Raw genomic sequence first — 57,671 nt, forward strand, 5'->3', positions numbered from 1 at the left:
CGGCCGGCATTTCCGGCACTTCTTCGAGATTGATATCCTTGTCGATGTCGGCGCCGGACCAGCGCAGCGCGATGCGTTCGGCCGAGAACAGGCAGATCAGAAAGCCGCCGGCAACCAGCGGCAGATAGTCGAAACCGCCGGGAAGTTCGAGCGCCGGGATGATGGTCCGCCAGGTCAGCCCGACCAGCTTGCAGCCGTACCAGACCATGCCGAAGCCGAAGCCGAACGCGATCAGGTCGGACAGGGTGCGCAGCGCCCATTTGCTGCCCTTGGGCAGGATATAGAGCAGCACGTCGAAGCCCATATGGTAATTCTCGCGCACACCGACGGCAGCGCCCAGGAAGATGAACCAGTTCATCAGCATGATGGCGGTGACTTCGGTCCAGCTCGGTGACGCGTTGAGCACGAAGCGGGAAAACACCTGGTAGGCAACAAGCGCGGTCATGGCGACCATCCCGATGCCCGCGAGATAGAGCGCACCGTCGCAAATCTTCGAAAGCACCGCGCTGAAGCGCGGTGGCGCTCCGCTCCTGGCCGTTCCCGCAGTCATCCGATCCTCCCGGTCTTTCCGTCGCCTAAAAGCGATTGGCGGGGCGGCGCCATGCCGCCCCGCCAGAAAATCACTTGGTCGCCTGGATGCGCGTCGCGAGGTCCTTGAGCTCCGGCGTCTTCAGATACTTGTCGTAGACCGGCTTCATCGCATCGATCAGCGGCTGCTTGTCGATCTCGCTGACCTTGACGCCGGCCTTCTCGACGATCTCTCGCGACTTCTTCTCCTGCGCGTCCCACAATTCGCGCATCTTGACGACGCTATCCTTGGCCGCCTGCTTGACGATCGCCTGGTCTTCCGGCGTCAGTCTGTCCCAGCTCGATTTCGACATCACCAGCACTTCCGGCACGATCTGGTGCTGGTCGACGGTATAGTGCTTGGCGACTTCGTAGTGCTTGGCGGATTCGAAGCTGGGCCAGTTGTTCTCGGCGCCGTCGATGACACCGGTTTCGAGCGCCGAATAGACCTCGCCATAGGCCATCGGCGTGGCATTTGCGCCAAGCGCGTTGACCATATCGACGAACACGTCGGACTGGATGACGCGGAACTTCATGCCTTTCAGATCGGCGATCGAGGTGATGTCCTTCTTGGTGTTGTAGAAGGAACGGGCGCCGGAATCGTAGAAGGCAAGGCCGACCAGATCATGCGTCTCGAAGGCCTCGAGGATCTCGTCGCCGATCGGCCCGTCCATGACATGGCGCATGTGCTCGACCGAACGGAACATGTAGGGCAGCGACGGCACCGCGGTTTCCGGCACGATGCCGTTGAACGGACCCATCGAGACGCGGTTCAGATCGATGACACCGGTCTGCGTCTGCTCGATCGTGTCCTTTTCCTCGCCGAGCTGCGCCGAATGATAGACCTCGACCGAATAGCGGCCGGCGGTGCGCTCCTTGATGAGCTCGCCGAGATATTTGACCGCCTCGACAGTCGGATACCCGTCCGGATGGGTGTCGGCCGAGCGCAGTACGGTCTGGGCGCCGGCAACGCCGATCATCAGCGAGCCGAAGGCGAATGTGGCTGCCACCAGTTTTGAAAAATGCAACATGACTGTCTTCCTCCCTTTTAAAATTCCACGCGCCCGGCTCACAGCCGGTACGCCTTCTTGGCAAGCGTGTAGGCAAGCTCCCGCGCCAGCTCATGCGCCTCGTCCTCACGCAGCCGGTGCTCGGCGACGAGACGGGCGAGAAAGGCGCAGTCAACCCGGCGCGCCACATCGTGGCGGGCGGGTATGGATGGAAAGGCGCGGGTGTCGTCGTTGAAACCGACGGTGTTGTAGAAGCCGGCGGTCTCGGTGGTCATCTCGCGGAACCGGCGCATGCCTTCCGGGCTGTCATGGAACCACCAGGCAGGCCCGAGCTTCAGCGCCGGATAGACGCCGGCCAGCGGCGCCAGTTCGCGCGCGTAGCTGGTCTCGTCGAGCGTGAACAGAATGATGGAGAGGTCGCGCTCCAACCCGACGCAGTCGAGCAAGGGTTTGAGCGCCGCGGCATAGTCGGTGCGGGTCGGAATATCGAAGCCTTTGTCGCGGCCGAATCTCTGAAAAATTCCGGGGGAATGGTTGCGCCATGAGCCGGGATGGATCTGCATTACCAGCCCGTCGTCGCGGCTCATCTTGGCCATCTCGGTCAGCATCTGGGCGCGAAACAGCTTGCGCTCGCGCTCGTCGTCCGAGCCGCGGCGGATGCGGTTGAACAGCTCTTCCGCCGCCGCATCGGAAAGATTGGCGGTCTCGGCCGTCGGATGGCCGTGGTCCGACGAGGTTGCGCCGAAGCTTTTGAAGAAGGCGCGGCGATTGTGATGCGCGTCGAGATAGCCGGCCCATGTGCCGGTGTCGCAGCCGGCGATCTCGCCCAGACGATCGAGATTGGCCGAAAATCCTTCGAAGTCGGGATCGACGACGGCATCCGGCCTGTAGGCAGTGATGACGCGGCCCTGCCAGCCGCTGTCGCGGATCGTCTTGTGCCATTGGAGATCGTCGAGTGCGCCCTCGGTCGTCGCGATGACCTCGATGTTGAAGCGCTCGAACAGCGCGCGTGGGCGATAATCGTCGCGCTGCAAAAGCGCCGCGATGGTGTCGTAATGGCGGCTAGCGGTGCTGGCGTTGAGCGGCTCTTCGATGCCGAACAGATGCTCGAGCACATGGTCGAGCCACAACCGCGTCGGCGTGCCGCGGAAGAGGTAATAGTGCTCGGCGAAGCGCCGCCAGATCGCCCTGGGATCGGTCTCGACCGGCGAGCCGTCGAGGGTCGGGACGCCGAGATCTTCCAGCCGCACGCCCTGGCTGAACAGCATACGGAAAATGTAGTGGTCGGGCACCACCAGCAATTGCGCGGGATCGGGGAATGGCTCGTTGAGCGCATACCAACGCGGATCGGTGTGGCCGTGCGGGCTGATGATCGGCAGGTCCTTGATGCCGGCATGGAGATCGCGCGCGATCGACAGCGCGCGCCCTTCGGCGGCAAAAAGCAGATCCGGATCGGTCATTCCCGCCACGTCGTTCCTCCCAGGGGCGATATCGGTAGGATTGGAAAGAAATAATGTCAACATACAAAAACTGGATTGTTGTATGATGACTTTTAACCGGCGTCAGGTCATTGTGCGGCGGAAGAGCGGATGTTACGCCGCTAGCAGATCCCGCCCCGCACACCATCCAGCGACAAGCCGCGCCATGACCAGCAGACGCCTTTCCAACGCAACAGTGCAATCCTTGCCGGCCTCGGTCGCGGTCCCCCCCTATGATCGCGCCAGTGTCGCCCCAGGCATCGTCCATCTCGGCGTTGGAGCCTTCCACCGTGCCCATCAGGCCGCCTATGTCGATGACTGCCTAGCGGCCGGCGAGACCGGCTGGGGCATTGTCGGCGTCTCGCTGCGCAGCCCCGACACGCGCGATGCGCTGACGCCACAGGACGGGCTCTACACGCTGGCGGTGCGCGGCAGCGATGGCGAAGCGCTGCACATTATCGGCTCGATCCAGTCGATGCTGGTCGCGCCGGAAGACCCCGGCGCGGTGCTGGCCGCGCTGACCGACCCGCGCACCCGCATCGTCACCCTGACCATCACCGAAAAGGCCTATCTCAGGGCCGCCGACGGCAGCCTCGACGAAAACCATCCCGATATCGTCCACGATCTGGGCAATCCCGGATCTCCCAGGACAGCGCATGGATTCCTGGCGGAAGCGCTGGTGCGACGCCGGGCCGCCGGCACGCCGCCCTTCACCGTGCTTTGCTGCGACAACCTGCCGGCCAATGGCGCCACGCTGCACCGGCTGCTGGTCGGGTTTGCAAAACTGCGCGATGCCGGCGCTGCTGCTTCAGGCGACGCTGCCCTCGCCGGTCATATAGCCGATGACGTTGCATTCCCATCGAGCATGGTCGACCGCATCGTGCCGGCAACCACCGATGCCGACCGGGCGCGCATCGCGGTCGAACTCGGCCTCGAGGACGCCTGGCCGGTGATGACCGAGCCATTCCGGCAATGGGTGATTGAGGACAGGTTTCCAGCCGGCCGGCCGGCCTGGGAGAAATTCGGCGTCACCATGGTCGAGGATGTCCGGCCGTTCGAGGACATGAAGCTTCGGCTGCTCAACGGCGCCCATTCGGGCATCGCCTATATCGGCCTGCTCAGCGGCCACGTCACGGTCGACCGCGCCTTCGCGGATCCCGCGATCCGCGCGTTCGTCGACCGGCTCTGGGCCGAGGCCATCCCGACCTTGCCTAGGGATGCCGGGCTCGACACCTCAGCCTATACGGCCGAACTTGCCGAACGTTTCTCCAACACAGCGCTTGCCCACCGCACGGCGCAGATCGCCAATGACGGCAGCCAGAAATTGCCGCAGCGCATTGTCGCTACCGCCATCGAGCGCATCCAGGCCGGCCTGGTCCCGGAGCATCTGACGCTGGTGATCGCCGCCTGGATCGCCGCCTGCGAGGCGCGCGGCAAGGACCTACCGGAAGCCCACTTTACCGATCCGCTCGACGCGGCGCTGGCGGCGCTCGACGAACGACGGATGCTGGAACGAGTAGCGGCGGTGTTCGACTGGGCCGGCTTCGCCAGCGGCAAGCCCGAGCGGCAGACGCTGATCGAACTGGTCGCCGCTCATCGCGAGCATATCCTGCAAGGCGGGATCGTGCTTGCGCTCTCAGCGCTCGGCATACCGGAGCCGACAAACGTAGGCTGAAGGTGGTCCGGAACCGCCCATTTCAAGCCTATTGTCCCGCCGGAGCGTCCAGCCTCTGCCGCGACGAATACTCCGTGCCTTGCGAATTCCAGAACAGTCGCACTGCCTTACCGACCAGGTTTTCGGCAGGAACGAAGCCGACACTGAGCCGGCTATCGGAGGAATTATCCCTGTTGTCGCCAAGCACGAAATAGTGGCCTTCGGGCACGTCGAACACCCGCGTGTTGTCGGTTATTGAATTGTCCGTAAGACTGATGACGGAATAGGAAACGCCGTTGGGGAGGGTTTCACGTTGCAGTCTGGCGCTTTGGGGAGAGTCCTCGGAGCTGTACGGACCAACATCCTCGAGTTTGACCGCCACACCATTGATGCGAAGGATTCCGTCGACCATCTGGATTTTGTCGCCCGGCAGTCCAACGACCCGCTTGACGTAGTCGATGCTCGGATCCGCTGGAAATTTGAACACCACAATATCTCCGCGCTTCGGCTCGGCGGCAAAGACCCGGCCTTCGAAGGGCAGCAGCCCAAGAGGAACACTGTAGCGGCTGTAACCATAGGCAAACTTCGAGACGAAGAAATAGTCGCCGAGTTCCAGCGTTGGTGTCATGTTGCCTGCCGGGGTCGAAAACGGCTGGAAGAGGAATGTGCGGATCGCTAACGCGGCTCCGTAGGAGGTCAGCACGGCCAACAGCAGCACCGAAAGGCCGTGTGAATACCACCGGTTCGGTCTGTATCGTGACGCGAAAGGCACGACGAGCGCTACCCACAGGACCATGAGACCTAAACTGGAGAGATCCACCAGCCAGGCGAGATCGACCCCCGGCAGAACCGGGAATCCCACATATGTCAGCGCAATGCTTATGGCGCTGATCACCACCAGGCTGGCAACCGCCGGCCGGCCGGCGCCGATCCAAAGGAACCCGCCGAACGGACCGCCAAAGGCCGCGATCAGCGCCGTCGTCCACCGGGATCGCGAGGCCGCTTCCGGTTGCGTTGTCTGTTCCGTCATCGGCCACCCCAAATCGATAGACAGCCGGACTGTCGAACAACCAGAAAGCAGGGGCAAGCCCCGATCCGACTGTACCGCCGCAGCCAAATCGCGGTTCCGCCGGCGCCATCGCCTGATACAAGCTCATCTCGCCCTGACTGGCAGCCGGCATGCCGCCACCCGATCTGATCATGCTGGCTGCCCGCCCCGAAATCCCGCCAAGGCCCTGCGCCTATGCGAGACGATCCAGGATGGCGGCCGCAACAAAAAAGCCGGGCTGAGCCCGGCCTTTTCTTCAAGTCATTCTGCGGCTTACGCCGGCAGCAGTGCGCCTTCGAGCGTGGTCAGCTGGGCGAGGAACTGCTCGGCCTTGCTGCGGGACTGATCGTCCTTGGCGTCAGCGGCGTCTTCCTTGGCTTCCTGGATGCGGCGGGCGAGATCGGCGCGGTCGATATCGCCGACGGCAACCGCCGATTCGGCCAGCAGCGTGCAACCGGCCGGAACGATGTCGGCAAAGCCGCCGAACACCACATAGCGCTCTTCCTTGCCGCCGGCGGTCTTCAGCGTGACGACGCCCGGCTTGATCGTGGTCATGACTGGCGCATGGTGCGCCATGACTGTCATTTCACCTTCGGCGCCTGGAATGACGACGGACTCGACCTGCTCGGAAACCAGGAGGCGCTCCGGCGAGACCAGTTCGAACTTGAAAGCTTCAGCCATGTCAATTTAGTGAGTAGGGAATAGTGAGTAGGGAGTAGGGAGAGGACAGCTGTCCTGATCACCCGGCCGCTATTCACTACTGACTACTGACTACTCCCTATTGCCTTGATTACGCTGCTTCTGCCGCCAGGCGCTGAGCCTTCTCGACCGCTTCGTCGATGCCGCCGACCATGTAGAAGGCGGCTTCCGGCAGGTGATCGTAGTCGCCGTTGCAGAGGCCCTTGAAGCCCTTGATTGTGTCGGCGAGGTCGACCAGCTTGCCCGGCGCACCCGTAAACACTTCGGCGACGAAGAACGGCTGCGACAGGAAGCGCTCGATCTTGCGGGCGCGGGCCACCGTCTGCTTGTCCTCTTCCGACAGCTCATCCATGCCAAGGATGGCGATAATGTCCTGCAGCGACTTATAGCGCTGGAGGATCGACTGCACCTGGCGGGCGACGGCATAGTGCTCCTCGCCGACGACCAGCGGATCGAGCATGCGCGAGGTCGAGTCGAGCGGATCGACGGCGGGGTAGATGCCCTTTTCCGAGATCGCGCGGTTGAGCACGGTCGTCGCGTCAAGGTGAGCGAACGAGGTCGCCGGCGCCGGGTCGGTCAAATCGTCGGCCGGCACGTAAATCGCCTGCACCGAAGTGATCGAACCCTTGGTCGTTGTGGTGATGCGTTCCTGCAGCGCACCCATGTCGGTGGCCAGCGTTGGCTGGTAACCCACGGCCGAAGGAATACGGCCGAGCAGCGCCGACACTTCAGAACCGGCCTGCGTGAAGCGGAAGATGTTGTCGACGAAGAACAGCACGTCCTGGCCCTGGTCGCGGAAATATTCGGCGACCGTCAGGCCGGTCAGGCCGACGCGGGCACGCGCGCCCGGCGGCTCGTTCATCTGGCCATAGACCAGTGCCGCCTTGGAGCCTTCGCCGCCGCCCTTCTTGTTGACGCCGGACTCGATGAACTCGTGATAAAGATCGTTGCCCTCGCGGGTGCGCTCGCCGACGCCGGCGAAGACCGAGAAGCCGCCATGCGCCTTGGCGACGTTGTTGATCAGCTCCTGGATCAGAACCGTCTTGCCGACGCCGGCGCCGCCGAACAGGCCGATCTTGCCTCCGCGGGCGTAGGGCGCCAGAAGGTCGAGCACCTTGATGCCGGTGATCAGGATCTGCGCTTCCGTCGACTGTTCGACATAGGTAGGCGCCGGCTGGTGGATGGCGCGCATCTCGATGCCGTCGACCGGGCCTTCTTCGTCGACCGGCTCGCCGATGACGTTGATGATGCGGCCGAGCATGCCCGGGCCGACCGGAACGGTGATCGGCGCGCCGGTGTCATAGACGTCCTGGCCGCGAACCAGGCCTTCGGTGGAATCCATGGCGATACAGCGCACGGTGTTTTCGCCCAGATGCTGGGCAACTTCGAGCACCAGGCGGTTGCCGACATTGGAGGTTTCGATGGCGTTCAAAATGGCCGGCAGATGATCGCCGAACTGCACGTCGACGACGGCGCCGATGACCTGGCGAACCTTGCCGATGGCGCCGGTCTTCTTGACGGCAACGCTCGTCGTCTTCACTGCCGGGGCCGCGGCCTTGGCGGGCGCGGCCGCCTTCTTGGCCGGAGCGGCCTTCGCCACTGCTGCCGGAGCCTTTGCGGCCGCCTTGGGGGCCGTCTTCGCGGGGGTCGCTGCTTTCGCCATCGTCTTTACCCTTCTCGTCCTTTGTTTCTCACGCTCCATCAGAAGGTCGATGACCTCCTGGCGGTCGCGCCTAGAGCGCTTCGGCGCCCGAAATGATTTCGATCAGTTCCTTGGTGATCTGCGCCTGCCGCTGGCGGTTATAGGTGATCGACAGTTTGTTGATCATGTCGCCGGCATTGCGCGTTGCATTGTCCATGGCGCTCATTTTGGCGCCCATCTCGCCGGCTGCGTTTTCGAGCAGCGCGCGGAAGACCTGGACCGAGATGTTGCGCGGAATGAGGTCGGTGAGGATCTCGCCCGGCTCCGGCTCGTATTCGTAGACGGCATTGCCACCGGCGGTCGCTTCGGCGGGAGCGGAAGCCACGCCGGCAGGAATGATCTGCTGCGCGGTCGGAATCTGGCTGATCACCGACTTGAACTGCGAATAAAACAGCGTGCAGATATCGAAGCCGCCTTCGCCGAACAGATGGATGATCTTACGGGCGATCGCATCGGCATTGACGAAGCCGAGCTTCTTGACATCGCGCAGGTCGACGCGGTCGATGATCAGCGAGGCATAGTCTCGGCGCAGAATGTCGAAACCCTTCTTGCCGACGCAGATGATCTTGACCTGCTTGCCGTCGGCCAGAAGCCGGCGGATATGGTCGCGGGCCAGACGTGCGATCTGCGAGTTGAAGCCGCCGCACAGGCCGCGCTCGGCGGTGCAGACGACGAGCAGATGCACATCGTCCTTGCCGGTGCCGGTCATCAGCGCCGGGGCATCGCCGCCGCCGCCGATCGCCTGCGTGATATTGGCCAGCACCGCACCCATCCGCTCGGAATAGGGACGCGCCGCCTCCGCTGCTTCCTGCGCGCGGCGCAGCTTCGCCGCGGCGACCATCTGCATCGCCTTGGTGATCTTCTGCGTCGCCTTGACCGAGGCGATACGGTTACGAAGGTCTTTTAATGAAGGCATGCTTCAAACCTGATCCCGAGCGTCCGGCTTCTTCTCAAGCGAAGGTCTTGGCGAAGGCGTCGATCTCGGCCTTCAGCTTGGCGCGCAGATCGTCCGACAGCGCCTTTTCCTTGCGGATGCCGTCCAGCACGTCCTTGCCGGCCGAGCGCATATGGCTGAGCAGGCCGTGCTCGAACTTGCCGACCTGGTTCAGCGCCAGCTTGTCGAGATAGCCGTTGACGCCGGCGAAGATCACCGTGACCTGCTCCTCGACCTTGAGGGGCGAGAACTGCGGCTGCTTCAACAGTTCGGTCAGGCGCGAGCCGCGGTTGAGCAGGCGCTGCGTGGCGGCGTCGAGATCGGAGCCGAACTGCGCGAACGCAGCCATTTCGCGGTACTGCGCGAGCTCGCCCTTGATCGAGCCGGCGACCTGCTTCATCGCCTTGATTTGCGCCGACGAACCGACGCGCGACACCGACAGGCCGACGTTGACCGCCGGACGGATGCCCTGGAAGAACAGGTTGGTTTCGAGGAAGATCTGGCCGTCGGTGATCGAGATCACGTTGGTCGGGATGTAGGCCGACACGTCGTTGGCCTGCGTCTCGATGATCGGCAGCGCGGTCAGCGAACCGCCACCCAGATCGTCGTTGAGCTTGGCGGCGCGCTCGAGCAGGCGCGAATGCAGGTAGAACACGTCGCCCGGATAGGCTTCGCGACCCGGCGGGCGGCGCAGCAAGAGCGACATCTGGCGATAGGCGACGGCCTGCTTCGACAGATCGTCATAGCTGATCAGCGCATGCATGCCGTTGTCGCGGAAATATTCGCCCATGGTGGCGCCGGTGAACGGCGCCAGGAACTGCATCGGCGCCGGATCGGAAGCTGTGGCGGCGACGATGATCGAATATTCAAGGGCGCCGCGCTCTTCGAGAACCTTCACGAACTGCGCGACCGTCGAGCGCTTCTGCCCGATGGCGACGTAGACGCAGTAGAGCTTTTCCTTTTCCGGCCCGTTGTCGTGCACGGCCTTCTGGTTGAGCATCGTGTCGAGGATGATCGCGGTCTTGCCGGTCTGGCGATCGCCGATGACCAGCTCGCGCTGGCCGCGGCCAACGGGGATCAGCGCATCGATGGCCTTGAGGCCGGTCGACATCGGCTCGTTGACCGACTTGCGCGGGATGATGCCTGGCGCCTTGACGTCGACGCGCTTGCGTTCGGTCGCCTTGATCGGGCCCTTGCCGTCGATCGGATTGCCTAGCGCGTCGACGACGCGGCCGAGCAGGCCCATGCCGACAGGCGTATCGACGATGGCGCCGGTGCGCTTGACGATGTCGCCTTCCTTGATGTCGCGGTCGGCGCCGAAGATGACGACGCCGACATTGTCGGCTTCGAGGTTGAGCGCCATGCCGCGGATGCCGCCGGGGAACTCGACCATTTCGCCGGCCTGGACATTGTCGAGGCCGTAGACGCGAGCGATACCGTCACCGACGGACAGCACCTGGCCGACTTCGGAGACCTCGGCCTCCTTGCCGAAATTCTTGATCTGGTCTTTGAGAATTGCGGAAATTTCCGCGGCGCGGATGTCCATCAGCCGACCTCTTTCAGTGCAAGCTTGAGCGAATTGAGTTTGGTTTTGAGCGACGTATCGATCTGGCGCGAGCCCATCTTGACCACCAGCCCGCCGAGCAGCGACGGATCGACGGTAACAGTGATGGCCACGTCCTTGCCGGCGACGCTTTTCAGCGCGGCCTTGAGTTCCGTCTGCTGGGCAGCCGTCAGTTCATGCGCCGAAGTGACCTCGGCTGATGTCTCACCGCGCTGTTCGGCAGAGATCCGGCGAAATGCCTTGATCATGCCGGGCACCGCGAAGAGCCGGCGGTTGCGGGCGACGACGCGCAGGAAATTGCCGGTCAGGCCAGTGATGCCGGCCTTGTCGGCGATCGACGCGATTGCCTTGGCCTGGTCCTCGCTGGAGAACACCGGGCTGTTGATGAGGCGCGTCAGGTCGGCGCTGTCATCCAGCATCCTGGCGAAACTGTTGAGGTCGGCCTCGACCTTGGCCACCGAATTCGACTGCCGCGCAAGTTCGAACAGCGAACCCGCGTAGCGTTCTGCGACACCCGAGATTGGCGATGACGATTGAGCCACGGACCGTCTTTTCTCTTGTCTGAGGGGCCGCAGATTGTTGGCGCGAGCAAAAACTCTGGCTAAATCTTTGACCTTACTAAGTTTTTCCAAGCACGGAGGCGCGGCTTCCGCTATCCCCGGCCGAAAGTCGATTGCCGTCTAGCACAGGCATTTTAAGACCGCAATGCGTCGTCCCGCATTGCTTTTCGGGCACTATTGTCGCATCCGGCCGCAGAGTTCAACTGAAGCCTTTGGATTGGCTGCCGATTCAGGGCAGAAAGCCGAAGACGAAGGCAAGAGGCAACGCGGCCAGGACGAGTTCGACGACGATCGACGCCCAGTTGAAAGGCGTGTTGGCGCCGTCCGACATCATCGACAGCAAACGGCCAAAAGCGGTGAACAGCCAGGAAAAGCCGAGTGCCATATAGAGCCACGGCTGCGCCAACAGAATGCAGCACAGGCTGACGCCGAGATAGAAGCCCGACATCCGGCCGCGCCCTTCCGCGATTGCCGCTCCCCTTTCGGGCCGGACCTGCAGCCGCAGAATCCGAAATGCCAGCCCTGGCGCGAGGAAAAACAGCAGACCGAGCGCCAAGGTGACGACGGCGCTGGACCAAGCCAGCCATTCGCCCTGGCTGGTCGGCCACGGAAACGCAAATTCCATCTTGCTTTCATCCCCTCACAGCAATGCCGGATGTATTGAATGTCGCTGCAAAAAGAAGTCAAGCGCGCGGCAGTTTTGGCACGCAATTCGTTAAGGAGCGGAAGGCTGTTTAGGCCGCGCGCGCGTCCGGCCAGCATCGTGGCCAACCTGTATTATCAGGCGACGCCTCCCTCCTATCTGCAGGACCGGTTTTGCACAGCCAAAGGCCCCGACACCGATCGCCTTTATTTCCTGACCAGGCACCTCAATCTGGCCGGCACGGAAGCAGATCGATGGAAGCTGAAAGTTGTCGGCAGCGGCAATGTCGCCGTGGCCGCCCAGCCCTGATCTCTGTTTTGGCCCTTCAGGGCAGCATGAATGCGACCGCCGCCTCGGCATGGATGCGCGTGGTGTCGAACACCGGAATGTCGAAATCGCGCTCGCCAATCAGCATGGTGATCTCGGTGCAGCCCATGATGACGCCATCGATCTTCTCATCGCGCCGCAGACGGGCGACCTCGTCGATATAGGCCGCCTTCGATGCCGCGTTGACGATGCCCCGGCAGAGCTCGTCGTAGATTACCTGGTGCACCATGTCGCGCCCGGCCTGGTCCGGCACCACGGGCTGCAGCCCGTATTTCTCCGTCAGCCGGCCCTTGTAGAAATCCTGCTCCATGGTGAAGCGGGTCGCCAGCAGCACCGGCCGCTTGACGCCGGCGCCCTTGACCGCGACGGCCGTGGCGTCGGCAATGTGGATAAGCGGGATCGACACCGCCGCCTGCACCCGGTCGGCGAGCTTGTGCATGGTGTTGGTGCAGATCAAAAGCCCCTCTGCGCCGCCCGCCTCCAGCTTGCGCGCCGCATCCGCCAGCAGCACGCCCGCACTGTCCCAGTCGCCATGATGCTGCCGGTCGGCGATTTCGGCGAAGTCGAAGGAATAGAGCAACAGCTTTGCCGAATGCAGCCCGCTCAGCTGCTCGCGCACGATCTCGTTGAGCAGGCGATAATAGATCGCCGTCGATTCCCAGCTCATGCCGCCGATGAGGCCAAGGGTTTTCATGCGCTGAGCCTCCAGCAGGACCGAACGATCTCTCTCACAGAAAAGCTTTAGGGTTGATGTCAACCTTAACGCGCGCCGTACCACGCTCTTCGGCCCGCCTCCACAAACATCACCGCGCGCCCGATTCGGTCATCCTCGCATTGGCGCCGAGATGATGCAGGCTTTGTATCGTGTGCCTTGAACTCCAGGCAACCGGCGGATCGGGCAGATCGAGATCGAACTGTGCCCGCCCGAGCAGCGAATTGACGATCTTGGCGCTGCGCCAAGCCATCAGGCTGAGCTGCGGCTCGGCTATGCCATGGCTGAGCCGGCCGGCATTGAGTGCGTAGATCCGGCGGTCGTCGGGCCCGTCCCATTCGACCTCGAAGCTGGCGTTGAGCCTGTAATGACCGCGCTCGTCCAGCGCGATCCTGTTCATGAGCGGCGCCATGCAATCAGGAATGGCAAAGGCATAGCCGGTGGCCAGAACCACCGCATCCACGGTGCGCGTCTCGATGGCGCCGTCGAAGCCGTTGCGCATGATCAGCCGGTATTCGCTGCCTTCCCGCGTCACGTTCAGCACTTCGCGGTGGGGCGTCATGTTGACCGCCGTCGTTTCCTCCGAGAGGTGCCGCAGCGTGTAAAGCTGGCGATAGATCGCCTTCAGTGTGCTCGTCGATGCGCCGTCACCGGCAAGCAGTTGCTGTTCCAGGATCGTCTCGCGCCGCCCTTGCGGCAGCCGATGGAAGCTTTCGACATAGCCCGGCGTGAAGAGTTCGTCGGTGAAAGGCGAGTCGTCCAGTGGCAGGAAATTCGGCCGCATCGAGATCCACTCGATTTCGCGGCCGGCGAAGCGGTCGGAGGAGATCAGATGCAGAAGCACTTCGGCGCCGCTCTGGCCACCGCCGATCACGGCGACACGCTGTCCGCTCAGGCGATCGAGGCGGTTGGCGGCCTGGGCGTTGTGGAAGCATTGATCGGAGGCCGCCGCCCGCGCCCAGGCGGGGATGTTGGGCACCAGCCCGACGGCAATGGCGAGATTGCGCGCGTTCACCTGCTCGCGGCCGATACGCAGCCTGAAATTCGTTCCGTCGAAGTCGATCCGGTCGACGGCGCTGGCGAAGCGCAGCGAAGACAAGTTCTCGCCGACCCATCCGAGATAGCGGGCGAATTCCGGCCGCGGGATGGCTGAGAAATCCGCGTTGAGGAATTCATAGAACCGCTTCTGCGCGACCAGATAGGACATGAACGACCATGGGCTGGTCGGATGCGTCGCGGTGACGAGATCCTTGAGGAAGGATGTCTGCAGTTCGACGCCCGGCAGCATCATGCCCGGATGCCATTCGAGCCGCGTCGCCCGATCGAAGAAGCGCGCTTCGACGCCGTCCACCGCATCGAGATGGGCGGCGAGGCTGAGATTGAACGGCCCGATGCCGATGCCTGCGAGGTCAAGCGTATGGGTCATGGCGAACTCCTTATGGAGCTGGCTGGGCTGATGGGAGATCGCCGGGCTGACTCGGGGTTAAGCGGATTGTCGAGCGGTGTGCCAAGGTCGGGCAGAGGGCGTTCGCCGCTGTCGCCGTAGCCGATGGCGAAGCGCACCTTGTTGATGGCGATGCGTGGGATCTTCGGAGCAAACAGATCGAAGAGCGCGAACCGTTCCGACAGCTCAGGGTTCTGCGCCTGGTAGCGCTGGATGGCGGCGGCCAGGATGGCGTAGAAAGTCCTCTCGTCGAAGCGGTCATAGGCGGCCAGCGCCTCGGATAGGAAGCGCAGAACGCTGACGATGTGTCCCGTTTGCAGATGCTGGAGAAGATGTGCCGGCGGCCGGCGCTTCAGCGTCGACAGGATTTTGGGGTCGAGGCCGGCCAGTTCGGGAAACGGCTGGTCGACGAGATCGAGGTCGCCCTGGAAATCCTTGACCGCCACGCCGAGAGGCGTCGCTCCGTCGAGGATGATGGTGACGTTCTGGCCATGGGCGATGAAGCCGACGCCGTAACGGCACATGAAGTGATAGAGCGGCACGAACACCGTGGAGAACAGGCGATCGAGCCATGCCTCCGGACCAAGGCCGGACTGCTCCACCAGGGCGCTGGCGATCGGCCTGCCATGGGCGTCGCGCTGCGGCAGGGCGCCCATCATCATCGGCCGCTGGCCCGCTGTCAGAACCTTTTCGAGGCTTTCGCGCCATATGGCGCCCAGCATCTCGCAAAATTGATAGGGCGCGCCTTCAACGCCGGCGTAGTGCGGATGCGGATAGAAGGCGCCGGCGACTTCCTGCAAGACCTTGACGTCCTTGAGCACCGGGTCCGCGGCCGCCACCGTGGCCAGCCAGCGCGACAGATCGGCGCCGATCGCCATGTATTTGCCCGGCACGCCGCGCCACGCTGAGGTGTTGAGGACGGTCAGCGGCAGCTTGACGTGCAGCGCCTCGGGCCGTGCCACATTGGCAAGAGTGCGCAGCGACTGCAGGGGCAGGAACGCGTCGCCGAACGGACCGAGCGGCACCAGCCGGCCGGCGGCAATCTCGCCACCATATTGCGAGGCGATTATCGCCTGCCACTGCCAGGGGTGGACCGGCAGCAGCCTGTGCGTCGATCGCGAGATCCCGGCGGCGCTGAAAGCCGCTTCGAGCCTTGCGCGCTCGTAGTCGCCGAGTGCGGCCTGCAGCAGCGCCTCTTCGTCGAGCCCGCAGTCAAGCGCCAGCAGGCAGCGATCGCTGGCGGCGGCAAGCCAGAAGAGCTGGAATGCGGTGGCCGATTCTGGCGCGTAGCGCTCGAAGTCGTCCCGTCCCCAGCCAAGCCGTCCCTTGTTGGCAGGGGCCTTCGGATGGCCGTCGAGCAATGCCTGCAACTCGGTATCCGGCAGCGCGGCTAGATCGGCGGCCGGTCGATTGCCGCGTGCCTTGGCGATCCGCATGTCGGCCATCAGCGTGTTGTAAAGCTCCTTCGCATAGGTGCAGAATGTTGCCGGCGACATGCCGAGCGTCTCGCGCGCGTCGGCGAAGAAGGCGACCGCATCGTCGACCGGCAGCTCGATGCCGGCGTCGCGAGTCAGCGTCTCCGGACGGACGGCGATCTGGCCCCACAGGCGCCGCGTCGCGGCAAAGCGATAGGTCACGCCGGGGCCGGGCGTCAGCTCCCATCGGCCGGGCGAAAGCTCGCGCGGCGACAGGCACTCCTCGAAGGTCAGTTCGGAAATGGCCTTGGCGACGGCGTCGCGGTTGATCGCGGCCCAGCGTGTCGCCTCCCCCGCTTTGGCAATCGGTTGCTGCACCGTCACAGCGGCACCTCGCGGAAGAAGCGCTCGCGTTCGCAGCAGACCAGCGCCGCGCGCTTGTGCGGGAAGTCGAACTCCTTGACCTTGTCGTAGGCGGCGCCGGCGCAATAGCTCAGCATCTTCTGGTGCGCGGCGCGTGGCTCGCCGACGACGCGCTGCGTGCGCGGCTCGTCGAGGAACAGATAGTGGGTGACGGAGCGGAACAGTGACAGCGTCTTCGGCCGGCCGAGATGGCGCATATTGCCGATCAGCCCATGCCAGCCGCGGTCCCAGTCGAGCGGCTCATAATAGGGCCCGAGCCGGTCCTCCTTGGCCCAGTAGAACTCGAAATAGCCGGTCGGCTCGCCGTCGAAGCTGGCGATGACGCCGAAAATATGCGGATCGCTTTCCTGCTCGGCGAGATATTTGTCGAGATCCTCATGGCTCTGGGCAAGTTCCCAGAAGAAGGCGACGCGGCCATCGTTCATCCAGCGATGGAAGAGGTCGAGATCGGTCCGGCGGTCGATCGGCCGCAGCGACACGGTGAGGCCGATTTCCGGAATCCAGCGTTCGTACATCGGGCCGCAGGGGCGCGGTTGGCGCAATGGCGGCAGCCGGTCTTCCGGGCCGATAGCGGTCGTCAATGCCGGATAAGTGACATGCGAGGCCTGGCTGCGCCACAGCAGCGGCAGCTGGCGCAGGACCGAGCGATGGATGACGGCGCGCTCCGGTTCGCCTGCGGCCGTCTCGGTGGCCAGCGCCGAAACCGGCCACAGCGTCTTGGCCGCCGGCAGGAAGGCGCAGTCGAAGGAAGGATGCAGGCGCAGCGCGGCGTCGACGAGACCTGCCAGGATTTGCGGTTGGTCGAGGCGGCCGCCAATGAACGCGACATCGTCGATGAGCAGGCGGCCATCCGCGTCGGAGATGCGGGCCTGTCCCACCGCTGTTCCCTCAGCGTTGACCAGGCTGACATGGCCATCGCCGGCACGGATGGCGAGCGGCTCCGCGGCCGAGGCCAGATGCTGCCATCCTTCGTTGCCGGCGACGGTGGCGGGTGACCAGTTTTTCGCAGCCTCGATGTTCATGCGTATTCTCTCACATGCAGGGGGTTCGGAAGCTCGACGTAACCTGCCAGCGGGTCGGTCACTTCGGTGTTCTCATTGATGTCGCGCAGCGCGATCAGGAAATTGCCCTTGGCAGCAAGCGTCGGCGCGTTGAGCAAATAGTCGACGCAGGACCGGTCAGCCATCGGCGTGGCGGCCAGCCGCTCGAGCGAGCGGCGGAATATCGCCAGCAGATCGTCTTCGTTGGTGAGGCCAGCGGCCGCAAGGGCTGCGACGGCGGCGAAAGCGCCATTGACGACCAGATAGTAGCCGAACAGCTTCGCGGCCGCTTCCGCTGGGAAGACATGATCGCCCGCCTGACCAGCCTCGGGCACGAATTCGCGCAGCCTGGGCAGGAATTCCTCGACATAACCGGTGCCCTGGCAGTCGCGAAAATAGAGCGCATTCGGCCAGCCGCCGGCGAGGCCGACGACGAGGTTCTGCTGATGGGCGCCGAACAGCAGGCCGAATTCCGAGAAGGCAACGATAAACGGCTCGATGGCGGCATGAAGGAAACGCTCGAACCACAAACGCGCCGTTTCCTCGACAGGTCGCTTCTCGTCGCGGGCGATACGGTTGACCAGGTCGGACAGATGGCTTTCGGTACGGCCGGGATGGCGCTCGCAAAGCGCGCCGAGAACGGCAGCCGGCGGATTGCCCGTGCCGCGAAACGGATTTTCGCGAAACGAGACGATGGTATCCGTCATCAGCCGGCCGTCTTCGTCACGCAGGCCGAACCAGGCGGGCTCACCCAGCACCGTCATGGTCGGGCAGCGCCGCTGCAAGGCATAGCCGAGCTTGCCCTTGACCAGCCGGTGCACCGAAAGGCCGCGCCGGCACTCATGCTCCTCGACGATGCGCCTGGAATTGGTCAGGCGCAGGCTGAGCGAGAATTTCAGCATCCACTCGGCTTCAGCTGAATGAACCGTGCGCAGCGAGGTCGTGGCCCGCCACGCTGGTCCGCCGAGCCCAACATCGACGATACGGCCGGCGCAAAACAGGCGCTCGACGCGGTCTTCCAGCATGAGCCGTACGGCCTGCCACGGATGCATCGGAACGAGAACCTTGCCCTGTTGCTTGCCAGCCCGAGCAAGCAGCTGCGGATCGCTGGCGGCAAGCCCGCGGACCATCTCGGTGACATCTAGTGGCTCGACGCTGCCCCCAGTGAGGATGGTCGGGTCGACGGCCCACCAGCGCAGTTTGAACGCATTGCGGTATTCATGCCCGAAGCGCGCGGAATCCGTGTGCGTGAACTCTTCGCGACTCATCGGCGCCGGATGCACGGCATGGCCGAAGCGCAGGGCGCTTTCGGCGTCGATGAAATCAGGATCGCCTTCGGAGAAGGGCCGCGACGATCCACGCGCCGCAGTCGCGTCAGCGATTGCGGCGATGCTGGCCAGGCTGCGGCGCAGGAAGGTCAGTCGGCTTTTCGCTGTCGCCCGGCCGGCAATGTCGGGATCCGCCAGGATCAGCGCCAAAAGGCTGAAAAGGTCGATCTCGGTCGCTTCGCCATCGGCCCCCTCGTTACTAATATCGAGGCGCCAGAGCGGCATCGCTAAATCGTGGTAACCAACCTTCGAGCGATGCCGCGCCTCGACGAGCACCGCCGCGCGCGAGGCAGGGAAATTCAGACGCAGCACGGCTGCCTGCGGCCGAAACAGCCCGGTTTGCCTGGCGTTGACGAATTCCCAGCCATCCCATTCACGCAGCAACGCGTTGAGTAACGGGCTTAATGCTGAGGAAGATTCAGGTTTTACTTGTTCCATGTGCATCCCCATAAATCCTAATAATAGCGAATGCATTTACGTTTATACATTGTCGTCTTTAAACATTTGTGTTGATTATCTGTTCTAAACAAGAAATAAGCTTGGTCTTATGACGACCGGTATGAAAAATCGATCTTCGCTTCTGCGCCGCCTGGCGATCGCGGTCTCGGCAATCGGCTTCGGCCAGTCGGCCTTCGTATCGCTCGTTCCCCTGGTGATGGAGCGGCTGAGGCTCGACACGTTTGCTATCGGCGCGGCAACTGCTGTCGGCGCGGCGGCCTTTCTGGTCGGCTCGCCGCTGTGGGGTCGCATGGGCGAGCGGCTTGGCCATGCCAGGCTGCTGCGCTTGCTCGGCCTCGCCATGCTGGCCGGCCAGACGGTGTTCGCCATTCTGCTGATAGCCGGCATGGGAGCCGCGCTCGGCATCGCTTTGCTGATGCTTTCGCGAACCGTGTACGGTTTTGCCGCGTCCGGCGTCATGCCGACGGCGCAGGTCTGGGCCAGCCGCTCGGTTGCCGATGACAGGCGACAGGCGGCGCTGGGACTGCTTGGAGCCGGCGTCAGCATGGGGCGGCTGGCTGGTGCGCTGGCGGCAACGGCTGCCGTCCTGTCGCCGCTGCTGCCGCCCATCCTGTTCCTGTTCAGCCCGCTGTTGCTGTGGCTCGCGCCGGGCAAAGGGGAAGCCGGCGGACGGAGCGACGGCAAGGCAGCCGACGTCGGCCGTGGAATATCGCCCTTCGATCGCCGCGCTCTGCCTTGCCTGGCGATGGGCTTGTGCCTGACGCTCGGCTTCGGACAGGTGCAGATGATGCTCGGCCCGATGGCCCAGCAGCGTTTTGGCCTTGGTGCGACGCAGGCCACGACGGTGACCGGCCTGGCCCTGATGCTGGTCGCCATCGTCATGGTTTTGGTCCAGGGACTGCTCATGGCGCGCCTGCGGCTGGCGGAGCGCAACAGCGTCGTCGTCGGCTGTCTCATGGTTTGCGTCGGCATGACGGCGCTGGCCGTCACGGCCAGCCATGTTGCCTCGGCAGTGTCTCTGGTGGTGGCGGCGGCCGGCATTGCCCTGGCGACACCCGGCTACACCGCCTGGCTGATGAAGCGCCTGGAGCCCGGCGAGCAGGGCGCGGCGGCCGGCTGGCTCACCAGCACCCATGTGCTCGGCCAGAGCATCGGCGCATTGGCCGGCGGCTTCGCCTTCACGCTCTGGCCTTTTGCGCCACTGGCTGGCTGCGCGGCGTTGGCGCTGGCCGCCGCCTGTCTCGCTGCCATGGTTCGTGAGACCGGGCGTTAGGAAGACCGCGCTCATTCGGCGACCTCCGGCAATGGCGGCATCGGAGTACCCGGTTGGGCTTTTGCGGTATCGGCGAAATGGGCATTCAACATGCGATAGGTCGCCACCACGGCTATGCCCGACAGCACGGTCGCCAGGGTGAACAGCGCGGAGTAGCCGAGCATGTCGGCGAGGCGCCCGGCAAGCATGGAGCCGACGAGGTAGACGATAAGCTGGGCGCAGGACAGGATGGTGAAGTCGGTGCCCGGCTGGTCCGACGACGTCACGGCCATGAACAGGCTGTAGAGCGCCACGATCTCCATGTAGCGCACCAGCGTCTGCAGGAACGAGGCGCCGAAGATCGGCCAGAAGCCGGCGATAGCGCCGAAAGCGTGCAGCGCGAAGATCAGGAAGCAGATGGTTCGCAGCGCGCCGAGCAGGCCGAGCACCGAGGCGGCGCCCCTTTTGTGCAGCAGCCATGCCGCCAGCGCCGAGCCGCCGAGCCCGACGGTGAGCGCGGCGCCGCCCGAGAGATAACCGATGATGTCGAGCGGCACGCCGGCATCGACGAGATAGGAGCCTTCCATCGACTTCACCAGCCCCTCGCTGGCGCGGTAGATGAGCGCGATCCACAGGATCTGGCGTGCCTCGGGCCGGCGCAGGAAACGCAGGATCGAGGGGCGGTCGATGGCCGCCTGCAGCGCGCCGGCGACGGGATCGGTCTCGCGCATGGCGAAGGCAGCAAACAGCGGGATGACGGACAGCGCGGCCACCATGGCCACCATGGTTTGCCAGCCGGCATGATGATAAACCAACAGGCCGAGCGTGCCGCCGAGAACGACGCCGAGCGCGACGGCGCCGCCCTGGATCGCATTGCCGATCGGCCTGTCCTTCGGGTCGAGATATTTGGCCGCGTAGCCGTCGGTGGCGATGTCCTGGGTCGACATCAACAGGCTCACGACAAGGCCGACGGCAAAGATACCGGCGACATCGGTCGGCTCGATCCAAAGCATGGCCGCGATGCCGGCGATGACGCCGATCTGGGTGATGATGACCCAGCCGGCGCGATGGGCGCGGGCCACTGGCCGAAAGTGATCGACCAGCGGCGCCCACAGGAATTTCAGCACCAGCGGCAGCATCAGCAGCGCCATCATGCCGATGGCGGTGCGCGACACGCCTTGCTCGCGCAGGATCGGCGGGATCGTAGCGGCAAACAGATAGCTCGGGATGGCCTGCGCCAGATAAAGGCAGGCGAGAACGACGAAAAGCCGCAGGCGCGAAAGCCCGGCGGGCGCCGGCCGGTCTGTGTCGCCGCTCATTTGAGATAGTCCTTCGGTGCGTAACCGTTCAGGAAGGCGCCGGCCTCCGCCCGGCTGCGGGTGACGAGCACTGGAAAGCCGAACAGGCTTTGCCAGACGCGCTGCATGTTCTCGTCGGCGGCGGTGCGCACCAGTGCGCAGGCGCGACAGATCTTTTCGAGCTGCTCGCGTTCCGCCTTGTACCAGAGGTTTTGCGCCTTGCGCTGGGCGTCGCTCAGCGCGATCTCGATGCCGATATCGACCAGCAGCACGAACGGCTCTAGTTCCTGCGAAAGGCGGCCGAGCGCCTCGATATAGCGCGCGCCATCCGCCGGATCGGCGGGCGCTTCTGCCAGCAGCGAGACCAATGCACCGTTTCGTTGGAGAGACACCGCCATCGCCGCCCTCAGAATGTGATCTGGTAGGACAGAGCGACCGAACGTCCCAGACCCGGAACGTCGGCGCCGCGGGTCGCCGATGCGGAAGGGTTGATGTAGTAGGTGTCGAACACATTGCGCACGGCAAGGTTCAGCACGCTTTCATTGCCGAACGTCTTCGAGACGGCGAGATTGACCAGTGCTGCACCGTCCAGTTCCTGGGTGGCGATGCGGTCGCGTCCGGAAAACAGCTCCAACTCGCTGCGCAGGGTCAGCTCGTTCTCGAAACGGGTGGTGAGATAGACCAGGCCCTTGTAGGTCGAGGGGACACGGTTGTTCGGCAGATACTCGTTCGCTTCGATGTGGCCGTCGCGATCCGCGTCGTATTTGCCTTCGACATAGCCGACCGATCCGCCCAGCGTGAACATGCCGCTGAGGTCTGCCTCGAGATTGGCTTCGACGCCCCAGATACGTTCCTTCTGCTGCGACACCCGGTTGTTGACGATGTCGTAGCTGACGCCGTTGTCCGAGGTCGACAGATAGGTGCTGACGCCGCCGCGATAGTCGCCCCAATCGCCGCGCAGACCGGCTTCCCAGGTGTTCACCAGCTGGGGTTCAGGCGCGATATCGGCATAGCTGATCGCGTAATCCGGCGCGTTGGTGCACGGCAGCAGCGGCCGGATGGCGGTGCCATAGGCGTCGCAGGTTTCGGCGTTGGAGTTCAACCCGGCCCGGCGGGTGAAGCCGCCAATGTCGGTCAGGCTGTAGCCTTGCGAGAAATTGCCGAAAAGCTGCATCCTTTCGGTCAGATCGTAGACGGCGCCGGCGTTGAAGGTGACGGCGTCGTAGTCGAACGAGCCGCCGGTCACCTGGATCGCCGGCAGGCCGATAATGTTCCGGCCTAGCAGAACGGCAGCGGCAGGCCGGGTGAAGTCTTCAACGTTGAGATAAAACTGGTCGTAGCGCGCGCCGCCGCTGATGCGAAAGCGATCCGTCACCGAAATTTCGCCCTGCGCAAACAAGGCAACCGAGTTCTGGGTCGTGGGCGAGATGGCGTCCTGACCGTTGGTCAGGCGCTGATCGGTGGCATCGAAGACGTAGTCGGCGCCCCAGGTCAGCGTGCTGCCCTGAGTGATAAAGTTCATCGGCGTGTTGACGGTCAGGTTGACGCCGCTGCGCCGCGATTGCAGCGCCGTCTGGTTGAAGTCGGCGGTCGGGTCCGTACCCGGCGGCAGGATCACCGGCCGCGTCGGGTTCGTCGGTAAATACACCTGGCTGTTGACGGCCGAGAATTTGGTAAAGGGCGACTGCTTGAAGATGTCGTTGTAGAACGCCTTGACCTCGAGGTTTCCGAGCGCGAAGTCGCTGTCGGTGTATTTGGCGGTCAGATATTTCGAATCTTCCTTCAGCGGCTTGCCTTCATAGGGATCGCCGAAATCCGGGGAGACGGGATTGGTCGTGTAATCGGTGAACCAGTCCGGCTTCTGGTTGGCATAGGTCCAGTCGACGCTGGCCTCGAAGCGCCTGGAATCGAACTGGTAGCCGGCCACGCCGAAGAGATTGCCCGTGCCGGTGCGGTCGCCGCCGCCTTGCCCAAGCATGGCGTCCGAAGCCATCTCGTTGCCGTGGCCGTCATAGGTGCGGCGCGACAGATCACCGGACGCCGAGAAGAAATAGTCGAAATCGCCTTTCTTGCCCTCGACCGAGACTCTGGTGCTTGGCTCGGCCGATTTGCCGGGGTTCTCGGTGAAGGCGGTGACACCGGTGCGCACCGTCACCTTCGGCTTGTCGCTGTCGCCGCGTTTGGTGATGAAGTTGATCGTGCCGCCGGTGGCGCCGGCGCCATAAAGGCTGGAAGCGCCGTTGATGACTTCGATGCGCTCGACCGAATTCAGGTCGATCATCGACAGGATGCGTGACACGTCCCGCAGCGGCGTGTTGCGTGGCACACCGTCGACCATGATCAGCACGCTGCGGCCGCGGAAGGTTTCCGAGGCGCCCGAAATGGTCTGGTTGCGTGGCGCGTAGCCGGGGACGATGCGGCTGATCAGGGTCGCGGCGTCGATGTTTTCCTGCGCGGCTTCCTCGACCTGTTGCCGTTCCACGACCTGAACGGACTGGGCAACGCTGGAAATGGACCTTTCATTGCGGCCGGTGACCAGGATCTGATCGAGCACGGTGGCTCCCTGCTGGTCCGTCGGAGCGGCTTCCTGGGCAAATGCCGCGCCTGCCATAATCGACGAACCCAAAGCCGATGACCAAAGAAGCGTACTGAAAAATCTGCGCATGCTGTCCCCATCCATGCCCTGGTCCCCAGCGCCAGAGCGGAAAGGCCCAGTTATAATTCATGATAAAACGAGTCAACATTTATTTTGTGGCTTTTCAAATCAGGATTAGTCAGCGAACGGATGGGAGCCGGGTACATGAACGGCGCGCATTTTAGCCGGCACTAAGATGCTGAGTTTTCTTGACAAACGGCTTACGGGCGGCCGGCGGCGGCGTCAGCCTTTGTGCTTACAAGAAGCTCTGCGGATCGATGTCGACCTGCACGCGGACCGAGCCGCGCTGCTTCGGCCCTTCGGCCAGCATGGTGCGGATGAAGCCTTGGATGTCGGCGCGCTTTTCACCCTGGATCAGCAAACGGAAACGATGGCGCCCACCGAGCAGCGACAGCGGCGCCTCGGCCGGACCGAGCACGAACAGGTCGCTGGCCTGGGGTGCTGCACGGCGCAGGCCGCGCGCGTGGCCTTCGGCCTCGGCCCGCGTCACCGCACTGACGATGACGCCGGCAAGCCTGCCGAAGGGTGGCAGGGCTGCCCGTTCGCGCTCAGTGATCTCGCGTTCGTAAAAGGCCTCGGCATCGCCCGAGACGATCGCCCGCATCACCGGATGGTCCGGCTGGAAAGTCTGCAGCAGGCCGAGGCTTTTCTTGCCGGTGCGGCCGGCGCGGCCGGTCACCTGGCTGAGCAACTGGAAGGTGCGCTCAGCGGCGCGCGGATCGCCATTGGCGAGGCCGAGATCGGCATCGACGACACCGACCAGCGTCATGTTGGGAAAGTTATGGCCCTTGGCGACCAGCTGCGTGCCGATGACGATGTCGGCCTCGCCATTGGCAATGGCCTCGAGCTCCAGCCGCAGCCGGCGCACTCCACCCATCAAATCGGATGACAGGACGATCGTGCGCGCGTCGGGGAAATGCGCCACGACTTCTTCAGCTATCCGCTCGACGCCAGGCCCGCAGGCGACCAGATGGTCGAGCGTGCCGCATTCCGGACAGGCCTCCGGCCGCTTCTCATTGTGCCCGCAATGATGGCAGACGAGTTGGCCGCGAAAGCGGTGCTCGACCAGCCAGGCCGAACAGACCGGGCAGCCGAAGCGGTGGCCGCAGACACGGCACAGCGTCAGCGGCGCGTAGCCGCGCCGGTTGAGGAACAGCAGCGACTGTTCCTTCTTCTCCAGCGTACGTTGCATCTCACCGATCAGCAGCGGCGACAGAAACCCCCCGCGCGCCGGCGGCGCGCGCCGCATGTCGATCGTCTTGAGATCGGGAAGCGCGGCTTCGGCAAAGCGCGCCGACAGCACCGCCCTGCTGTAGCGGCCCTGCTGCGCATTGACCCGGCTTTCGACCGATGGCGTCGCCGACGCCAGCACCACCGGGAAGCCGCTGATATGGCCGCGCACCACCGCCATGTCGCGGGCATTGTAGAAGACACGGTCCTCCTGCTTGTAGGCGGGGTCGTGTTCCTCGTCGACGACGATCAGCCCGAGCTCGCGGAACGGCAGGAACAGCGCCGAGCGTGCGCCGGCGACGACGCGCACGCCGCCTTCCGCCACCTGTCGCCAGACCTTTTCGCGCATTCGGGGCGGCAGGTCGGAATGCCATTCCGCCGGCTTGGCGCCGAAGCGCTGCTGAAAGCGTTCGAGGAAGGCATGCGTCAGCGCGATCTCCGGCAAAAGGATCAAAACCTGCTTGCCCTGGTCGAGGGCTGCCGCCACCGCCTCGAAATAAACTTCCGTCTTGCCTGAACCGGTGACGCCGTCGAGCAGCGTGACGTTGAAAGCAGCGGCCGTGACATTGGCGCGCAGCATGGCGGCCGCGTCTGCCTGGTCCGGCATCAGCTCCGGCATGGCGTAGGAGGGATCGGGCGCGGCGACCACCGGTCGAGGCGGGATCATCACCGTCTCGAACACGCCTTGCGCCTTGAGCCCCTCGACCACCGTCGACGACACGCCCGCCGCGTGCGCCAGGCCGGATCGCGTCCAGGCAAGCCCCCCTTCCGCCGTCTCCAGCACGCGCGTCCTGGCATCCGTCATCCGGTCGGGCATGACGAGGGTCCGCTGCAGGCCCTCGATCCATGGTTCGGGATCGAACGCCTCCGGCGCGCGCAACAGCATGCGCGCCACCATGCCGGGCGGCGACAGCGTGTACTGCGCCACCCAGTCGACAAAGCGGCGCATGCCGCGGTCGATCGGCGGGCAGTCGAAGACCTGCTCGATCGGCCGCAATTTCCTGGCGTCGACCTGTTCGGTCACGCCATCCCAGACGATGCCGGCAACCTGGCGCGGTCCCAGCGGCACGCGCACGATCGAGCCCGGCACCACGCGCATGCCGGCAGGCACAGCGTAGGTGTAGGGCCGTTCGGCCGGCATCGGCACCAGCACCGGCGCGGCTGCGACAAAGGGCGAATCTTCGATCATCGGGCGTGACCTTGCCCCGACTTTGGTCTAGATCAAAGGGCAACCCGGAATGTGCATGGCATGCACATGGAAATCTTTCAGGAGACCCCCATGAAATTTTTTGTCGACACCGCTGACATCAAGGACATCAAGGAACTGAACGACCTGGGGCTGCTCGACGGCGTGACCACCAATCCCTCGCTGATCCTGAAATCCGGCGGCAAGATCGCCGAGGTCACCAAGCAGATCTGCGACATCGTCAAGGGCCCGGTTTCGGCCGAGGTTGTTGCGGTCGAATACAAGGACATGATGGCCGAGGCCAACATCCTGGCCAAGATCGCCGACAATGTCTGCATCAAGGTGCCGCTGACGCTCGACGGCCTGCGCGCCTGCAAGACGATCCGCACCGAGATGAACCGCATGGTCAATGTAACGCTGTGCTTCTCGGCCAACCAGGCGCTGCTGGCGGCCAAGGCCGGCGCCTCGTTCATCTCGCCCTTCGTCGGCCGCGTCGACGATACCGGCGCGGACGGCATGGAACTGATCCAGGAGATCCGGCAGATCTACGACAATTACGATTTCGACACCGAGATCCTCGTCGCTTCGGTTCGCACCGTGAACCACGTCAAGCAGGCAGCCCTGATCGGCGCCGATGTCGTTACCGCGCCGGCCGCGACGCTGAAGGCGCTGGTCAAGCACCCGTTGACCGACAAGGGCCTGGATCAGTTCGCAGCCGACTGGGCCAAGACCGGCCAGAAGATCGGCTGAGATCGGGTTCGATACAAACGAAAAAAGGCCGGGAAACCGGCCTTTTTATTGCGGACTGCTAAAGTCGAGTTGGCAAGGCCAGGGAATGCTCAGGCCTTCTTGCCGTGCCTGACCAAGTCCTGGGCGACCGACAGGCTCACCATTTCAGCCAGTTCGCGTGCGGCGCGGTTCTCGGCGTCGAGCTGCGCCCGGTAGGAGGCGAACTCCTGCGTCGGCTTGTCGAAGGATGATGGGATCGACCGTTTGCCGGTTGCGATCACCACGCCGGTCCTGGCATCGGTCAGCACATAGTTTGCGGTCAGCGTCACCGTGCCTGCCGTCGGCTCGTCTTCGTCGGTCTGGATCTGCACCACCGCGGCCGATTCGACCAGTTCGGTGACGCCGAGATCGAGCATGTAGACCGGCGCCGGCGGCTCGCCGGCGCCTTGGCCAAAGGCAAAGATCAGATTGTTGCGGACCTGCTGGGCGTAGCGTGTCTTGACCGGCTTGACCGCGATCGACGCCAGTTCCGCCGAAGCGCTGACCGTGGAGCCGGCGCTCAGCGGCGCGCTGGAATAGAGCGGCCTCACCGTGCAGGCCGAAACCAGCGCCACCGAGGCGACCATGCCGTACAGCGCTGCGCGGCGCAGCAATAGCGTCGTCTTTTCCAGATCAGGCCCCATCCTTCTGAAGTCAAGCAACGACATTGACGATCCTCTGCGGCACGATGATCACCTTGCGGGGCGCCTTACCTTCCAGCGCTTTCTGCACGAAGTCGAGAGCCAGAACCGCTTTTTCGACCGCACCTTGGTCCGCGTCGCGGGCAATTGTCAAATCGCCGCGCTTCTTGCCGTTGACCTGAACCGGGAGCACGATCTCGTTGTCGACCACCAGTGCCGGATCGTAGACCGGCCAAGGCCGTTCGGCGACCAGATCGGTGCCGCCGAGCGTGTGCCAGCACTCTTCGGCCAGATGCGGCATGACCGGCGCGACCACATGCACAAGGATCTCCACCGCCTCGCGGCAGGCGCCTTTCAGAGCCGCGTCGGCCTTGCCCTCGGCGACGTCGTTGAGCGGCGTGGTCAAGGCATTGGCCAGCTCGTAGATGCGGGCAATGGCACGGTTGAAGCCGAGCTTCTCGATATCCTCGCCGATGGCCTTCAGGATCTTGTGCGCGGCCTTGGAAACGGCGCCGGCCTCGCCCTCCTGCGCCGGCTGCGGCTTGACGCCGTCGAGCGTCTCGGCGGCGATCGACACCAGGCGCCAGACGCGCTGGATGAAGCGATGTGCGCCGGCGGCGCCATCGTCCGTCCATTCGACGTCGCGCTCGGGCGGCGAATCCGACAGCATGAACCAGCGTGCGGTGTCGGCGCCGTAGCCATCGGTGATGTCTTCCGGGCTCACCGTATTCTTCTTCGACTTCGACATCTTTTCGAGCGAGCCGATCGCCGCCTCTTCGCCGGTGGCGATCTCGATGGCGCGGCGCTTGCCGCCGACATCCTCGATCCTGACCTCAGCCGGCGACAGCCAGCGGCCATTGTTCGACGCACCGCCGACGCGGTAGGTCTCATGCACCACCATGCCTTGCGTGAACAGGCCCTTGAACGGCTCGGCCAGGTCGAGATGCCCGGTCGCGCGCATGGCGCGGGTGAAGAAGCGCGAATAGAGCAGATGGAGGATCGCGTGCTCGATGCCGCCAATATACTGGTCGACGGCCAGCCAGTCATCGGCAGCCTTCGGCTCCGTCGGCTCGTTGGCCCAGGGCGCTGTAAAGCGCGCGAAATACCAGGACGAATCGACGAACGTGTCCATCGTGTCGGTCTCGCGGCGCGCATCCTTGCCGCATTTCGGGCACTTCACATGCCGCCAGGTCGGGTGGCGGTCGAGCGGATTGCCGGGACGGTCGAACTCGATGTCGTCGGGCAGCTTGACGGGCAGGTCGGCCTTCGGCACCGGCACGACGCCGCAATCCTCGCAATGGATCATCGGGATCGGGCAGCCCCAGTAGCGCTGACGTGAAATGCCCCAGTCGCGCAAGCGGAAGTTCACCTTGCGCTCCGCCATTGGCCGCCCGCCTATGGTCTTCTGCTCCAGGAGCTTTGCCACCTCGTCGAACGCCTGCTCCGGCTTCATGCCGTCGAGGAAACGCGAATTGATCATCACGCCGTCATCGACATAGGCCTCTTCCGTGACCTGGAAGGTCTTGGCGTCGGCATCCTCCGGCATCACCACCGGGATCACCGGCAGGCCGTATCTGTTGGCGAAATCGAGGTCGCGCTGGTCGCCCGACGGGCAGCCGAATATGGCGCCGGTGCCGTATTCCATCAAAACGAAATTCGCGACATAGACCGGCAACGTCCACGAGTCGTCGAACGGATGCACGACGCGGATGCCGGTGTCGAAACCTTTCTTCTCGGCCGTCTCCAGTGCGGCCACCGACGTGCCCATATGCCTGATTTCGTCGATGAACTTGGCCAGATCGAGATTGGTCTCGGCGGCCTTCCTGGCCAGCGGATGGTCGGCGGCAACCGCCATGAACGACGCGCCGAAAATGGTGTCGGGCCTGGTCGTGTAGACCTCCAGTTCCTTCGCATCGCCAACCGGAGCGGCCAGCGACCAGCGGATCAGCAGCCCTTCCGAGCGGCCGATCCAGTTCTGCTGCATCAGCTTGACCTTTTCCGGCCACTCGCCGAGACCATTCAGCGAGTCCAGCAGGTCCTGCGCGTAGTCGGTGATCTTGAAGAACCACTGCGTCAGCTCGCGCTGTTCGACCAGCGCGCCCGAGCGCCAGCCACGGCCGTCGATGACCTGCTCGTTGGCGAGCACCGTCATGTCCTCCGGGTCCCAGTTGACCTTGGAGGATTTGCGCGTCACCAGCCCCTTTTCGACGAAATCGAGGAACAGCATCTGCTGGCGGTGGTAATAGTCGACGTCGCAGGTGGCGAACTCACGCGCCCAGTCCAGCGACAGGCCCATCATCTTGAGCTGCTCGCGCATGGCGGCGATGTTGGCGTAGGTCCATTCCTTGGGATGGACCTTGTTCTGCATCGCCGCGTTTTCGGCCGGCATGCCGAAAGCGTCCCAGCCCATCGGGTGCAGCACGTTGAAGCCCTTGGCCCGCTTGTAGCGCGCCACCACATCGCCCATCGTGTAGTTGCGGGTGTGGCCGATATGGATCTTCCCCGAGGGATAGGGGAACATCTCCAGCACGTAGTATTTCGGCCTTGGATCGTTGTTATGCGCTTCGAACAGCTTCTTTTCGGCCCAGGCCTTCTGCCATTTGGGCTCTGACGCGCGCGGATTGTATCGTTCGGTTGCCATCGGATGATTTTCACTTAAAAGCAGGCGCAGACCGCCGGACAAGGCCCGGTGGCCAAGGTAAATGTCGTCGCGGTGTTCACCATGGATTGCCGGACCCGTCAACTGCGGCGAGCCGGCCAAGACGATTAAAGACAGGCAGGATATGGACATGGCCAGCGCCGTCGAACAGTTTTTCGCCGTCAAGACGAGGATCGCTGCCGCCGAGCGCGAGGCCGGCCGCGACGCCGGTTCGGTGACGCTGGTTGCGGTGTCGAAGACTTTTGAGACCGACGTCATCCGCCCGGTCATCGAGGCTGGCCAGCGCGTCTTCGGCGAAAACCGCGTGCAGGAAGCGCAAGGCAAATGGCCGGCCTTGAAAGCGGAATTCCCTAATATCGAACTGCATCTGATCGGCCCGCTGCAGTCGAACAAGGCGAGGGAAGCCGTCGCTCTCGCCGACGTCATCGAGACCGTCGACCGCGAAAAGCTCGCCGCCGAACTCGCCAAGGAAATCGTGCGCCAGGGCCGCACGCCGAAACTCTACGTCCAGGTCAATACCGGCTCGGAGCCGCAAAAGGCCGGCATCGAGCCGGGCGACGCCGTTGCCTTCGTCGCCCGCTGCCGCGATGTCCATGGCCTCGCCATCGAAGGCCTGATGTGCATCCCGCCGGCCGACGAAAACCCCGGCCCGCATTTCGCCCTGCTGGAAAAGCTCGGCAAGGAGGCCGGGGTCGCAAAACTGTCGATGGGCATGTCCGGCGACTTCGAGACCGCCATAGCCTTCGGCGCCACCAGCGTCCGCGTCGGCTCGGCGATTTTCGGCGGCCGATAAACCTCGGTGATCTCGCCGCCCTAACAGTAGCATTGTTGCTGCATCGCTGCAGCGATGCTATATCTAGCCAAGCTAGCTAGGTACCTTCCATGAACTGGCATCTGCAGGACGCAAAAAACAATCTCTCGAAGCTGGTTCAGCAGGCTCGTGAAAAGGGCCCGCAGACCATCACCTTGCGTGGAAAGCCCGCTGCTGTCGTGTTGGCCGCTGAAGAATACGAAAGGCTCGTCGGCTCTAAGCCCTCACTTGCGGAATACCTTCTTTCCGGTCCCGAATGGGACGACGACTTCGTCGAAGAGGTCAATCGCCGCTCCAAGGGGCCCGGCCGAGACGTGGACCTCTGATGTTTCTTCTGGACACGAACATCGTGTCGGATGCGCGAAAGCGAGGGGGGCCAGTGGCGGATTGGATAATCAAGCAAGAGCGCCAGTCTCTGTTTCTAAGCGTCATCACGCTCGGTGAAATCGCACGCGGAATCGAAATGAAGCGGCGAAACGACCCCGACACTGCAAACCATTTAGCAACGTGGTTCCACGGTCTGCGCCACAGCTACGAAAACCGAATTCTCGGCATAGACGAGAACATCGCTGCCCAATGGGGTCGCATCTCCGCGATCCGCACGCGCGGCGACGCAGATGGGCTTATAGCCGCGACGGCGCTCTTCCACGATCTCATACTGGTCACACGCAACGTCGCCGATTTCGACGATACTGCCGTCACAATGTTCAACCCTTGGGAAGCCTGACCCGCCTCTGTTGATCCGGTGTTGGGTCGGCCGCAGGTTGAGCCAGAGCCGGCCCATCATTGTGCCACCACTGGAAACGAAACGCACCGTTCCTATTTGCTTGGCGTCATCACCAATCTGCTGGAGCCGCCACCATGCGCTACAATCAACTCGGAAATACGGGGATGTTCGTCTCCGAACTGTGCCTCGGCACCATGACCTTCGGCGCCGCCGGCGAGAATGCCCAATGGGGCCTGATCGCCAGCCTCGACCAGAAGGGCGTCAACGACATCGTTGCCCGTTCCATCGCCGCCGGCGTCAATTTCTTCGACACGGCCGACGTCTATTCATTCGGCCAGTCCGAACGCCTGCTTGGCCAGTCGCTCAAGGATCTTGGCGTCAAACGCTCGGACGTCGTCATTGCCACCAAGGTGCATGGCGCCATGGGCCAGGGCCCGAACGAGCGCGGCTCTTCGCGCGGCCACATCATGGATTCGGTCGAGGGCAGCCTGGAGCGGCTGCAGCTAGACCATATCGATCTCTACCAGCTGCACGGCACCGACACCGTGACGCCAGTCGACGAGACGCTGCGGGCGCTCGACGATCTCGTTGCCAGCGGTAAGGTCCGCTATGTCGGCGTCTCCAACTGGGCGGCCTGGCGCATCGCCAAGGCGCTGGGCGTTGCCGAGCGCAAGGGATTTTCCCGCTTCGAGACCATCCAGTCCTATTACTCGATCGCCGGCCGCGACCTCGAGCGCGAGATCGTGCCGCTCATCAACGAGGAAAAGCTCGGCCTGATGGTCTGGTCGCCAATGGCCGGCGGCCTGCTGTCGGGCAAATACGGCCCCGGCGCGCCCGGCAATGGCGAAGGCCGCCGCGCCGCCTTCAACTTCCCGCCGGTCGATGAGGACCGCGCCTGGGCGGCCGTCGCCGTGATGCGCGAGATCGCCCAGAAGCACGGCGTCAGCGTCGCCACGGTGGCGCTCGGCTATGTCCTGGCCAAACCTTTCGTCATGAGCGTCATCATCGGCGCCAGCCGCATGGAGCAGCTCGAGCAGAACCTTGCCGCGGCCGAGGTGAAGCTCGACGCCGACGATCTCGCCAGACTGGATGAGGTCAGCGCGCTGCCGGCCGAATATCCCGGCTGGATGCTGGAGCGTCAGGGCGCCGGTCGCCGCCCGGCGCCGTTCACCCCGAAGAAATAGTCACCGCTGTCGCCTGATGCTTGGGGGGTCATCTGGCTCCCCAACGTCTTTTCAACTCATCCGCACGCTCTCGACCAGAAAGTCGAGAAACGCCCGCACCCGTGCGGGCAAATGCCGGCCTTGGCCGACATAGACGGCGTGGGTAGGCTCCTCGTCGCCCGGATTGAAATCCTCCAGCAGCGCCGTCAGCCGCCCCGCCGCGATGTCATCGGCCACATGCCAGTGTGCCAGCCGGGCGATGCCGGCACCGCCGACCGCCATCAACCGCATCGACTCGCCATCGCCGACCAGCGTGTTTCCGGTGATCGGCACCATGACGGCGTTCCCGGTTGCATCGACAAACGACCAGCCATCGACATGCCGGACAAAGCCGAAAGCCATGCGATTGTGCCGGCTGAGATCGGCTGGAATCAGCGGTGTGCCATGTGTCTTGAGATAGGACGGTGCGGCAACGACCGTCATCCGGGTTTGCCCGAGCTTGCGCGCCACCAGCCGCGATTCGCCGAGCGGCCCGGCGCGGATGGCGACGTCGGCACGCTCAGCCATCAAATCGATGACGCTGTCGGTCAGCACCAGATCGACCGAAATCTCGGGATAGCGTTCGAGGAAATCAGGCAGCAGCGGGATCAGCCGATGCACCCCGAAGGGCACATAGGAGTTGACGCGCAGCCGTCCGCGCGGCGCGGCACCCACGGCCGCCTCGCGCTCGGCCGCCGCCATATCGGCTAGGATGCGCACCCCGCTGTCATAGAACGCCGTCCCTTCCGGCGTCAGCTGCAGCTTGCGCGTCGAGCGGGTGACCAGCCGCGCGCCGAGCCTTGCCTCCAGTCGCGCGATCAGCTTGCTCACCGCCGACGGTGTCATACGCAGCGAACGAGCCGCAGCCGAGAAGCTGCTCGCCTCGACGACGCGGACGAACACTTCGATCTCGCCGGAACGGTTGATGTCGGGTCTGGCCATCTGTGAATCTATTTCACAGGAAATATGCCCAAGGCAAGTCTGGTTCACAAGGCATGGCAACACGATCTCTGCGGTCGGGGCGCGGGTCTGGACAGCGCGCTCATTCGAGTTCGAACTGGAAACCGCCATGCCTCTTGCTCTCTACGCCCTCGCTGCCGGCGCCTTCGGCATCGGCGTCACCGAATTCGTCATCATGGGGCTGCTGATCGATGTCAGCAAAGATCTCGGAGTCTCGATCTCGGCCGCCGGCCAGTTGATTTCGGGCTACGCGTTGGGCGTCGTCATCGGCGCGCCGCTTTTGACCATCGCCACCGGCAACTGGCCCCGCAAGACCGTCCTTCTGGCCCTTATGGCGATCTTCACGCTCGGCAACCTCGCCTGTGCGATCGCCCCCGACTACTGGACGCTGATGGGCGCCCGCATCATCACCGCCTTTGCCCATGGCACTTTCTTTGGCGTCGGCTCGGTGGTCGCCACCGGCCTGGTCGCGCCCAACAAGAAAGCCTCGGCGATCGCGCTGATGTTCACCGGACTGACTATCGCCAACATCCTCGGCGTGCCCTTCGGCACCTGGCTAGGCCAGGCCTTCGGCTGGCGCGCCACCTTCTGGGCGGTAACCCTGGTCGGCTTGGCAGCCTTTGCCGTCATCCTGCTTCTGGTGCCGCGCAGCAAGGAAGCGCCCGAGAAGACCAATCTGCGCGCCGACCTCGCCGTGCTGCGCCGCACGCCGGTGCTGCTCGGCCTCGCCACCACCGTGCTCGGCTATGCCGGCGTCTTCGCCGTCTTCACCTACATCGCCCCGCTGCTCACCGAGATCAGCGGCTTCAGGGAGGCCGCGGTGTCGCCGATCCTGCTGGTCTTCGGCGGCGGTCTTATCGCCGGCAATCTGCTTGGCGGCAAGGTCGCCGACCGCTGGTTGGTGCCAACGGTGCTCGGCAGCCTCGTGGTGCTGGCGTTGGTGCTGGCCACAATGACCTTCGCCGTCCACAGCCAAATCCTGGCCGTCATCTATGTCGGCCTGCTTGGTGCCGCCGCCTTCGCCACCGTGGCGCCGCTGCAGATGTGGGTGCTGGAAAAGGCGCAAGGCGCGGGCCAGAGCCTCGCCTCCTCCTTCAACATCGCCGCCTTCAACCTCGGCAATGCCGCCGGCGCTTGGCTTGGCGGCGCGGTGATTGCCCATGGCCTCGGCCTCGGCTCACTAACCTGGATCGCCGCTTTGCTGCCGGTCGTGGCTCTTGGCGTCGCTGCCCTGGCGCTGCGCCTCGATCGCGCCCCCACAATCGGGGCGCCGGTCTGCGCCCAGTCATGAGCATCACGCGCAATCCTTCTTCGACATCATCAAGGAGCATAAAATGGATTATCGACGTCTCGGCGCATCGGGCCTGAAAGTGCCCGCACTCTCTTTCGGAGCCGGCACTTTCGGCGGCTCCGGGCCGCTGTTCGGGGCCTGGGGCAACAGCGACGCCAAGGAAGCGCGGCGGCTGATCGACATCTGCCTCGAGGCCGGCGTCAATCTGTTCGACACCGCCGATGTCTATTCGAACGGCGCCTCCGAGGAAGTGCTTGGCGAAGCCATCAAAGGCCGCCGCGACGCGATGCTGATCTCGACCAAGACTTCGCTGCCGATGGGCGACAGACCGGCCGACTACGGCTCGTCGCGCTCGCGGCTGATCAAAGCCGTCGACGCCGCCCTGAAGCGCATGGGCACCGATTATATCGACCTGTTGCAGCTGCACGCCTTCGATGCCGGCACGCCGATCGAGGAGGTGTTGTCGACGCTGGACGACCTCGTGCGCGCCGGCAAGCTGCGCTATGTCGGCGTCTCCAACTTCTCCGGCTGGCAGGTGATGAAATCGCTGGCGGAAGCTGACAAGCATGCTTATCCGCGCTACGCCGCGCATCAGGTGTACTACTCGCTGGTCGGCCGCGACTATGAATGGGAGCTGATGCCGCTCGGTATCGACTAGGGCATCGGCGCGCTGGTGTGGAGTCCGCTCGGCTGGGGCCGCCTGACCGGCAAGATCCGCCGCGGCCAGCCCCTGCCGGAAAAGAGCCGGCTGCACGACACCGCCGATTTCGGCCCGCCGGTCGCGGACGAACATCTCTACCGGGTCATGGATGCGCTTGATGCGATGGCTGAAGAGACCGGCAAGACCGTGCCGCAGATCGCCATCAACTGGCTGTTGCGGCGCCCGACCGTGTCCTCGGTCATCATCGGCGCCCGCAACGAGGAACAGCTGCGCCAGAACCTCGGCGCCGCCGGCTGAGCATTGACGCCGGAGCAGGTCAAAAAACTCGACGCTGCAAGCGAGGTCACAGCGCCCTACCCGTACTTCCCTTATCACCGCCAGGAAGGTTTCGCCCGGCTGAACCCGCCTGCGGTGTGATCGCCGACGTTGAAGCTGCCAATCTCCCCCCTCGCGGGGGAGATCAGCTATACTGCCGCTCAGTGCAGCACGAACTCCCCATCCACCTTCCGCCATTCGTTCGGCGCGATCAGCTTCTGGTGCGTGTAGCTGATCGAATGCAGCGGCCCGTCGAGCCTGGCCTTCCAGAACTCGATGAACTTGATCAGCACCGGAAACTTCGGCGCCAGATCGTAATCCTGCCAGATGAAGCTCTGCAGCAGATGCGGGTGGTCGGGAAAATGGTATAGAATCTTGGCCGTGGTCAGGCCATACCCCTTGAGCATCAGGTCCATTTCGGAATGATCGCGCATGACAGCCCCTTGGCCTAGTTGATTCTCCATTCCTCCCAACACCGAATTGTGCGCGCCGTTCCTTAACTGTCTATGATTTTCCTGATCCCAGTCGGGTTTTATGCACGAAAACATACAGTTAGCAGCGACCGCTGCCGAGTGCTGATACAACCTGAACGGGAGCTGCGGCATCCCGCCACGCGAATCCAACGTCTAATGTTGCCGTCAGCGCGGAACTGTTAATAATGCCGCCGAATTCGCGGCTGCGTCGCCGTGATCCTGGCTGTGGTCAAGCCGGCGGGGTGGTTTGGGAGGAAAGTGAAGACATGTCCGAGGTGAAGATCCACCGCGTCCAGCCGGCGTGGAAGAAGAATGCGCTGATCGACAATGACACCTACCTCAAATGGTATGCCGACAGCGTGAAGAATCCGGACAAGTTCTGGGGCAAGCACGGCAAGCGCATCGACTGGTTCAAGCCGTTCAGCAAGGTCAAGAACACCTCCTTCGAGGGCAAGGTCTCGATCAAATGGTTCGAGGACGGCGAAACCAACGTCTCCTACAACTGCATCGACCGCCATTTGAAGAAGCGCGGCAACCAGACAGCCATCATCTGGGAAGGCGACAATCCCTACGACGACAAGAAGATCACCTATAACGAGCTCTACGAGCATGTCTGCCGGCTCGCCAATGTGATGAAGAAGCACGGCGTCAGGAAGGGCGACCGCGTCACCATCTACATGCCGATGATCCCGGAAGCGGCCTACGCGATGCTGGCTTGCACCCGCATCGGCGCCATCCACTCGATCGTCTTCGGCGGCTTTTCACCGGACGCGCTGGCCGGCCGCATCGATGACTGCAAGTCGACCTTCGTCATCACCGCCGATGAGGGCCTGCGCGGCGGCAAGCCGATCCCGCTGAAGGAAAACACCGACAGAGCGATCGAAATCGCCGCCAATTCCGGCACCAAGGTCGAAAAGGTGGTCGTCGTGCGCCGCACCGGCGGCAAGACCGGCTGGGTCCAGGGACGCGACATCTGGTACCATGACGAGATCGCCACGGTGAAGGGCGACTGCAAGCCGGAGAAGATGAAGGCCGAGGATCCGCTGTTCATCCTCTACACCTCAGGCTCGACCGGCAAGCCGAAGGGCGTGCTGCACACCACTGCCGGCTATCTCGTCTATGTCTCGATGACCCACCAATATGTCTTCGACTACCATGACGGCGATATCTACTGGTGCACCGCCGATGTCGGTTGGGTCACCGGCCACAGCTATATCGTCTATGGCCCGCTCGCCAACGGCGCCACCACGCTGATGTTCGAGGGCGTGCCGAACTACCCCTCGCAGTCGCGCTTCTGGGAAGTCATCGACAAGCACAAGGTCAACATCTTCTACACCGCGCCGACGGCGCTGCGCGCGCTGATGGGCGCCGGCGACGAACCGGTGAAGAAGACCTCGCGCAAGTCGCTGCGCGTGCTGGGCTCGGTCGGCGAACCGATCAATCCGGAAGCCTGGGAGTGGTATTTCAACATCGTCGGCAACGGCAAGGTGCCGATCGTCGACACCTGGTGGCAGACCGAGACCGGCGGCATCCTGATCACGCCGCTGCCCGGCGCCACCGACCTCAAGGCCGGCTCGGCGACGCGGCCCTTCTTCGGCATCAAACCGCAGCTGGTCGACGGCGAAGGCAAGGTGCTGGAAGGGGCGGCCGACGGCAATCTCTGCATTGCCGATTCCTGGCCCGGCCAGATGCGCACCGTCTATGGCGATCACGACCGCTTCGTGCAGACCTATTTCTCCACCTACAAGGGCAAATACTTCACCGGAGACGGCTGTCGCCGCGACGCCGATGGCTATTACTGGATCACCGGCCGCGTCGACGACGTCATCAACGTTTCCGGCCACCGCATGGGAACGGCCGAGGTCGAATCGGCGCTCGTCAGCCATGAGAAGGTGTCGGAAGCAGCTGTCGTCGGCTATCCCCACGACATCAAGGGCCAGGGCATCTACAGCTACGTTACCTTGATGAAAGGCGTGGAGCCGAGCGAGGAACTGCGCAAGGAGCTCGTGGCCCATGTCCGCAAGGAGATCGGCGCCATCGCCTCGCCCGACAAGCTGCAGTTCGCGCCCGGACTGCCGAAAACCCGCTCCGGCAAGATCATGCGCCGTATCCTGCGCAAGATCGCCGAGGACGATTTTTCCGCACTCGGCGATACCTCGACACTGGCCGATCCGGCCGTGGTCGATGATCTGATCGCCAACCGCCAGAACAAGAAGGGCTGAGGGGATTTGATGGCTGCACTGGGCGCAGTCACGGAGCTCTGGCGTTACCCTGCAAGTTCGCTTGCCGGCGAACGCCAGGACGCCATTTCGGTCGGCCTTGAAACCATCGACGGCGACCGGCTGTTCGGCCTTGTCGATGTCTCGGACAATGAGATCGCGCGGCCCGACCGCGACGCCAAGTGGCACAAGGTGCCGCGCATCCGCACCCGGCTGAGCAAGGACCGCAAGCTGGAGATCGCCGTTTCCGACGGCGACTGGCTGGTAGCGCCGGGCGCTGAATGCGACAGCGCCGTCTCGACCTATCTCGGCTTCGCCGCCTCGATCCGGCCGTTCAGCCAGGACAACGCTCCCGGCTACACCGGCCCGCTGACCGCGGCGCGCTACCGCAAAGCGCCGATCCATCTCTTGACCACCGCATCGCTGGCCCGGCTCAAGGCGCTGCACCCCGAAGGCATTCCCGATCCGCGCCGCTTCCGCCCCAACATCGTCGTCGACATGGCGGCGGTCGAAGGCTCGTTTCCCGAGACCGAATGGATTGGCCGCAAGCTTGCCATCGGCGACCTGCTGGTGACCGTCTCGGAGCCGTGCCGCCGCTGCGGCTTCACCATCATCAGCCAGGACGGCTTCGACCACGATCCCGGCATCCTGCGCAATCTGGTCCGCCACAACGCCCATAATCTCGGCGTCTATTGCACTGTGGACAGGCCTGCCCGTGTCGAGATCGGCGCGCCGATGCGGTTCGTGTAGGCCTCTACCGCGAGGCAGCGAATCGCAGACCTTGGAAAGCGTGGGGTTCGGCCCCGAATCCTATCCCTACCGATACAGATCCGCCCGTGTCGGCGGCAGCCCGCTCGGGCCGCGTGCGCGTTTGGTGACGACGGTCTGAAAAATCTGCGCCGAGGCGCGCTCGAAGGTGATCGAGCAGCCGGTGAGATAAAGCAGCCACAGCCGTGCCTTGGCCTCGCCGACTTCGGCGACCGCCTCGTCGAAGCGAGCCTGTAGCCGCTGGGCCCACAGCCGGCAGGTGCGCGCATAGTGCTCGCGCAGATTCTCGACGTCGTAGACCAGGAAGCCATGCGCCTCCAGATTGCCCAGCGTCATGCCGATCGTGTCGAGTTCGCCGCCTGGGAAAATGTATTTGAGCAGCGCCTTGAACTCCGGCCCCTTGCGCAAGGTTTTCTTCAAGTCGCCCTTGCTGCGCCTGGTGATGGCGTGGTGCAGATAGATGCCGCCGGGCTTCAGCAAGCGATGGATGGTCTTGAAATAGGTGGCGTGGTTGGCGAGGCCGAGATGCTCGAACATGCCGATCGACGATATCTTGTCGAAGGAGCCTTTGAGCTCCGTATAGGATTTGATTTCGATGGTGATGCGGTCCTGCAGCCCTTCGGCGCGGATGCGCTCGCGGGCGAGATCGGTCTGCGCCTGCGACAGCGACACGCCATGGCCGACGACGCCGTAATTTTTGGCCGCATGGATCAGCATGGCACCCCAGCCGCAGCCGATGTCCAGCAGCTTTTCGCCCGGCTTCAGCCTGAGCTTGCGGCAGATATGGTCGAGCTTGTCGGCCTGCGCCTGGTCGATGCCATCGGCGAAATCCTTAAAGTAGCCGCAGCTGTAGACCATGCGCTCGTCGAGGAAGAGCCGGTAAAAGGCATTCGAAATGTCGTAGTGATGCTGGATCGCCTCCTGGCTCGACCCGCTGACATAGGGGTTGCGACCCGACAGATCGGTGCGTGCACTCATCTGCTTGCGTGACAGGAGCACCGCCGGCAGGTCGCGCAGGATCGCCAGCTTCGGCAGCGACTTGAGCTTGGTCCTGAGCTTGCCTTGCGACGGCAGTGCGTAGAAATCGAAAATCGTCCCGTCTTCGATGTCTATCGTCTTGGAGATCCACATCTCGATCAGCGTCGACAGCGATGGCCGCTTCACCACCTGCCAGACGATGTCCTGGTCGTTGATGGTGAGCACGGGCCCGATGGCGGGACCGATCCGCTCGCCGGTCCACAGCTTGACCGCAAAACCCGGCTTCAGCGTTTCGATCACCGTTCGCACGATGCGCGCGGCCTTCTCGGCTGCCTCCATGGCCATCCTCCCGAGTCCTGACAATCCACCTTGCATGGATTTTGCCCGCCCTCGCGGCTCTTCGCAACCCGGCGCAAAAGGCGGCTCGCCAGCTATTTCAAATCGGCATCTTGTTTTTTGCTGCAACGCACCCCATCATCTGTACGTGTTCAACAAATCGAAAGGAGGTGATCCGATGTCGAGTGATTTCGTTTTCCAGAACGTGGCCTCAGCGGATTGCACTTTCGGGAAGCAGTCTTCCCGTTAAGGCGCGATAAGCGCGGCGGGTGACCTCGGTCGCCGCCATTGGCCGCGCCACGGACGGAAACACGGAAGGCCGCCGGCTTCGTCAAGAAGCGGCGGCCTTTTCCATTTCCGGATTGTGTGTCGAAGCAGATCAGAATCCGGTCACGCCAGCATCCGCGCGCTGATCGTCTTGTCGACGCCGTGATAGGGCGGATTGAACAGCTTGCCTTCCTGCTCGTAGGTCCAGACCTTGAACAGCGAGAGTTGGTGTGGGCCGAAACTGTGCAGCAGCGGGACATCCGTGGCATCGCGGCCGCGCGCGATGACGACGCGGCCGATCCTGGGTTTGTTGTGGCGCGGGTCGAACGTGTACCACTTGCCGTCGAGGAACACTTCCATCCAGGCTGAAAAATCCATCGGCGCCGGGTCGGCCGGTACGCCGATGTCGCCGAGATAACCGTTCACATAGCGGGCCGGGATGTTCATGCAGCGGCAGAGCGTGATCGCCAGATGGGCGAAGTCGCGGCATACACCAACCTGCTCCTCATGCGCTTGGGCTGCGGTACGCGTCGACCGCGCATAGCCATAGCCGAAGGACAGCCGGTTGTGGACATAGTCGACGATCGCCTGCACCCGCGCCCAGCCGGAGGGAACATGGCCGAAAAGCTGCCAGGCCAGACTGCTCAGATGATCGGTCTCGCAATAGCGGCTGCCGAGGAGGTAGCCGAGCACATCGTCCGGCAGTTCCGCCACCGGCACTTCCCTGGCCAGCGTGTTGACCGCGTCAGGCTCGCCGCTGTCCTCGACGGCTGCGTCATAGAGAATGCGGAAACTGCCGGCGGGTACGGTGAAGCGGCGGCAGGTATTGCCGAACAGATCGTGATAGACCTTGCTCGGCACTGAAGGCGACGTCAGCACGCGCGTCTGCCGTTTGATGTCGGCCTGACGATCCCTGTGGATATCAAGCAGCGAGATGACCGGCGTGGCGCCGACGCATTCAATGGCGATTTCGTAGCCGAGCCGGATCAGCACAATGATTGCCCCTTCGATCCCGTGGAAAACAGTATGCTCAAAACGCCAGAGGCGGGACCATGGTTCCCTGGAACTATCGAAAAGGCTCTCCCGCGGCTTCCCAGGCAGGCGTGGCGACGTTACGGTCGAACGACATGTTTCGACCTCCCGAAACGATCCCTAACCCGTGGAAAATCTGATGTTTGCAGGCAGAAAATTCGCCGCGTTCCTGTTCGATATGGATGGCACGGTGCTCAATTCGATCGCCTCGGCCGAGCGCGTCTGGGCGGCGTGGGCGCTTAAGCACGGTCTCGACGTCGAAGCCTTCCTGCCGACGATCCATGGCGTGCGGGCGGTCGAGACCATCACCAGGCTGGCGCTTCCCGGCGTCGACCCTGTTCATGAGGCGTTTGTGCTGTTGCAGGCCGAGTCGGACGATGTCGAAGGCGTGCTGCCGATCGCCGGCGCAGTACGGTTTCTCAACGCGCTGCCGGCCGAGCGCTGGGCGATCGTCACCTCCGCGCCGCGCCCGTTGGCGCTGCTGCGCATGCGGGCCGCCGGCATCCCGGTTCCCGCCTTGGTGGTCGCGGCCGAGGATGTGTCGCACGGCAAACCGGCGCCCGACTGTTTCCTGCTGGCGGCAAAACGGCTCGGCGTCGACATCGGCGACTGTCTGGTCTTCGAGGACGCACCGGCCGGTATCGCGGCGGCGGAAGCAGCGGGCGCGTCGGTGATGGTGATCAGCGCCACTCACCAGCATCCAATGACGACTCAGCACAACTCGATTGGCGGCTACGAAACCGTCTCCATCGCCATCGATGACAGCGGCTGGATGACGCTGGGGGCACAGCGCAGCGCGGCCTGAGGAACTGGAGGACTGGAGGACTGGAGGACTGGAGGACTGGAGGACTGGAGGACTGGAGAACTGCTGTGCGCCTTTTTCTTCAACTCTTCAGCTCACCAGTTCCCCAGTTCTTCCGTTCCTGAACCCCTAGAAATCGCTAGCCAGTCCCTTCACTTCCCAGTCGCCGTAGCGGCCGGGTTCCTTGCCGCCGCGGCCGCCGATTTCCTTCGGCAACGCAGCTTCCTTCTGGCGATACGCTTCACGGCGCGCCTCGGCTTCAGCCAGCGCTCGGCTGGCCGCCGGCGTCAGGTCCTTCTCCCGGTCGGCATCGGCTTTGCTGGGTTGGTCGGTCATGCGATAGTCCGGGCGGATTGAAACAAAGGGCGGCGTTTCCCATCATATAGCCATGAGTTCACCCCGATCGACCTTTTTTTGCCACGGCCGCACAGGGAGCAGATGATGAGCACGCTACGCACCACCATGCTTCTGGCCGCGATGACGGCGCTGTTCATGGGCGTCGGCTTTCTGATCGGCGGCACCGGCGGCATGATGATGGCCTTCCTGGTCGCCGCGGGCACCAATCTGTTCAGCTACTGGAATGCCGACAAGATGGTGCTGTCGATGAACCGCGCCGTCGAGGTCAACGCGAAGAACGCGCCCGAATTCCACGCCATCGTCGAGGCGTTGGCCAAGCAGGCCGGCCTGCCGATGCCCAAGACCTATCTGATCGACAATCCGCAGCCGAACGCCTTCGCCACCGGCCGCAATCCCGAGAACGCCGCGGTCGCGGCCTCGACCGGGCTGCTGGAGCGCCTGTCGCATGAGGAGGTGGCGGCAGTCATGGCGCATGAGCTGGCCCACATCCAGCATCGAGACACGCTGACCATGACCATTGTCGCGACACTCGCCGGCGCCATCTCGATGCTCGGCAATTTCGCCTTCTTCTTCGGCGGCAGCCGCGACAACAACAACCCGTTCGGCTTTGTCGGCGTGCTGGTGGCGATGCTGGTCGCGCCCTTCGCCGCCATGATCGTGCAGATGGCGGTCAGCCGCACCCGCGAATACGAGGCCGACCGGCGCGGCGCCGAAATCGTTGGAAATCCGCTTTGGCTGGCATCAGCGCTTGACAAGATCGCCCGCGGCGCCGAACGCATCCGCAACCCGGATGCCGAACGCAATCCCGCGACCGCGCATCTCTTCATTATCAATCCTCTTCACGGCGAGCGAATGGACAGCCTGTTTTCGACCCACCCGAACACCGACAACCGCATCGCCGCGCTGCAGGCGATGGCGCGCGACATGGCAGGCCGCCAGCCGGCGCCGCGCCAGGCGCCGACGCCAGAGCCGATCGAAGAATTGCCGGCCGATGCCGAGCAAGGTCCGTGGGGCAAGGCAGCACGCCCCACGCAGCCGACCAAACCGGCCAAGCCGAAAGCCAATCCGTGGGGCCGCAATCCGACCGGACCCAAAGGTCCGTGGTCGTGAGCGGCGCCAGATCCCGGCCCGCACATTCAGGCGATCGCGAAAACAGCTCGGACGAATTCGTCGCCGGCCTCGCCGCGCGCAAGGCCGCGGCGCGGCTGCTGGCCGCCGTTATCGACGCCAAAACGCCGCTCGACGGGCTGACGGACCACGAGAACGGCCACCCGCAATACAAGGTGCTCGACCTGCGCGACCGCGGCCTGGTGCGCGCCATACTGGTGACCGCGCTGCGCTACCGCATGACCATTGCCGGGCTCCTCGCCCGCCGCCTTGAAAAGCCGCTGCCGCCCAACGCCACAGCGCTGTCGCAAATCCTGCATGTTGCGGCGGCGCAGATCCTGTTCCTCGACATCCCCGACAGCGCCGCCGTCGATTTGGCTGTGACCCACGCCAAGTCGGACCCACGCACGCAGCGCTTTTCCGGCCTCGTCAACGGCGTGCTGCGCACTTTGGTGCGCGCCAAGGAAACCGAACTGCCGGCAGCTCTTGCCGCCACCGATGAGGCGCCAAAATGGTTCTCCGATCGCCTGAAAGCTGCCTATGGCCCTGAGATGACCAGACAGATCCTGGCGGCGCATCGCGTTGAGGCGCCGGTGGATTTCACGGTCAAGGCCGATCCCGAACTGTGGGCCGAAAAGCTCGGCGGCATCGTGCTGCCGACCGGCACGGTGCGAGTGGAAAAGCTCAGCGCCTCCGTCACCGAACTGCCGGGCTTCAGCGAAGGCGCATGGTGGGTCCAGGACGCCGCCGCCAGTTTTCCGGCGCGGCTGTTCGGCGATGTCAAAGGATTACGCGTCGCCGACCTCTGCGCCGCCCCCGGCGGCAAGACCGCTCAGCTTATCCTTGCCGGCGCCAAAGTCACCGCCTTGGACACCTCGAAGAACCGGCTGGCGCGGCTGACGCAGAACCTCGAACGGCTTGGGCTGTCCGCCGAGATCGTGCAGGCCGATCTGCTGAAATACCAGCCGGCGGAGCTTTTCGACGCCGTCCTGCTCGACGCGCCCTGCTCTTCCACCGGCACGGTTCGGCGCCACCCGGACGTGCCATGGACCAAGACGGTAGCCGACGTCGAAAAGCTAGCCGATCTGCAAGCAAAGCTGCTCGCCCGCGCCGTCACTTTGGTCAAACCGGGCGGCCGGATTGTTTTTTCCAACTGTTCGCTGGACCCGATCGAAGGCGAGGATCTGTATCGCGCCTTTCTGGCCGGCAACAAGACCGTCGCCGACGATCCGCTGCAGCCCGGCGAAATCGCTGGCATCGACGCCTTCCTGACCCCGCAAGGCACGCTGCGCACCACACCCGCCGATCTTGACCTTGGTTCGCCAGGGGTTTCCGGCCTGGACGGCTTCTTCGCCGCCCGCATGCGACGTCTGGCCTGACTCCGACGCGACGACATGCCTAAAGCATGTCGTTCAGACTCCAGTGCTTCCCCCACCTTGCATCGATCTCATCATCGACATTCTGGTAGCGGATATCGGTGGAGAGCCGGATACGCCCCTCCGCGCTCTGGTTGGTCGTCGAGGCGTGGATCATATAGGGCGAGTGGAGGACGACATCGCCGGCCTCGAAATCCGCGATCAGCCAGCGTGTATCGAACCGCTCCGCCATGTCGGGCAGGTCCTTCGACACCCAGCCGCCCTCGCTCATGTTCCTGTTGTAGGCGCTGATGCGCTCCTGCGGGCTCAGCCCGGCATTTTCCCTGGCGAACCGGGCCTCCATGTCGAGGCCGATGGCGTGCGATCCCTCGAGATAGACCAGGCCGCCCATGTCGACGGGAACGTCGCCGATCGGGATCCAGGCAGTGACGATGCGGCTGGTGCCGCCGCGCAGATAAACGAGGTCGTAATGCGCCGGCGTCGCCACGGTGGTGCCCGGTTGGGTGAAACGCATGATCTTGCGCTTGTGCAAGTAGGACAGCCCGCCGACGAACGCATCCATTAGCCGGGCCATCAGGGGCTGTGCGCAGAACCCTTCATAGGCGGTGGAGCGAACCAGCGCCATCAACCGGCGATCGGCGAGCTGACGGTCGAACGTTCCGGCGGCCGCCGCCAGGCCAAGCGCGGGATCGGACCCGGGCTGCAGCAAGCCGGTGTCGGCCAGATACGAAAACACCCAGCCGCGAAAATCGATGACGTCGCGGCGCGGCAGCATACTTTTCAGCCAGACATAGCCTTGCTCGGCAAGGAGGCCGCGAATGGCATCGATGCCGACCCCGGCGTCGGTTGGCACGAGATGACCCAACCGGTTCGGCGCCATCGATAATGTCTTGCCGTTGGCGTTCAGATCGATTGACGCAACAGGAATCCGTCGTTGCGTGCCACCTGTTGAGCTTGACATTTCAGCCACCTGCGATTTTCCATCCTTAGCTGGAAATGCCATACTGTTCGCACGCTCGCCCATGGACGGAACGAAGCCATGGACTTTTCGCTCATGAACGATCACCCTTACGCGCTCTACAGATCCGCACCGGCCGCGGCCGGCGGCCTGTCGGTTACAGGGATTGGTCGGCATCGCGTCACGCAGGCGATCCAAGCGCGCAAATTGCCGGAATTCGCCGTGGTGCTGATTGAGGATGGTCAAGGCTGGCTTGAAACCAGGACAGCCGGCATGCAGACGATCCGAGCGCCGGCCCTGTTCTGGCTGCTTCCCGGGAGGATGCATTCCTACGGGCCGGATGCATCGGGATGGCTCGAACGCTGGGCGCTCTTCGACGGCGCCTTGATACGCGATTTCACCCGGCTGCGGCTGATCGCCGAGGACGCCCCTGTCGTCCCCTTGCGCGACCTCGGCAAAATGCAGCGGCTGTTCGACAGGCTGCATGGTGAGCTGTCGCTCGATACGATGCTGAGCCAGGCAGAAGCCGCCGCCACGATGCATCGCATCGTCGTGCGTGCTGCCCGCCAGGCAATGGATTGGAACAACCGTCAACGAAATCCCGGCTTCCAGCATGCCGACATGCAGCCCATCATCGACGAATTGCGCCGCTGCGCGTGCGACCCGGTCGATCTCGATGCCTTCGCCGCAAAATTCTCGATGTCGCCGGCAACCTTGCGGCGCAGATTTGCGCGGGCAGCCGGCATGTCGCCCAAGGCCTTCCAACTGCGCACGAGGCTCGACCGCGCCAAACAGATGCTGGCCGCCTCCGATTCGCCCATCGAGTCCATTGCGGCCGCCGTCGGCATCCACGACGCCTTCTATTTCTCCCGTCTGTTTCGCGACCGGGAAAACTGTTCGCCCAGCGAATTTCGGTCTCGCCACAACCGCAAGTGAGTGCCGGATTGCCGGGCTTAAACCCGCGAAGCGCTTGACTTTTTTCGGGGCGGGTCGGTGGCCGGCAGCGTGAGGCGCTTCACGTCGGCGGAATTCGACTTCGCACAAGTTCTTGAATCATATAAGCTTGTGCTGGGGTACCGGAACATGATGCCGAAAAGTGTGACGCGGTTTTCGGGCGACAGCATGCTCTATCTCCAGGCGACGAGGAGGGGTTTTGGCACTGGCTGCCGGCAGCACGACACGTCTGTGGACGCTTGTCGCTAAGGAGTTTTGGCGCAAGACGCGCCGGCGCCTTCGCGCAGGGCCAGTCTATCGCTGGCGCTATTCCGGGCGCACGCCCGAACGCGTCCTGATTGCACCGCCCGACCTCAGGCTCGCCGATCCGCAGATCGCGCTCGAGATTTATTATGGCCGCTATCCGCTGTCGGGACATCTGGTCGAGACCGGCGGCAAATCGCCATTCCAGATCGACGTCGCCAACCGCGGCTGGGTGAAGACGCTGCACGGCTTTCGCTGGCTGCGCCATATGCGCGCCGCCGGCACCGAGCTGGCCGCCGCCAATGCACGCGCGCTTGTCTCCGACTGGATCGCCATGCATGGCAACCAGATTTCCGGCATAGCCTGGGAGCCCGGCACCACCGCCAAGCGAGTCATTGCCTGGTTGCAACACTCCTCGGTTGTCCTACAAGGGGCCGAATTTCCGTTCTATCGCGCCTTCCTGAAATCGCTCGCCGTGCAGATCCGCTATCTCCGCTCGATGGCGCGCGAAATGCCGGACGGCAAGGACAGGCTGCGCGCTCGCATCGCGCTTGCCTTCGCCGCGCTGTCGCTGCCGGCGCCGGCCTCGGCACTGCGCGGCGCCACCCGCAACCTGGCGGAAGAACTCGACCGCCAGATCCTTCCCGATGGCGGCCATATTTCGCGCAACCCGATGGCGGTGCTCGAATTGCTCGCCGATCTCCTGCCGCTGCGCCAGACCTATGCCAATCAGGCAGAAACGCCACCGGCCGCCCTGATGGGCGCCATCGACCGCATGCTGCCGGCGCTGCGCTTCTTCCGCCATCAGGATGGCAGCCTCGCCCGCTTCAATGGCATGGGCGCCACCATCCACGACCGCATTGCCACCATCTTGCGCCACGACGACACCGCCGGCGCGCCGCTGCTGCACGCGCCGCATTCCGGCTATGAGCGGCTGTGTATGGGCGGCGTTACGGTAATTGCCGATACCGGCCCGTCGCCGGCCGTCGATGTGTCCAACGCCGCGCATGCCGGGTGCCTGGCCTTCGAACTCTCGTCCGGTCGCCAGCATTATATCGTCAATGCCGGCATCGACACCTATGGCGCCGCCGAATTCCGGCCGCTGGCCCGTGCCACCGCGGCGCATTCGACCGCCACCATCAACGACACCTCGTCGGCGCGGTTTTCCCATTCGCTGCGCGTCAACGACCTGCTCGGCTCACCCTTGCTCGGCGGCCCGCAGCATGTGCCTTGCAAGCGCATCGACCAGAAGGGCACGCAAGGGTTCATCGCCCGCCATGACGGCTATATGCAGCGCTTTGGCTTCCTCCATGAGCGCGAGCTGAAACTGTCGAGCGAGGGCAATGTGCTCGCCGGCAGGGATCGCTTCCTTCGCCCGGGCGGTGCGGCGATCCGCAACAATGGCCGCGACTTCGTCGTGGTGCGCTTCCACATCCACCCTGATATCAACCTTTTGCAGGACGAGCATGACCGCCTGGTGCTGACCGCCGACCAGGCCGACACCTGGGTGTTCACCTGCACCGAAGTGGTGCCGGAGGTCGAGGAATCGATCTATTTCGCCGGCCTTGGCGGCCCGCGCCGCAGCCGCCAGATCGTGCTCGCCTTCAAGGCCTCGGAGATCGCCGAGGTGCATTGGCAGCTCACGCGCACCGGCATCGCCGGCTATCCCGAGAACAGCTGAGCGTCGTTGCCGGCGCCGGCTTGATCGAGCTTCCGGCTTGATTTCCTGACCTCATGTGCTACGGCCCGGCAACGCTCTCCAATCAGCCCTGAAAGGCCGCCAGCCCATGGCCGTCGCCGCCAAGAACATTCCGGCACCCGACCTCGTTCCGGTCCGCCGCGCCCTGCTTTCCGTCTTCGACAAGACCGGCCTGACCGACTTCGCCAAAGGGCTGGTCGCGGCCGGCGTCGAGCTGGTCTCGACCGGAGGTACGGCAAAGGCGATCGCCGAGGCGGGGCTGGCGGTGCGTGACGTCTCGGAACTGACAGGCTTTCCCGAGATCATGGACGGCCGCGTCAAGACGCTGCACCCGTCGGTGCATGGCGCACTGCTCGGCGTGCGCGACGATCCCGAACACGCCAAGGCGATGCACGATCACCGCATCGAGCCGATCGATCTGCTCGTCTGCAATCTCTACCCGTTCGAGGAGGTCCGCCGTTCCGGCGCCGACTATGCCGCTGTTGTCGAGAACATCGACATTGGCGGCCCGGCGATGATCCGCGCTTCGGCCAAGAATCACGCCTATGTCGCCATCGTCACCGATCCCGGCGACTACGCCTCGGTGCTGAACGCGCTGGAGATGAACATCGGCTCGCTGTCGCTGGATTTCCGCCAGAAGCTGGCGGCCAAGGCCTTTGCCCGCACCGCCAGCTACGATGCGGCGATCTCCGGCTGGTTCGCCGAAACGCTTGAGATCGAGCACCCGACCTGGCGCGCCTTCGGCGGCAGGCTGGAAAGCGTCATGCGCTATGGCGAGAACCCGCATCAGAGCGCCGGCTTCTACGTCAATGGCGACAAGCGGCCCGGGGTCGCCACGGCTCGCCAGTTGCAGGGCAAGCAGCTGTCCTACAACAACATCAACGACACCGATGCCGCCTTCGAGCTGGTCGGCGAGTTCGATCCCAACCGCTGCGCCGCCGTTGCCATCATCAAGCACGCCAACCCGTGCGGCGTCGCCGAGGACGCTTCGCTGGCTGCTGCCTATGCGAGAGCGCTGGCCTGCGACCCGGTTTCGGCCTTTGGCGGTATCGTTGCCATGAACCGCATCCTCGATACCGAAGCGGCTCAGGAGATCGTAAAAACCTTCACCGAGGTGATCATTGCGCCGGACGCGTCGGAGGACGCTGTCCGCATCATCGCCGCCAAAAAGAATTTGCGACTGCTGGTCACCGGCGGTCTGCCCGATCCGCACGCCGGCGGCATCACTGTGAAATCCGTCGCTGGCGGCATGCTCGTCCAGGGCCGCGACAACGCGGTGGTCGACGATCTCGAGCTCAAGGTGGTGACCAGGCGCGCGCCGACGGCGGCCGAGATGGCCGACCTCAAATTCGCTTTCCGCATCGCCAAGCACGTCAAGTCGAACGCCATCGTTTACGCCAAGGACGGCGCCACGGTTGGCATCGGCGCCGGCCAGATGAGCCGCGTCGATTCCTCGCGCATCGCCGCCCGCAAGGCGCTCGACGCGGCGGAAGCAGCTGGCCTCGCGGAGCCGTTGACCAAGGGCTCGGTGGTCGCCTCCGACGCTTTCTTCCCTTTCGCCGACGGGCTGATCTCAGCCATCGAAGCCGGCGCCACGGCGGTGATCCAGCCCGGCGGCTCGATGCGCGACGACGACGTCATCGCCGCCGCGGATGAACATGGCATCGCCATGGTGTTTGCGGGCGTGAGGCATTTTAGGCATTAGGCGCCGAGGCGGATGAGGGGTGTTTCAGCGGAGTGAGACGTTGGTGTCTTCTGGAACACCGCTCATCCGTCGCCTGCGGCGACACCATCTCCCACAAGGGGAGAAGGAAGAGCCGCGCTATTCCACCGGCTGATCCGCCGGGTACGGCGTCCAGATCAATATCGCGATCCCCACGCCGAGGAACAGCACGATTGCCGCCATGCCCAGCCGCGCCGAGCCGCTGGCGAGCGTGATCGACGCCACCATGAACGGCGCCAGGAAACTCGTCGCCCTTCCGGCCAGCGCATAGATGCCGAAATAGCGGCCGGATTCGGCTGCGGTCACGCTGCGCGCCATGTAGGAGCGTGACGACGCCTGCACCGGTCCGAACGCCAGCCCGATCAACAGGCCATAGAAAATGTAGGCCTTTTCCGCCGCCGTGCCGAACAGGCCGCCACTATCGGCTCCCGGCATCATCCAGGCGCCGAACAGCGTGTAGCCTGGCCCGGTGGAAACGATGCCGATGGTGGCGATGCTGAGCAGGACGAGCGAAATCATCACGATGGTCTTGGAGCCAAGCGCGGTGTCCAGCCATGCGGCAACCAGGCAGCCGACGATGGCGACGACGTTGAGAATAATGCCGAACATGCCGATCTCGGTGATCGACCAATGGAACATCGCTGCCGCAAAGGTGCCGCCCAAAGCGAGCAGCGCATTGACGCCGTCCTGATAAATCATGCGGGCGACAAGGAAGCGGAAGATGCCTTTGCGCCGGCGCACTTCAGTCAGCGTCGACTTCAGTTCCGACAGCCCCTCGCGCACCGCCGGCCCGATCGGAATGCCTTTGATGGCGTCCGGCGTGAAGAAGAACATCGGCAGGATGAACAGGAAATACCAGCCAGCCGACAGCGGCCCGGTGGCGCGCGCGTCCTCGCCGAGTTTCGGGTCGAGCCCAAAGAGCGGGTCGATGCCGATGATCGTCTTGCCGGTCTCCGACGAACCCGCCAGACAGGCGACGACAAAGATCAGCGCGATCATGCCGCCGAGATAACCAAGTCCCCAGGCAATGTTGGAGACGTGGCCGATCTCGCTCTTCGGCACCAGGCGCGGCATCATCGAATCGTTGAACACGGTCGAGAATTCCGCCGCGACCGAAGCGAGAGAAAAGAACAGCACCACCAGGAAAAGGTTCGAGCCGGGAGCGGCGAACCATAGCAGGCAAAGGCTGATGATCTTGATCGAGGCGAAGAACGCAATCCACGGCTTGCGCGGCCCGGTCTGGTCGGCAATCGAGCCGAGGATGGGAGACAGCACGGCAATGACCAGGCCCGCAACAGCGATGCCGTAGCCCCAGGCCGCCTGGCCTGAGACCGGATCGCTCGCCATGCGCGAGACGAAATAAGGCCCGAAGATGAAGGTGGTGACGACGGTGAAAAACGGCTGCGCCGCCCAGTCGAAGAACATCCATCCCCAGATGCCGCGCCCGGATGCCCGCTGCACTGTTTCTACCGCCGCCATGATGATTCCCCCGGACACCGCGCTTGTCGGACGCCATGTCTGCATGTTTCGAATGCTCATGCAAACCGCCAAAGATTCGCGCTGCCCCTCACCTGGATGTCGCCGCTGTCTACCTGCATAGAGACGCGAAGAAAGGCGCCGCGCCTCTACCTCCCCCTTGTGGGGACGTCGGACCGAAGGTCCGGGTGGGGTCGGTGCCGCACCCCCACCCCGCTGCTTCGCAGCGACCCTCCCCACAAGGGGGAGGGTAAAGTCCCGAGCCTCACATCCCCGTCAGATCGCTCATCAACCCCGAAGCCACCGACAGCCTGGACACGGTGATATCCCCGCCTTCGGTCAGCGCCTGCAGCCGCTCGCGAATGCGCGCCACGCGCTCGCCGCCGGCTTCCAGCCAGGCCGCCACAGGATCCGCCGTCCCGGCATGGCCGGCGAGAGCCGCCACCGCGATGCCGCGCCGCGCCGCGCCGATCGTGTCGGTGGCGCGCGACAGCGCCAGCTGGTCGTAATAGTCCGACGGCGTGATAGAACGCGCCGCCTCTTCGACGCGCGGAATGCGGAAGGCATCGCTGACGGCGAAGAACGCCTTGGCCGAGGCGACGACGTCGGCATTGGCCGTGCGCGCCGTCAGTGCGATGTCCGGGATCAGTCCCGCCACATCGGCCATTGCCAGCTGCCCGGCGAGCTTTTCCGGGGCGCCGGCCTTGAAGAGGCCGTGCCGCTGCTCCTCGACCCGCTCGCGCGAGAAGGCCGGTAGCAGCGAGAGCAGCTTCGGCTCCAGCGCCATGCGCGCCTCTTGCAGTTCGGCAATGCGCTGGCCGAGCGCTGCGGTGCCGGCATCGTTCTTCAGATACCAGCCGCTGGTCACGAAGATAAGCCGGCTGACGGACTGGTAGAGATCGAGCTGCGCCTGGCCGTCGATGTGGCTGTCCAGCGCATGGATCTCCCGATAGAGCGCCGGCAACGCGAAGCCGTCGCGCACCACGGCGAAGGTGCGCACCACGTCGGCCGCGCTGCGCCCCGTGGCTTCCTGCAGCCGGTTGACGAATGACGGTCCGCCGCGATTGACGAGATCGTTGGCGACGACGCGGGCGATGATTTCGCGGCGCAGCCGGTGACCATGGATCTCGGCCGCATATTTCTTCGCCATCCGGTCAGGGAAATAGCCCATCAGGTCGCGGTCGAAATGCGCGTCGTCAGGCACGTCGCTGGCGACGATGTCGGAAAACAGCACGATCTTGGCATAGGCGAGCAGCACGCCAAGCTCCGCCCGGGTCAGCGGCTCGCCACGCGCCTCGCGCTCGGCAAGGGCAGCCGGCGACGGCAGCGTCTCGACAGCGCGGTCGAGCAGGCCCCGAGCCTCCAGCGCCGCCATGAACCGGCTCTGGTGCGCGATGTCGGCAAGGCCGCGCTTGCGGGCGATGGAGAGCGCGAGCGTCTGTTCGTAATTGTTGGACAGCACGAGGCCGGCGACCTCGTCGGTCATCTCGGCCAGCAGCTTGTTGCGCGCCGGCCGGGTCAGCGACCCCTTGCGCATGGCGGACGCCAGCGCGATCTTGATGTTGACCTCGACGTCGGAGCAGTTGACGCCGCCGGAATTGTCGATGGCGTCGGAGTTGCAGCGGCCGCCATTCATACCGAATTCGATGCGGGCACGCTGCGTGACGCCGAGATTGGCGCCCTCGCCGATCACTTTGGCCCGGACATCGAGCGCGGTGATGCGGATGGCGTCGTTGGCGCGGTCGCCGACTTCGGCATTGGTTTCGCCCGAGGCCCGTAAATACGTGCCGATGCCGCCGAACCACAGAAGGTCGACGTTCGCCTTGAGGATAGCGGTCATGATCTCGGCCGGGGTCGCGGTGATCTTGGCGAGGCCAATCGCCGCCGCCGCTGCCGCAGGCAGCGTGATCGACTTCTGGCTGCGCGAGACGATGACGCCGCCTTCCGACAGCTTGGTCTTGTCATAGTCCTGCCAGGACGAACGCGGCAGCGCGAACATGCGCTCGCGCTCGGCCATCGACGCCACTCTGTCTGGATCGGGATCGATGAAGATGTCGCGATGGTCGAAGGCGGCGATCAGCCTGGTCTGCGGCGACAGCAGCATGCCGTTGCCGAACACGTCGCCCGACATGTCGCCGACGCCGACGACGGTGAAGGGGGTGGCCTGGATGTCGCGGTTGATCTCGCGGAAATGCCGCTTGACCGCTTCCCAGGCGCCTTTGGCGGTGATGCCCATCTTCTTGTGGTCGTAACCGGCCGAGCCGCCGCTGGCGAAGGCATCGTCGAGCCAGAAACCGTGTTTCTCCGAAATGGCATTGGCGGTGTCGGAGAAGGTTGCCGTGCCCTTGTCGGCGGCGACGACAAAGTAGGGGTCGTCAGGATCGCGCCTGACGACGCCGGCTGGGGGTATGACGCCATCGAGGCCGATATTGTCGGTAATCGACAGCAGGCTGGAAACGAAATTCTTGTAGGCCGAGGTGCCGGCCTCGAAGATGGCGTCGCGGCCGGCGCTCATCGGCAGCTTCTTCGGATAGAAGCCGCCCTTGGCGCCGACCGGCACGATGACGGCGTTCTTGACCTGCTGCGCCTTGACCAGGCCGAGCACCTCGGTGCGGTAATCCTGGGCGCGGTCCGACCAGCGCAGGCCGCCGCGCGCAACCGGGCCGAAGCGCAGATGCACGCCTTCGACCTCGGAACCGTAGACGAAGATCTCGCGCCACGGCCGCGGCGCCGGCAATCCTTCGACCGCTTGCGAGTCCAGCTTGATCGCCAGTGACTGGCCCCGCGCCTTCGTTCCCGCAACGAAATGATTGGTGCGCAACGAGGCTTCGATCAGGTTGAGATAGCGGCGGATGATGGTGTCGTCATCGATGTTGGGGACTTCCTCCAGCGCGTCCTTGATCTTGGCCTTGAGGTGCTTGGCGGCGACGACGCCTTCCGTCTCGGCGGTCGGGCCGAGACGAGCGACGAACAGTGCATGCAGGCCGCGCGCAATGTCGGGATAGCGGTTGAGCGCGGCCGCGATGAAATCCTGGCTCTGCGGGATACCGGCTTGCTGCAGGTAGCGGCCATAGGCGCGCAGAATGCTGACTTCGCCCGACCACAGGCCGGCGGTCTGGGCAAGCCCGTTGTAGCTGTCATTGTCGATGTCGCCGCGCCAGACCGACAGGAACGCGTCCTCGAACAGCGCGCCGCCATCGCTGAGGTCGATCGGCTTGCCGTAGCTGTTCTCCAGTTCCATGTCGTGGACGAAGACGGTGTCGCCGCCGTCCTCGCCAACTTCGAAGGTGCGCTCGCTGATGACGCGGAAGCCGATGTTTTCCAGCACCGGCACGCGACGCGACAACGCTACCGGGCTGCCGTGGTGGTAGATCTTCAGCGCTGCCTGATGCGGTTTCTGCTCGGCATGGCGGTAATAGTCGATGGCGATCGGGTTGGCGGTGCTGATGCCGGCGATGCGCCCCGCATCCTTCAGCGCGATGGCCGCGCTGAAGGAATCGCGATAGCTCTCAGGCAGACGCGCGGCGATCGCCTTCAGCGATGGATCGCCGCCGACGGCTTCCGCGGCTTCGGCCAGCGCGTCGTCCCAGGTTCGCACGATATCGCGGATCGCCGCTTCGATCGCCGCCTGCTCGACCTTCGGCGTCTTGCCGCCCGAGCGGCCGATGATGAAATGCACACGCGCCAGCCCGCCCTCCGGAAACGCCGGATAATAAGCCGACAAACGGCCCTCGAAGACGGTCTTGAGATAGGTGCCGATCTTCTCGCGCACGACGCTGTCATAGCGGTCGCGCGGCACGAAGACGAGGATCGACACGAAGCGGTCGAACTGGTCGGCGCGCACCAGCGCCCGCACCCGCGGCCGCTCGACCAGGCCGAGAATGGCCGCGGCGTGCTTCTTCAGGATCGGCACCGGCACCTGGAACAGTTCGTCGCGCGGATAGCTCTCCAGAACGTTGATCAGTGCCTTGCCGGAATGGTCGTGCCGGTCGAAGCCGGACTTGGCGATGATGGTCTCGGCCTTTGACCTCAGATACGGGATTTTCATCACCGAGCGCGTGTAGGCAGTCGAGGTGAACAGGCCGACCATGCGCAACTCGCCGGCAAGCGCGCCCTTGGCGGTGTAGGTTTTGACGCCGATATAATCGAGATAAATGCGGCGGTGCACCAGCGACTTGGCGTTGGCCTTGGTGACGATCAGCGGCTCCGGCCCATGCAGGAAGGCGCGGATTTCGGGCG

The 57,671-nt window shown here is 64.1% G+C and carries 46 protein-coding genes and 1 pseudogene (2 of these 47 cut by a window edge); 18 read left to right on the top strand and 29 right to left on the bottom strand.

Annotation, left to right across the window (positions count from 1 at the left end; genetic code table 11):
- The 3 genes from NKJ57_RS20190 to uxaC form a co-directional block, all read right to left on the bottom strand.
- A protein-coding gene (locus tag NKJ57_RS20190) for a TRAP transporter small permease (RefSeq protein ID WP_502901361.1) crosses the window boundary here: on the bottom strand, positions 1-550 show its 5' portion. It extends 14 nt beyond the left edge of the window; the window shows 550 of its 564 coding nt (coding positions 1-550); its start codon is at positions 548-550; its stop codon lies off the left edge, out of view.
- A 70-nt stretch (positions 551-620) separates the two neighbouring features.
- Positions 621-1,598 (bottom strand): TRAP transporter substrate-binding protein, encoded by a 978-nt coding sequence (locus tag NKJ57_RS20195; protein ID WP_352512170.1) that lies wholly within the window; start codon positions 1,596-1,598, stop codon positions 621-623.
- A 38-nt stretch (positions 1,599-1,636) separates the two neighbouring features.
- On the bottom strand, positions 1,637-3,046 hold the full coding sequence (gene uxaC / locus NKJ57_RS20200; protein WP_031245394.1) for a glucuronate isomerase: 1,410 nt from the start codon (positions 3,044-3,046) through the stop codon (positions 1,637-1,639).
- 175 nt (positions 3,047-3,221) lie between these two features.
- Here uxaC and NKJ57_RS20205 point away from each other — a divergent pair, with 175 nt between their 5' ends.
- On the top strand, positions 3,222-4,730 hold the full coding sequence (locus NKJ57_RS20205; protein ID WP_023750365.1) for a mannitol dehydrogenase family protein: 1,509 nt from the start codon (positions 3,222-3,224) through the stop codon (positions 4,728-4,730).
- Between the two features lie 28 nt (positions 4,731-4,758).
- On the opposite strand, the gene lepB is transcribed toward NKJ57_RS20205, so the two are convergent.
- The 7 genes from lepB to NKJ57_RS20240 all read right to left on the bottom strand — a co-directional run bounded on the left by lepB (position 4,759) and on the right by NKJ57_RS20240 (position 11,841).
- Positions 4,759-5,796 (bottom strand): signal peptidase I, encoded by a 1,038-nt coding sequence (gene lepB / locus NKJ57_RS20210; protein WP_502902049.1) that lies wholly within the window; start codon positions 5,794-5,796, stop codon positions 4,759-4,761.
- Between the two features lie 234 nt (positions 5,797-6,030).
- A complete protein-coding gene (locus NKJ57_RS20215) occupies positions 6,031-6,438 on the bottom strand; it encodes a F0F1 ATP synthase subunit epsilon (protein ID WP_023750363.1) in 408 nt (135 codons plus the stop codon).
- A 109-nt stretch (positions 6,439-6,547) separates the two neighbouring features.
- A complete protein-coding gene (gene atpD, locus NKJ57_RS20220) occupies positions 6,548-8,119 on the bottom strand; it encodes a F0F1 ATP synthase subunit beta (protein ID WP_352512169.1) in 1,572 nt (523 codons plus the stop codon).
- A gap of 70 nt (positions 8,120-8,189) precedes the next feature.
- Entirely contained in the window at positions 8,190-9,074 is an 885-nt protein-coding gene (locus NKJ57_RS20225; RefSeq protein WP_023668672.1) for a F0F1 ATP synthase subunit gamma, read from the bottom strand.
- Between the two features lie 34 nt (positions 9,075-9,108).
- Complete coding sequence (gene atpA, locus NKJ57_RS20230; RefSeq protein WP_023684101.1) at positions 9,109-10,638, bottom strand: F0F1 ATP synthase subunit alpha; 1,530 nt, start codon at positions 10,636-10,638, stop codon at positions 9,109-9,111.
- Positions 10,638-11,198 (bottom strand): F0F1 ATP synthase subunit delta, encoded by a 561-nt coding sequence (locus tag NKJ57_RS20235; RefSeq protein ID WP_023736849.1) that lies wholly within the window; start codon positions 11,196-11,198, stop codon positions 10,638-10,640. The genes atpA and NKJ57_RS20235 overlap by 1 nt, the downstream gene beginning before the upstream one ends.
- A 247-nt stretch (positions 11,199-11,445) precedes the next feature.
- The gene (locus tag NKJ57_RS20240; protein WP_023736848.1) at positions 11,446-11,841 is read right to left on the bottom strand and encodes an AGROH133_08824 family phage infection protein; all 396 of its coding nucleotides are present in this window, start codon (positions 11,839-11,841) and stop codon (positions 11,446-11,448) included.
- 39 nt (positions 11,842-11,880) lie between these two features.
- Here NKJ57_RS20240 and NKJ57_RS20245 point away from each other — a divergent pair, with 39 nt between their 5' ends.
- The gene (locus NKJ57_RS20245) at positions 11,881-12,168 is read left to right on the top strand and encodes a hypothetical protein (protein WP_023736847.1); all 288 of its coding nucleotides are present in this window, start codon (positions 11,881-11,883) and stop codon (positions 12,166-12,168) included.
- Positions 12,169-12,184: 16 nt separating this feature from the next.
- Here the strand turns inward: NKJ57_RS20245 and NKJ57_RS20250 are convergent, their stop codons facing one another.
- From NKJ57_RS20250 to NKJ57_RS20270, 5 genes are all read right to left on the bottom strand, one after another.
- Complete coding sequence (locus tag NKJ57_RS20250; protein WP_352512167.1) at positions 12,185-12,880, bottom strand: aspartate/glutamate racemase family protein; 696 nt, start codon at positions 12,878-12,880, stop codon at positions 12,185-12,187.
- 109 nt (positions 12,881-12,989) lie between these two features.
- Positions 12,990-14,324: a lysine N(6)-hydroxylase/L-ornithine N(5)-oxygenase family protein gene (locus tag NKJ57_RS20255; protein ID WP_023736845.1), complete on the bottom strand. Its 1,335-nt coding sequence runs from the start codon at positions 14,322-14,324 to the stop codon at positions 12,990-12,992.
- On the bottom strand, positions 14,321-16,141 hold the full coding sequence (locus NKJ57_RS20260) for an IucA/IucC family protein (protein ID WP_352512165.1): 1,821 nt from the start codon (positions 16,139-16,141) through the stop codon (positions 14,321-14,323). The genes NKJ57_RS20255 and NKJ57_RS20260 overlap by 4 nt, the downstream gene beginning before the upstream one ends.
- Positions 16,138-17,202, bottom strand: a complete 1,065-nt coding sequence (locus NKJ57_RS20265; protein WP_352512163.1) for a GNAT family N-acetyltransferase — start codon at positions 17,200-17,202, stop codon at positions 16,138-16,140. Before NKJ57_RS20265 ends, NKJ57_RS20260 begins: the two co-directional genes overlap by 4 nt.
- A complete protein-coding gene (locus NKJ57_RS20270; protein ID WP_352512161.1) occupies positions 17,199-18,986 on the bottom strand; it encodes an IucA/IucC family protein in 1,788 nt (595 codons plus the stop codon). The genes NKJ57_RS20265 and NKJ57_RS20270 overlap by 4 nt, the downstream gene beginning before the upstream one ends.
- Before the next feature lie 121 nt (positions 18,987-19,107).
- On the opposite strand from NKJ57_RS20270, the gene NKJ57_RS20275 reads away from it, so the two are divergent.
- Positions 19,108-20,280: an MFS transporter gene (locus NKJ57_RS20275; protein WP_023752656.1), complete on the top strand. Its 1,173-nt coding sequence runs from the start codon at positions 19,108-19,110 to the stop codon at positions 20,278-20,280.
- 11 nt (positions 20,281-20,291) lie between these two features.
- Here NKJ57_RS20275 and NKJ57_RS20280 read toward each other — a convergent pair whose 3' ends face one another.
- From NKJ57_RS20280 to NKJ57_RS20295, 4 genes are all read right to left on the bottom strand, one after another.
- Entirely contained in the window at positions 20,292-21,578 is a 1,287-nt protein-coding gene (locus tag NKJ57_RS20280; RefSeq protein ID WP_352512159.1) for an MFS transporter, read from the bottom strand.
- Entirely contained in the window at positions 21,575-21,955 is a 381-nt protein-coding gene (locus NKJ57_RS20285; protein ID WP_352512157.1) for a hypothetical protein, read from the bottom strand. The genes NKJ57_RS20280 and NKJ57_RS20285 overlap by 4 nt, the downstream gene beginning before the upstream one ends.
- 8 nt (positions 21,956-21,963) lie before the next feature.
- Positions 21,964-24,168, bottom strand: coding sequence for a TonB-dependent receptor (locus NKJ57_RS20290; protein ID WP_352512156.1), 2,205 nt, complete (start codon positions 24,166-24,168; stop codon positions 21,964-21,966).
- Positions 24,169-24,448: 280 nt separating this feature from the next.
- Positions 24,449-26,632 (bottom strand): primosomal protein N', encoded by a 2,184-nt coding sequence (locus NKJ57_RS20295; RefSeq protein WP_352512154.1) that lies wholly within the window; start codon positions 26,630-26,632, stop codon positions 24,449-24,451.
- Positions 26,633-26,722: 90 nt separating this feature from the next.
- On the opposite strand from NKJ57_RS20295, the gene fsa reads away from it, so the two are divergent.
- Positions 26,723-27,379 (top strand): fructose-6-phosphate aldolase, encoded by a 657-nt coding sequence (gene fsa, locus NKJ57_RS20300; RefSeq protein WP_023688874.1) that lies wholly within the window; start codon positions 26,723-26,725, stop codon positions 27,377-27,379.
- An 89-nt stretch (positions 27,380-27,468) separates the two neighbouring features.
- On the opposite strand, the gene NKJ57_RS20305 is transcribed toward fsa, so the two are convergent.
- Both NKJ57_RS20305 and leuS read right to left on the bottom strand, forming a co-directional pair.
- A complete protein-coding gene (locus NKJ57_RS20305) occupies positions 27,469-28,065 on the bottom strand; it encodes an LPS assembly lipoprotein LptE (RefSeq protein WP_023831794.1) in 597 nt (198 codons plus the stop codon).
- Positions 28,052-30,679: a leucine--tRNA ligase gene (leuS, locus tag NKJ57_RS20310; RefSeq protein ID WP_352512153.1), complete on the bottom strand. Its 2,628-nt coding sequence runs from the start codon at positions 30,677-30,679 to the stop codon at positions 28,052-28,054. Before leuS ends, NKJ57_RS20305 begins: the two co-directional genes overlap by 14 nt.
- Positions 30,680-30,827: 148 nt before the next feature.
- On the opposite strand from leuS, the gene NKJ57_RS20315 reads away from it, so the two are divergent.
- The 4 genes from NKJ57_RS20315 to NKJ57_RS20330 all read left to right on the top strand — a co-directional run bounded on the left by NKJ57_RS20315 (position 30,828) and on the right by NKJ57_RS20330 (position 33,419).
- Complete coding sequence (locus NKJ57_RS20315) at positions 30,828-31,490, top strand: YggS family pyridoxal phosphate-dependent enzyme (RefSeq protein ID WP_023715902.1); 663 nt, start codon at positions 30,828-30,830, stop codon at positions 31,488-31,490.
- An 89-nt stretch (positions 31,491-31,579) separates the two neighbouring features.
- On the top strand, positions 31,580-31,834 hold the full coding sequence (locus tag NKJ57_RS20320; protein ID WP_023684084.1) for a type II toxin-antitoxin system Phd/YefM family antitoxin: 255 nt from the start codon (positions 31,580-31,582) through the stop codon (positions 31,832-31,834).
- Positions 31,834-32,235, top strand: coding sequence for a type II toxin-antitoxin system VapC family toxin (locus NKJ57_RS20325; RefSeq protein ID WP_352512151.1), 402 nt, complete (start codon positions 31,834-31,836; stop codon positions 32,233-32,235). The genes NKJ57_RS20320 and NKJ57_RS20325 overlap by 1 nt, the downstream gene beginning before the upstream one ends.
- A gap of 134 nt (positions 32,236-32,369) precedes the next feature.
- Complete coding sequence (locus NKJ57_RS20330) at positions 32,370-33,419, top strand: aldo/keto reductase (protein ID WP_023668653.1); 1,050 nt, start codon at positions 32,370-32,372, stop codon at positions 33,417-33,419.
- Between the two features lie 51 nt (positions 33,420-33,470).
- On the opposite strand, the gene NKJ57_RS20335 is transcribed toward NKJ57_RS20330, so the two are convergent.
- Complete coding sequence (locus NKJ57_RS20335; RefSeq protein ID WP_023715901.1) at positions 33,471-34,379, bottom strand: LysR family transcriptional regulator; 909 nt, start codon at positions 34,377-34,379, stop codon at positions 33,471-33,473.
- Between the two features lie 127 nt (positions 34,380-34,506).
- On the opposite strand from NKJ57_RS20335, the gene NKJ57_RS20340 reads away from it, so the two are divergent.
- Complete coding sequence (locus NKJ57_RS20340; RefSeq protein ID WP_352512150.1) at positions 34,507-35,688, top strand: MFS transporter; 1,182 nt, start codon at positions 34,507-34,509, stop codon at positions 35,686-35,688.
- Between the two features lie 43 nt (positions 35,689-35,731).
- Positions 35,732-36,766 (top strand): annotated as a pseudogene (locus NKJ57_RS20345) (aldo/keto reductase).
- A 59-nt stretch (positions 36,767-36,825) separates the two neighbouring features.
- On the opposite strand, the gene NKJ57_RS20350 reads toward NKJ57_RS20345, so the two are convergent.
- Positions 36,826-37,098 (bottom strand): usg protein, encoded by a 273-nt coding sequence (locus NKJ57_RS20350; protein ID WP_023668649.1) that lies wholly within the window; start codon positions 37,096-37,098, stop codon positions 36,826-36,828.
- Between the two features lie 305 nt (positions 37,099-37,403).
- Here NKJ57_RS20350 and acs point away from each other — a divergent pair, with 305 nt between their 5' ends.
- Together acs and NKJ57_RS20360 are read left to right on the top strand one after the other, a co-directional pair.
- The gene (gene acs, locus NKJ57_RS20355; protein ID WP_352512148.1) at positions 37,404-39,359 is read left to right on the top strand and encodes an acetate--CoA ligase; all 1,956 of its coding nucleotides are present in this window, start codon (positions 37,404-37,406) and stop codon (positions 39,357-39,359) included.
- A 9-nt stretch (positions 39,360-39,368) separates the two neighbouring features.
- Positions 39,369-40,106, top strand: a complete 738-nt coding sequence (locus tag NKJ57_RS20360) for an MOSC domain-containing protein (RefSeq protein WP_352512147.1) — start codon at positions 39,369-39,371, stop codon at positions 40,104-40,106.
- Between the two features lie 66 nt (positions 40,107-40,172).
- Here NKJ57_RS20360 and NKJ57_RS20365 read toward each other — a convergent pair whose 3' ends face one another.
- Both NKJ57_RS20365 and NKJ57_RS20370 read right to left on the bottom strand, forming a co-directional pair.
- The gene (locus NKJ57_RS20365; RefSeq protein ID WP_352512146.1) at positions 40,173-41,441 is read right to left on the bottom strand and encodes a class I SAM-dependent methyltransferase; all 1,269 of its coding nucleotides are present in this window, start codon (positions 41,439-41,441) and stop codon (positions 40,173-40,175) included.
- A gap of 387 nt (positions 41,442-41,828) precedes the next feature.
- Positions 41,829-42,698, bottom strand: coding sequence for a transglutaminase-like domain-containing protein (locus NKJ57_RS20370; protein WP_023688863.1), 870 nt, complete (start codon positions 42,696-42,698; stop codon positions 41,829-41,831).
- Positions 42,699-42,876: 178 nt separating this feature from the next.
- Between NKJ57_RS20370 and NKJ57_RS20375 the strand changes: the two genes are divergently transcribed.
- Positions 42,877-43,542, top strand: a complete 666-nt coding sequence (locus NKJ57_RS20375; protein ID WP_023668644.1) for an HAD-IA family hydrolase — start codon at positions 42,877-42,879, stop codon at positions 43,540-43,542.
- Between the two features lie 126 nt (positions 43,543-43,668).
- On the opposite strand, the gene NKJ57_RS20380 is transcribed toward NKJ57_RS20375, so the two are convergent.
- On the bottom strand, positions 43,669-43,875 hold the full coding sequence (locus tag NKJ57_RS20380) for a DUF1674 domain-containing protein (RefSeq protein ID WP_023688862.1): 207 nt from the start codon (positions 43,873-43,875) through the stop codon (positions 43,669-43,671).
- A 105-nt stretch (positions 43,876-43,980) separates the two neighbouring features.
- Between NKJ57_RS20380 and htpX the strand changes: the two genes are divergently transcribed.
- Together htpX and NKJ57_RS20390 are read left to right on the top strand one after the other, a co-directional pair.
- Positions 43,981-45,006, top strand: coding sequence for a zinc metalloprotease HtpX (gene htpX, locus NKJ57_RS20385; protein WP_352512143.1), 1,026 nt, complete (start codon positions 43,981-43,983; stop codon positions 45,004-45,006).
- Positions 44,997-46,382 (top strand): RsmB/NOP family class I SAM-dependent RNA methyltransferase, encoded by a 1,386-nt coding sequence (locus NKJ57_RS20390; RefSeq protein ID WP_023726114.1) that lies wholly within the window; start codon positions 44,997-44,999, stop codon positions 46,380-46,382. Before htpX ends, NKJ57_RS20390 begins: the two co-directional genes overlap by 10 nt.
- A gap of 19 nt (positions 46,383-46,401) precedes the next feature.
- On the opposite strand, the gene NKJ57_RS20395 is transcribed toward NKJ57_RS20390, so the two are convergent.
- Positions 46,402-47,340 carry a phytanoyl-CoA dioxygenase family protein gene (locus NKJ57_RS20395; RefSeq protein WP_023668640.1) on the bottom strand — a complete coding sequence of 313 codons (939 nt, stop codon included), beginning with the start codon at positions 47,338-47,340 and terminating at the stop codon, positions 46,402-46,404.
- A 78-nt stretch (positions 47,341-47,418) separates the two neighbouring features.
- Here NKJ57_RS20395 and NKJ57_RS20400 point away from each other — a divergent pair, with 78 nt between their 5' ends.
- From NKJ57_RS20400 to purH, 3 genes are all read left to right on the top strand, one after another.
- A complete protein-coding gene (locus NKJ57_RS20400) occupies positions 47,419-48,273 on the top strand; it encodes a helix-turn-helix transcriptional regulator (protein ID WP_373432832.1) in 855 nt (284 codons plus the stop codon).
- A gap of 217 nt (positions 48,274-48,490) precedes the next feature.
- Positions 48,491-50,215, top strand: a complete 1,725-nt coding sequence (locus tag NKJ57_RS20405) for a heparinase II/III family protein (RefSeq protein ID WP_023732954.1) — start codon at positions 48,491-48,493, stop codon at positions 50,213-50,215.
- Between the two features lie 106 nt (positions 50,216-50,321).
- Complete coding sequence (gene purH, locus NKJ57_RS20410) at positions 50,322-51,938, top strand: bifunctional phosphoribosylaminoimidazolecarboxamide formyltransferase/IMP cyclohydrolase (RefSeq protein WP_023728703.1); 1,617 nt, start codon at positions 50,322-50,324, stop codon at positions 51,936-51,938.
- 117 nt (positions 51,939-52,055) lie between these two features.
- Here the strand turns inward: purH and NKJ57_RS20415 are convergent, their stop codons facing one another.
- Together NKJ57_RS20415 and NKJ57_RS20420 are read right to left on the bottom strand one after the other, a co-directional pair.
- A complete protein-coding gene (locus NKJ57_RS20415; RefSeq protein WP_023728704.1) occupies positions 52,056-53,435 on the bottom strand; it encodes an MFS transporter in 1,380 nt (459 codons plus the stop codon).
- A 262-nt stretch (positions 53,436-53,697) separates the two neighbouring features.
- A protein-coding gene (locus NKJ57_RS20420; RefSeq protein WP_352512139.1) for an NAD-glutamate dehydrogenase crosses the window boundary here: on the bottom strand, positions 53,698-57,671 show its 3' portion. It continues 817 nt past the right edge of the window; the window shows 3,974 of its 4,791 coding nt (coding positions 818-4,791); the start codon falls outside the window, past its right edge — the gene reads right to left on this strand; it ends in the stop codon at positions 53,698-53,700.

The organism is Mesorhizobium sp. M0077 (genome assembly GCF_040322955.1).
GTDB lineage: Bacteria > Pseudomonadota > Alphaproteobacteria > Rhizobiales > Rhizobiaceae > Mesorhizobium.

Coding starts and splice junctions, on each gene's coding strand:
- NKJ57_RS20195 (WP_352512170.1), bottom strand. CDS start 1,598: ATGTTGCATTTTTCAAAACTGGTGGCAGCCACATTCGCCTTCGGCTCG.
- NKJ57_RS20205 (WP_023750365.1), top strand. CDS start 3,222: ATGACCAGCAGACGCCTTTCCAACGCAACAGTGCAATCCTTGCCGGCC.
- NKJ57_RS20215 (WP_023750363.1), bottom strand. CDS start 6,438: ATGGCTGAAGCTTTCAAGTTCGAACTGGTCTCGCCGGAGCGCCTCCTG.
- atpD (WP_352512169.1), bottom strand. CDS start 8,119: ATGGCGAAAGCAGCGACCCCCGCGAAGACGGCCCCCAAGGCGGCCGCA.
- NKJ57_RS20225 (WP_023668672.1), bottom strand. CDS start 9,074: ATGCCTTCATTAAAAGACCTTCGTAACCGTATCGCCTCGGTCAAGGCG.
- atpA (WP_023684101.1), bottom strand. CDS start 10,638: ATGGACATCCGCGCCGCGGAAATTTCCGCAATTCTCAAAGACCAGATC.
- NKJ57_RS20240 (WP_023736848.1), bottom strand. CDS start 11,841: ATGGAATTTGCGTTTCCGTGGCCGACCAGCCAGGGCGAATGGCTGGCT.
- NKJ57_RS20245 (WP_023736847.1), top strand. CDS start 11,881: ATGTCGCTGCAAAAAGAAGTCAAGCGCGCGGCAGTTTTGGCACGCAAT.
- NKJ57_RS20250 (WP_352512167.1), bottom strand. CDS start 12,880: ATGAAAACCCTTGGCCTCATCGGCGGCATGAGCTGGGAATCGACGGCG.
- NKJ57_RS20255 (WP_023736845.1), bottom strand. CDS start 14,324: ATGACCCATACGCTTGACCTCGCAGGCATCGGCATCGGGCCGTTCAAT.
- NKJ57_RS20265 (WP_352512163.1), bottom strand. CDS start 17,202: ATGAACATCGAGGCTGCGAAAAACTGGTCACCCGCCACCGTCGCCGGC.
- NKJ57_RS20270 (WP_352512161.1), bottom strand. CDS start 18,986: ATGGAACAAGTAAAACCTGAATCTTCCTCAGCATTAAGCCCGTTACTC.
- NKJ57_RS20275 (WP_023752656.1), top strand. CDS start 19,108: ATGAAAAATCGATCTTCGCTTCTGCGCCGCCTGGCGATCGCGGTCTCG.
- NKJ57_RS20280 (WP_352512159.1), bottom strand. CDS start 21,578: ATGAGCGGCGACACAGACCGGCCGGCGCCCGCCGGGCTTTCGCGCCTG.
- NKJ57_RS20285 (WP_352512157.1), bottom strand. CDS start 21,955: ATGGCGGTGTCTCTCCAACGAAACGGTGCATTGGTCTCGCTGCTGGCA.
- NKJ57_RS20290 (WP_352512156.1), bottom strand. CDS start 24,168: ATGGCAGGCGCGGCATTTGCCCAGGAAGCCGCTCCGACGGACCAGCAG.
- NKJ57_RS20295 (WP_352512154.1), bottom strand. CDS start 26,632: ATGATCGAAGATTCGCCCTTTGTCGCAGCCGCGCCGGTGCTGGTGCCG.
- fsa (WP_023688874.1), top strand. CDS start 26,723: ATGAAATTTTTTGTCGACACCGCTGACATCAAGGACATCAAGGAACTG.
- NKJ57_RS20305 (WP_023831794.1), bottom strand. CDS start 28,065: ATGTCGTTGCTTGACTTCAGAAGGATGGGGCCTGATCTGGAAAAGACG.
- leuS (WP_352512153.1), bottom strand. CDS start 30,679: ATGGCAACCGAACGATACAATCCGCGCGCGTCAGAGCCCAAATGGCAG.
- NKJ57_RS20315 (WP_023715902.1), top strand. CDS start 30,828: ATGGCCAGCGCCGTCGAACAGTTTTTCGCCGTCAAGACGAGGATCGCT.
- NKJ57_RS20320 (WP_023684084.1), top strand. CDS start 31,580: ATGAACTGGCATCTGCAGGACGCAAAAAACAATCTCTCGAAGCTGGTT.
- NKJ57_RS20325 (WP_352512151.1), top strand. CDS start 31,834: ATGTTTCTTCTGGACACGAACATCGTGTCGGATGCGCGAAAGCGAGGG.
- NKJ57_RS20330 (WP_023668653.1), top strand. CDS start 32,370: ATGCGCTACAATCAACTCGGAAATACGGGGATGTTCGTCTCCGAACTG.
- NKJ57_RS20335 (WP_023715901.1), bottom strand. CDS start 34,379: ATGGCCAGACCCGACATCAACCGTTCCGGCGAGATCGAAGTGTTCGTC.
- NKJ57_RS20340 (WP_352512150.1), top strand. CDS start 34,507: ATGCCTCTTGCTCTCTACGCCCTCGCTGCCGGCGCCTTCGGCATCGGC.
- NKJ57_RS20350 (WP_023668649.1), bottom strand. CDS start 37,098: ATGCGCGATCATTCCGAAATGGACCTGATGCTCAAGGGGTATGGCCTG.
- acs (WP_352512148.1), top strand. CDS start 37,404: ATGTCCGAGGTGAAGATCCACCGCGTCCAGCCGGCGTGGAAGAAGAAT.
- NKJ57_RS20360 (WP_352512147.1), top strand. CDS start 39,369: ATGGCTGCACTGGGCGCAGTCACGGAGCTCTGGCGTTACCCTGCAAGT.
- NKJ57_RS20365 (WP_352512146.1), bottom strand. CDS start 41,441: ATGGAGGCAGCCGAGAAGGCCGCGCGCATCGTGCGAACGGTGATCGAA.
- NKJ57_RS20375 (WP_023668644.1), top strand. CDS start 42,877: ATGTTTGCAGGCAGAAAATTCGCCGCGTTCCTGTTCGATATGGATGGC.
- NKJ57_RS20380 (WP_023688862.1), bottom strand. CDS start 43,875: ATGACCGACCAACCCAGCAAAGCCGATGCCGACCGGGAGAAGGACCTG.
- htpX (WP_352512143.1), top strand. CDS start 43,981: ATGAGCACGCTACGCACCACCATGCTTCTGGCCGCGATGACGGCGCTG.
- NKJ57_RS20395 (WP_023668640.1), bottom strand. CDS start 47,340: ATGTCAAGCTCAACAGGTGGCACGCAACGACGGATTCCTGTTGCGTCA.
- NKJ57_RS20400 (WP_373432832.1), top strand. CDS start 47,419: ATGGACTTTTCGCTCATGAACGATCACCCTTACGCGCTCTACAGATCC.
- purH (WP_023728703.1), top strand. CDS start 50,322: ATGGCCGTCGCCGCCAAGAACATTCCGGCACCCGACCTCGTTCCGGTC.
- NKJ57_RS20415 (WP_023728704.1), bottom strand. CDS start 53,435: ATGGCGGCGGTAGAAACAGTGCAGCGGGCATCCGGGCGCGGCATCTGG.